Below are 56,926 nucleotides of genomic sequence, written 5' to 3'. Positions count from 1 at the left end.
GTTCTGACGAAATAAAGTTGTCCTTTCTCTTTTGCGCCAGCTTGTCGCAAAGGTTAAGGATACGCACTAAATCCTGGGACGGTTGAACATCGCCACCGGTACCTTCCACCTGCGGCAATCGGCTCAACGCCTGTTCAATATTGGTGCGTAACTCTCCGGCGTTAATGCCAGCCGAAGTTAATAAAGGACGTACCGATCCCCCTTCCTGATTCAGCAAGGCGCTCATTAGATGAAGAGGTTCGATGAATTGGTTGTCGTGCCCAAGCGCAAGAGACTGGGCATCGGCAAGAGCAAGCTGGAATTTATTGGTAAGACGATCCAGACGCATAACTCCTCCCATAACAGGTCAAATTTGCTACTGGAGATTAAATGAGGTCATCCCTCAATTATTCAAGGTTAAAGACCTGAACTATGCAAAAATAAGTTTGCCTTCTGGATCGTCTTAGCTCGGCAGGTTATATCAGCCAGATGAAACTTGCCATACGACCCGTCGTCTTGTCGCGACGATAAGAGAAAAAATCATCTTTTTCGCTGAGGGTGCAGCGGTCGCCGCCAAAAATCTGCTCAACGCCAACGCCCGTCAGACGCTGACGAGCAAGCTGATAGATATCAGCAAAATACTTCTCACCCGCAGGGCGAAATGCGCGCTCCGCTTGAGCATCTTTTGCCACAAAGGCTTCGCGCACTTCCGGGCCGACCTCAAACGCATCCGGCCCGATGGCGGGGCCAAGCCAGGCCATAATGTTTTCCGGGCTATCGGCAAAACAGGCAACGGTTTCTTCCAGCACGCCTTCGCAAAGACCTCGCCAGCCGGCATGAGCAGCCGCAACTTCCGTACCCGCGCGGTTACAAAAAAGCACCGGCAGGCAATCTGCGGTCATTACCGCGCATACCGTACCCGGCACATTGCAGTATGACGCATCCGCGCGCTTTGAAGCGTACGGCCCGCCGTCGAGTTTCAACACTGCCGTACCGTGAACCTGTTCCAGCCACACCGGGTATGACGGCAGACCGCCGGCGGCGAACATGCGCCGACGGTTCTCTTCTACGTGCTGCAGATTGTCTCCGCAATGAGCGCCGAGGTTAAGTGAATCGTATGGCGATAAACTCACCCCGCCAACGCGCGTGGAACTACAGGCAGCCACGCCTTCCGGCATCGGCCATTGCGGTACAATCACTTTAGTCATAACCAGTCGATATCGTCTTTATGAGTTTCAAAATCAGCGCGCATGGCATCGATCAAATCAACCATATCCTGCGGAATTGGCGCATGCCATTCCATCTCAATACCGCTGATCGGATGGTATAAGCGCAGCATCGTGGCGTGGAGAGCCTGGCGGTCGAACTTACGCAGAGCAGTGATGAACTCTTCCGACGCACCTTTAGGCGGACGCGGGCGTCCCCCATAAACCTGATCGCCCACCAGCGGATGGGTGATGTGCGCCATGTGCACGCGAATCTGGTGCGTACGACCGGTCTCGAGGCGCAAACGCAAACGAGTATGAATGCGAAAATGCTCCATGATCCGATAGTGCGTCACCGCCGGTTTCCCCATGGGATGTACCGCCATATGCGTACGCTTGGTCGGGTGACGGCTAATCGGTTCTTCAACCGTTCCGCCAGCCGTCATATGACCAATCGCCACCGCTTCATATTCACGGGTAATTTCACGCAGCTGCAGGGATTCCACCAGCCGGGTTTGCGCTGGGATAGTCTTTGCTACCACCATTAAACCGGTGGTGTCTTTATCAAGACGGTGCACGATCCCCGCCCGCGGCACGTCAGCAATGGCCGGATAGTAGTGCAACAGCGCATTCAGCACAGTACCGTCAGGGTTGCCCGCGCCGGGGTGCACAACTAAATCGCGCGGTTTATTAATTACGAGGATGTCATCATCTTCATAAACGATATTGAGCGGAATATCCTGCGGTTGGAAACGGACTTCTTCTTCGATTTCAACATCGATAGCAATCGTCTCTCCCCCCAGCACTTTCTCTTTCGGCTTGTCGCTGACGCAGCCGTTTACCAGCACTCTCTGGTCAAGGATCCATTCTTTTATGCGCGAACGCGAATAATCCGGGAACAATTCGGCCAAAGCCTGATCTAAGCGTTGTCCGAGTTGATTTTCGGACACCGTTGCGTTGAGTTGTACTCGTTGTGCCATATACAGCTTCTTCGTTTTAACGTTGGGTTTTACGGCTTTGCCGTTTAATATAGTGTGCTATTGTAGCTGGTCTTAATCGGGAGCAGGAACAGAGATTCTCCCGCATAAACATTTTGAGGAAGTCAAAACGTCATGACGCGCATGAAATACCTGGTGGCAGCAGCCACACTGAGCCTGGCTTTGGTGGGTTGCTCTGGCTCAAAGGAGGAGGTGCCCGATAATCCGCCGAATGAGATCTACGCGACCGCTCAGCAAAAGCTGCAGGACGGTAACTGGAAACAGGCAATAACGCAACTGGAAGCGTTGGATAACCGTTATCCCTTTGGACCTTATTCCCAACAGGTACAGTTGGACCTGATTTATGCGTACTACAAAAACGCCGATCTACCGCTGGCTCAGGCCGCTATCGATCGCTTTGTGCGCCTGAACCCGACCCATCCTAACATTGATTACGTTATTTATATGCGTGGTCTGACAAATATGGCGTTGGATGACAGTGCGCTGCAGGGCTTCTTCGGCGTCGACCGTTCTGACCGCGACCCGCAACACGCGCGCGATGCCTTTAACGACTTCTCCAAACTGGTTCGTGGCTATCCCAACAGCCAGTACTCTACTGACGCCTATAAACGTATGGTGTTCCTGAAGGATCGTCTGGCGAAGTACGAGCTGTCGGTAGTTGATTACTACACCGATCGTGGCGCATGGGTTGCGGTAGTTAACCGCGTAGACGGCATGCTGCGTAACTATCCGGATACGCAGGCCACCCGCGATGCGCTGCCGAAGATGGAAAACGCCTACCGTCAGATGCAGATGAACGCGCAGGCTGACAAGGTTGCGAAAATTATTGCGGCCAACAGCAAGAACACCTGATAGCCCTTAGATAAGCAAAACGGCAGCCAAATGGCTGCCGTTTTTTTATTCGTTAAATAGCTCAGCTGAAGCGGTTTAGCGCCGAGTTAACCCATCAAATATGGCTCTCTTTCTTCCTTTCCACAAGTAAAATCTCACCTGTTCCTGTCCTGTCTCACAAAACAGATTTGTTGACAAAAAGTGACAATAAAATGTGATTTAAATCACGCATTTTGACATTGGGCGAGGTATGCTGAGTTCACCAAGACGGGAAAGACAAGAGGTAAAATTTATGACAATGAACATTACCAGTAAACAAATGGAAATTACTCCGGCAATCCGCCAGCACGTCGCAGACCGTCTCGCCAAACTGGATAAATGGCAAACCCACTTAATTAACCCGCACATCATCCTCTCTAAGGAGCCGCAGGGTTTTGTCGCTGACGCCACCATCAATACGCCAAACGGGCATCTGGTTGCCAGCGCGCGGCACGAAGACATGTATGCCGCGATCAACGAATTGATCAACAAGCTGGAACGGCAGCTTAATAAAGTGCAGCACAAAGGGGAAGCCCGCCGCGCCGCCACATCGGTGAAAGAGGCTGGCTTTGTGGAAGAAGAAGAGTAATCCTTAACTTAAGCTTGTGTCATGCCACGCGCCTCCGGGCGCGTTTTTTATTGACAGAGTGAAAACAGTACAGGTACTGTAATCCCCACTAACTCAAGGAATTCATCATGCAACCGAACCTGTTCTTCTTCGCATTCTTTTTTACCTTCCCCTGAATGGGAGGCAATTCGTCGTGTGATAAAGAATGCGAAGACGAACAACAAGGCCTCCCAAACGGGAGGCCTTTTTTATTGATAATCAATAACAAGAAAGGCAACACATATGACCGAGGAAAACCCATTACTGGCGCTACGCGATAAGATCAGCGCTCTGGATGAGAAGCTGCTGGCGCTGCTGGCGGAACGCCGCGGCCTGGCCGTAGAGGTAGGAAAAGCCAAGCTGGCATCGCATCGCCCGGTGCGGGATATCGACCGCGAGCGGGACCTGCTGGAACGCCTGATGACGTTGGGAAAAAAACATCATCTCGATGCCCACTACATCACGCGCCTGTTCCAGCTGATCATTGAAGACTCGGTCCTTACCCAACAAACGCTACTGCAGCAGCACCTCAATAAAATCAATCCGCACTCCGCCCGCGTGGCGTTTCTCGGACCGAAAGGTTCATATTCACATCTTGCGGCCCGCCAGTATGCCGCCCGCCACTTTGAACAGTTTATCGAAAGCGGCTGTGCGAAATTCGCCGATATCTTTGAGCAAGTGGAGACGGGCCAGGCCGACTATGCCGTGGTCCCTATTGAAAATACCAGCTCCGGCGGCATCAATGATGTTTACGATCTTCTGCAGCACACTACTTTATCTATCGTCGGCGAGCTGACTCTGCCTATCGATCACTGCGTGCTGGTTTCAACATCCACCGACGCGCAACAGATTACGACGGTCTACAGCCATCCGCAGCCGTTCCAGCAGTGCAGCCAGTACCTCAGCCGCTATCCGCACTGGAATATTGAATATACCGATAGCACCTCCTCAGCGATGGAAAAAGTCGCTCAGGCTAAATCGCCGACCGTGGCCGCCCTGGGCAGCGAAGCAGGCGGAGCGCTGCACGGTTTGCAGGTACTGGAACATTGTCAGGCTAACCAAACGCAAAATATCACCCGCTTCCTGGTTCTGGCGCGTAAAGCGGTGGAAGTATCCGATCAGGTTCCCGCAAAAACCACGCTGTTGATGGCCACCGGCCAGCAAGCCGGGGCCCTGGTAGAAGCGCTGCTGGTGCTGCGAAACCATAACCTGATCATGACCAAGCTGGAGTCGCGTCCCATTCACGGTAATCCGTGGGAAGAGATGTTTTATCTGGATATCCAGGCCAACCTGGAATCACTGCCCATGCGTAAAGCCTTAAAAGAGCTGGCCGAGATAACCCGTTCCATGAAGGTGCTGGGCTGTTATGCCAGCGAAAACGTGGTACCGGTCGATCCGGTTTAACGCTCTATAAACGGCAATTTCTTCATCCCTGCCACGCTAACCGGCAGGGTGAAGATGGCCCCGGAAAGCGGATATTTCGCCACTTCCTCAGCATCCATATTCTCCCGCGTGGTGGTGATATAGAGCGTCTTCATATCCGTTCCGCCAAAACAGACCATCGTCGGGCAACGCACCGGTAAACGATGCTCCTCCAGCTGCTCGCCCGTCGGTGAAAAGCGGGCAATACGCCAACCGTCAAACATCGCGCTCCAGTAGCAACCTTCAGCATCGATGGCCGCGCCATCAGGAATTCCCTCACCCGGATGAAAACGGCGAAAGACCTCGCGTTTCCCCGCCTCGCCCCGCTTATCGAGAGGTGTTCGATAGATAACGGCATTCGGCGTATCCGAGGTATACATCCAACGCTTGTCTTCGCTAAACGCCAGACCGTTAGCGCCGTGAATATCGCACTGGATAACCTGCGGGGAGAGATCGCTATCGATGCGCATCAAGAGCGCGCCGTTAAAATCGCCCGGCCCCCAGAAAGTTCCGGCATAAAAACGGCCGTCGCGATCGGTTCCGCCATCATTAAAGCGTGCTAATTGCGGATTACTGGGGTTATCGCAGACTTTTCGCTGCAGCAGGCCATGCGCATCCGTGAGCCAGATACCGCTACGTAAAGCGACGATAAAACCGCCCTTCGCGCGCAGGGCAAAACAACCGGGCTCCTCGGGAAACTGTAATACCTGATGTTCACCCGTCCGCACGTCGTAACGATGAATCTCGCACTCCATAATATCGGCCCAGTACAAGGCCTGTTCGGCTTCGCTCCAGGTCGGACACTCCGGTAAATGCCCGGTATAATCAAACAGCGGTTGTGGTTCAGCCATCGTTTTCATCCCTATAAAAAAAGCCAGCGGGTCACCCCTCTGGCTTTATTGTATACGCGTTTTACGCCTTACTGCCGATTATCATTCGCCTGGCGCAGCAACGTCCGGCTTTCGCTCTGGAAGCGCTGGGCATAGTCCCCGAACCAGTGTTCAACCTTACGGAAGCTATCGATAAACGCCTGTTTATCCCCCTGCTCCAGCAGGCCGATAGCTTCACCGAAACGCTGGTAGTATCGCTTAATCAGCGCCAGGTTATTTTCCGAGGACATAATAATGTCAGCGTAGAGCTGCGGATCCTGGGCAAACAGTCGGCCAACCATCGCCAGCTCCAGACGATAAATTGGCGACGAGAGCGCTAAAAGTTGCTCAAGACGCACGTTCTCTTCGGCCAGATGCAGGCCATAAGCGAAGGTAGCAAAGTGGCGCAACGCCTGAATAAAGGCCATGTTCTGGTCGTGTTCGACGGCGCTGATACGATGCAACCGAGCGCCCCAGACCTGAATTTGCTCAAGAAACCACTGGTAGGCCTCAGGCTGGCGGCCATCGCAATACACCACTACCTGCTTCGCCAGGCTGCCGCTATCAGGACCAAACATAGGATGCAGACCCAATACCGGACCTTTATGCGCAGCCAGCATCGCCTGCAGCGGTTCCGCTTTCACCGAAGCCAAATCGACCAGGATGCAGTCCGCCGGCAGCGGAGGCAGCTGAGCAATCGTCGCCGCCGTGATATGAATCGGCACGCTGACGATAACCATACCGGCATCGGCGACAATCTCGTCCGCCCGCGACCAGTCGTCTTTCTCCAGGATACGAACCTGATATCCGGAAAGCGTCAGCATTTTCTCAAACAGACGCCCCATTTGCCCGCCGCCACCGACAATAACGACCGGACGCAGGTTCGGATAAAGCGTTTTAAAACCTTTATCGTTTTCGCTGGAATAAGACTCACGCATGACGCGACGCAGGACATCTTCGATAAGATCCGGCGGAACCCCAAGCGCAGCAGCCTCCTCACGGCGGGAGGCCAGCATCGCCGATTCACGCTCAGGGACGTAAATCGGCAGGCCATAATGGCTTTTAACCTCTCCGACTTGCGCTACCAGCTCCAGGCGCTTCGCCAGCAGCTCCAGCAGCGCTTTATCGACTTCATCAATTTGATCGCGTAACGCGGTCAGTTCAGCAACCATACAATCCTCTTACGCCAGACGAGTCGCCAGATGGCCTCGCAGATCCTTATCAAGTTCGCGGAGCAGCGCATCGGTGGTTTCCCAACTAATGCAGGCATCGGTCACCGAGACGCCGTATTTCATATCGCAACGCGGCTGCTCAGAGGACTGATTACCTTCGTGGATATTGCTCTCAATCATCAGACCAATAATGGAACGGTTACCATCTTTGATCTGCGCGACCACGGATTCCGCAACCGCGGGCTGACGGCGGTAGTCTTTATTCGAATTCCCATGGCTGCAATCTACCATCAGGGAAGGCTTCAGTCCCGCCTGAGTCATCTCTTTTTCGCACTTCGCGACGTCTTCCGGGCCATAGTTTGGCGCTTTCCCACCGCGCAAAATGACGTGACCGTTCGGGTTGCCCTGGGTTTGCAGCAGGCACACCTGTCCAGCCTGGTTGATGCCGACGAAACGGTGCGGCATTGCGGCAGCGCGCATCGCGTTAATGGCGGTGGCAAGGCTACCGTCGGTGCCGTTTTTAAACCCAACCGGCATCGACAGGCCTGAAGCCATTTCGCGGTGAGTCTGGGATTCCGTCGTACGCGCGCCGATAGCGGACCAGCTAAACAGATCGCCGAGGTACTGAGGACTATTTGGATCCAACGCTTCCGTCGCCAACGGTAGCCCCATATTGACCAGTTCAACCAGCAGATGACGCGCAATCTTCAGGCCGCCTTCCACATCAAAAGAACCATCCATATGCGGATCGTTAATCAGCCCTTTCCAGCCAACGGTGGTACGGGGTTTTTCAAAATAGACGCGCATGACCAGATAGAGGCTATCGCTGACCTCTGCGGCAAGAGCTTTAAAACGACGAGCGTACTCAATGGCGGTTTCAGGATCGTGAATTGAGCAAGGACCACACACCACCAGCAAGCGCGGATCGCGACCGGCGATGATGTCAGAGATGGTCTGCCGAGAGTGCGCGATCTGCGCTTCCTGCTCAACGCTCAAAGGGAATTCAGCTTTCAACTGATCCGGAGTGATCAAAACCTGTTCATCGGTAATATGTACGTTGTTCAGCGCGTCTTTTTGCATGATTGCGATCCTGTATAGCTCGTTTGCGATAGTTATTGCCTCAGCGAGGATGACGTAACGATACCACACAAAGTAAAGATTTCAATCCATATTCCGTAAATTTTACTTTACACATGGAAATTAAATCGCGCTAAACTCCCTTTATATTGTACATTATTATTTACACATAGCGATTTAACGCCCGTTACTCCCTTTTTAAAAGCGATTCTTTTACGAAAAATCCTGGTGAGAATTATCTTAAAGCGGCGAGGCTGGCTAATGACGCTTTTCATCAATAATGCTATTCTTCGCCCGGGTTTCAGCAATCTGCATCCCCCACGCAATGACAACCTGACGGAACCGTAATGACTGTTCTTCACCGTCTCTTTTTGACTTTAGTACTATCACTCGTGGGTATCTCTGCTGTTGCCTCCGGACCGTCTGAAAATGTTCGGACGATCGTTTCGGGGATCGTGACTTATACACGCTGGCCGCAATTATCAGGTCCTCCAAGGCTATGTATTTTTTCGACATCACGTTATATCCATAGCCTGGCCGAAGAAGCACCGGAAATATTGCCTTATAAACCCGTGATTGTTCGTAATACAGAAGAAGCCTTACAGACGACCTGCGATGGTTTTTATTTTGGCAGTGAATCACCGATCCAACAGTCTGAATTTACGGCCAAATATGGAAACCGGCCCCTATTACTTATTGCGGAACAAAACACCGATTGCTCTATTGGCAGCGCTTTTTGCCTGCTTATAAACAATGAGAGAGTCAGATTTTCCGTAAATCTGGATGTACTGACGCACAGCGGCGTTCGGGTTAATCCCGAGGTACTGATGCTTGCCCGGAAAACATCACATGAATAAGGATTTTTCTCAGGCCCCGCGCCCCACATTTAAAAGAGCGCTGCGCCGTATCAGCATGATAAGCGTGGTGATCTCTATGACACTGGTCTGGCTGTTACTCTGCGCCGCTTCCATATTCACACTTAAGCAATACGCACAAAAAAACCTGGAGCTTACCGCCGCTACCATGGGCCGCAGCCTGGAAGCCGCGCTCGTTTTTGGCGATAGCGCAGCGGCTGAAGATACGCTGGCCACGCTGGGAAGACAGGGGCAATTCTCCAAAGCCATTCTGGTCGATGGCCGACAAAAGCCCTTCGCCTCATGGCATAACGAGCGGCTGGTCAGGCAGGATAAAATCAGCGACGTTATCAGCAAATGGCTATTCCCTGACCCCACGGTACAGCCTATCTGGCACCAGGGGAAAATCATCGGTGAACTCCGTCTGACCGCGCTGGACCGGCTGATAAGCTATTTTCTTGGCATCTCAATTATTGTGCTCACCGGCAGCATTTTTCTTGCTTCCTGCATCGCCTTGCTCCTGACCCACTCGCTGCACCGCGGCATTGTGGCTGCGTTACAGAGCATTACCGAAGTGGTGCATGATATTCGCGAAAATCGCCATTTTTCTCGCCGGGTCCCCGAAGAGCGCATTGAAGAATTCCACCTGTTTGCCCAGGACTTTAATAGCCTATTGGGCGAAATGGAGGACTGGCAGCGGCAGCTTCAGGCTAAAAATGCCCAGCTCCTGCGCAGTTCATTGCACGATCCGTTAACCGGTCTGGCTAACAGAGCGGCTTTCCGTAATGTCATTAATGAGCTGATGAAAGACGAAACCGTCCACAGTAGTTCCGCGCTGTTATTTCTTGATGGCGATAACTTCAAGCTTATTAACGATAACTGGGGCCATGCAGCTGGCGATAAAGTGTTAATTGAAGTCGCGAGCCGCCTGATGGCCTTTGTCGGCAAACAGCATCAGGCGTGGCGTCTCGGCGGCGATGAATTTGCCATTCTGCTACGCGATGTGCATTCAGAGACCGAAGTTCAGGCCCTGTGCCGTGCGTTGTCCGAACAGTTTATCCAGCCATTTAATCTCCACAATGGCCACACCACCAGTCTGTCACTGAGTATTGGATACGCTTTAACCTGGGAACATGCCTCCGCGGAAAATCTGCAAGAGCTTGCCGATCAAAATATGTATCGGATGAAACACCAGCGCTTGCAGCAAACGCAAAAATAAAAGGAATCACCATGATTGGGAAATATTTTGCACCTGCTTTACTTGCCGCAATTTTTTTTAGCGGCTGCCAGGCTCCGCAAGGAAAATTCTCTGCAGAACAAATTGCAGCAATGAAGTCATACGGCTTTACTGAAACCAACGGCGACTGGTCATTAGGAATATCTGATACCATCTTATTTGATAAAAATGATTACCACCTGCGTGCCGATAGCAAGCAGCAAATCCGCACGATGGCTTCACGCCTGGCCACCACCGGTATTACCCACAGCCGCCTCGAAGGCCATACTGATAATTACGGCGAAGATGGCTACAACGAAATGTTATCGCTTAAGCGCGCCAACAGCGTTGCGGATGCATGGGCCGAAGGGGCGAATATTCCGCGCGCCAATTTGACCACTCGCGGACTCGGGAAAAAGTATCCGATAGCCAGTAACGATACCGCGAAAGGACGCGCTGAAAACCGCCGCGTCACGGTGGTTATCAGCACGCCTTAAACAACCTATTCGACTGATTTAGCCTCTAACATCGCCGTTGCTGCGCGCCAGCGCAGATAATCAACGGCGAGACATAGCGCGAGGCTGCCCCCCATTAGCGGCAGCGCTACCCCCAACAACACCGCAATAACGGCAGTCAGCAGACGAGCGGGCCATGCTAATCCAAACCACGCCTGTATCAACGTATTGGCCGGGTTAGCCGCCGCGCGCGCCGGGCGGCGGATCCACCACAAGCGGTATCCCACCACTATCATCACGCAGAGTGCGGTTCCGAACGCGATAAGCAATAGCTGATTAACAAGGCCGAACAAAATTCCCATATGGAAATCAACCCCCCAGCGGGTCAGCTTGGCCATGAGCGGAAAGTCGGAAAAATGCGTACGGTCCACGATCCGCATCGTTGACCCCTCGATCGCGACAGCATCAACCTGGGTTGGCCAGCTTCTGTCGATTTCATTTACCGTCCACGCGCGCCCGGGGCCCGACGGCGGTCGAATCTCCAGCTTGCCGGCATCCAACCCCGCAGCGCGTGCGGCCAGCAGAATCTTGTCAAACTCCTCTACGCGCAGCGGCGATGCCGCCTCGCCCATCATCTTGCTTCCCATATGATGTTCCGCATGCGAATCGTGAACTGCCGGAACGGCGCTTTCCAGCTGCGTATTCACCTGTGGCGTCAGCCAACCAAAGGCGGCGCGCATCTTATCGACGTTACCACCGGCCCATTGTGACCAGGTTAAACCGGTCGCAGAGAATATGAGCATACCGACCAGCAATGCCCATCCGAGAGAGACATGCAGGCGGCGGCTATTCTGCATCTTATTGTTAATGCGACGACGCGGGCGGGTCATCGACCACAGCGCGATCCCACCGAGAGCGGCAACCCACATCCAGGACGCAGCGAGCTCGCTGTACAGGCGGCCAACGCTCCCCAGGAGCAATGAGCGGTGGGCATAATCAATCCACTGACGCAGCGGCAAAATACCGCTGGTACCGTAAACCGGCAGATCTCCTTTCACGCTTAACGTCACCGGATCGACAAAAATTGCCCGCGTTTCCGACTCGCCAAGGTTCGGGTCAATAAACATCACTCGGGTAGTATCGCCAGCCAGTATCCCCGGGCGTACCGCATGCAGGCGCAGGTTTCCCTGTATAGCCTCTGTTGCTACGGTAATTTGCGCGCTGAGCGGCTGTTTTTCTCCACTGAGCGTACCGCGAAGCGCATTCTGATAGAGCCAGCTTTCCAGCTGTGGAGTGGCGACATATAGCGTACCGGTCAGAGCCGCCGCAAAAATAAACGGTCCGATAAACAGTCCGATATAGAAATGAAGACGCCGCAGCAGGTTCAGCCATGCCGCGCGCGAGGTGCAGGTAGTCATACTTTTCCTTTTTTAAAAGCAAAAGAGAACGTTGCGCAGTGCGCAGGTTATTTTTTATGTAAGGGGGAAAGCAGACGGACGCGGCGGCGCTCGGGTAAGAGGATAAAGCCAGGGAAAGTAATGCCAGTGTTTGTGTACTGGTCGGCTAACAGGGACCCGCTGGCGTCGAAGCACCATGACAAGCAGCAGCATCAGCGCGAAAATCAGGCCTGGCACGTGAGCTAACAGCACGCAGTAGCCACAGGCTTCAGCATGATCGAGCGGTACGCCGTGCGAGCGTTGCGGCGTCGAAGCGTCGGCGTGCATCATCGCCATCTGATGTAATGGCGCATCTTCCGCCATCGTCATCATTGCGTGGTGCATCCCGCTCATCGGATCTTTTTGCAAAGCGACTGAGATCAACGGCGCCACCACGATCAGCGCGATCGCAAACAGCGCCAGCCATGCGGCCCGCCGTTGAGATGCTGATTGATGAAGAATATCGCTGACCACCGCCCCTCCGAATAAGGGCCGTATTGTAAATGATTCACAATAAAATGGTTAAAATAAAGATAAAAAAAGGGCCAGCCCATCAGGCCAGCCCTCTCATTCAGGATGTCGCGAAAGCGAATCTTAGTTAAGACGCTCTTTGATACGAGCAGACTTACCGGTACGCTCACGCAGGTAGTACAGTTTAGCTTTACGTACAGCACCACGACGTTTGACAGAAATGCTGTCAACTACCGGAGAGTGAGTCTGGAAGACACGCTCAACGCCTTCGCCGTTGGAAATTTTACGAACAGTGAATGCAGAGTGCAGACCGCGGTTACGAATAGCGATAACCACGCCCTCGAATGCCTGCAGACGTTTTTTGGAACCTTCAACAACCCATACTTTCACTTCCACGGTATCACCCGGACGGAAGGAAGGTACGTCCTGCTTCATCTGTTCTTGTTCAAGTTGCTTAATAATGTTGCTCATAATTTAATCTCTTATCCTGGGTAAACTGATATTGGGGGCTTACGCCATCCCATCATGTTTATGCTGCTGTTGCGCGAGTTCCTTTTTGAACTCCGCCAGCAACCTTGCTTGCTCTTCAGTCAGAGCCAGGTTTTCCAAAAGTTCAGGTCTTCTAAGCCAGGTCCGGCCCAGCGACTGCTTCAGACGCCAGCGACGTATCTCAGCGTGGTTTCCCGACAGCAATACCGGCGGTACTTCCATACCTTCTAACACTTCAGGCCGCGTATAGTGCGGGCAATCCAGCAATCCTTCAGCAAAAGAGTCCTCGATTGCTGAAGCTTCATGACCCAGAACCCCCGGAATAAACCGGGAAACGGAGTCAATCAGCGTCATTGCCGGTAGCTCGCCACCGCTGAGAACGTAATCGCCGATTGACCATTCTTCATCAATCTCGGTCTGAATTACGCGCTCATCTACGCCTTCGTAGCGACCGCATACCAAAATCAGCTTCTGATTGGTTGCCAGTTCGCTGACGCCCGCTTGATCAAGCTTGCGTCCCTGAGGTGAAAGATAAATCACCTTTGCGCCTTCACCTGCCGCGGCTTTTGCTGCATGAATGGCATCCCGTAAAGGTTGCACCATCATTAACATCCCCGGTCCGCCGCCGTAAGGACGATCGTCCACGGTACGGTGTCGGTCATGAGCGAAATCACGAGGACTCCAGCTCTGGATGCTCAGCAGGCCATTTTTTACTGCCCGGCCAGTTACCCCGTAATCGGTAATTGCGCGGAACATTTCAGGAAACAGGCTAACGATACCTATAAACACAAGCCAATCCCCATAGCGCCGTTTTTTTACCGTTTATCCGGAGAATTTAAAAACCAGGATCCCAATCTACTTCGATAGTACGAGTAGCGAGATCGACTTTCTTGATAACCTGCCCATCGAGGAACGGAACCAGCCGCTCCTTGATACCAAATGCATCTTTCAGGTTTGCCTTGATGACGAGAACGTCATTAGATCCAGTTTCCATCATATCGATGACTTTACCGAGACCATAGCCTTCAGTGGTCACTACCTGGCAGCCCATCAGGTCTTTCCAGTAATAGTCACCCTCTTCAAGCGCAGGCAGCTGCGATGAATCCACGACAATTTCGCAATTAGTCAAAAGATTCGCTGCATCGCGATCGTCAATGCCTTTCAGCTTAATGACGATATCCTGATTGTGGTGGCGCCAGCTTTCCAGCTCAACAACCTGCCACTGACCCGCCTTCTGGATAAACCAGGGCTGATAGTCAAAAATGCTTTCGGCGTCTTCGGTGGAGGAAAACACTCTGAGCCAACCACGGATACCGTAGGAAGAACCCATCTTGCCTAATACAATCGGTTCAACAGGTGCTTGTGCGGTGTGTTGCTTGCTCATCATGACCACCGTGACAGATTAAGCTGCTTTGTTAGCGGCTTTGATCAGCGCAGCTACGCGATCGGAAACAGTAGCGCCCAGGCCAACCCAGTGAGCGATACGATCCAGATCCAGACGAGTTCCTTCTTCGGTCGCAGAAGCGATCGGGTTGAAGAAACCAACGCGCTCAATGAAGCGACCGTTGCGTGCATTACGGCTGTCGGTAACAACAACCTGGTAGAACGGACGCTTTTTCGCGCCGTGACGTGCTAAACGAATAGTAACCATAACATCCTCTTGTGTGAATAAAACACCGGGCCCCATCGAGGAACGGAGCCCGGTGTCATATTAAAAGCCCGAAAATTTTACTGATTTCTGGGGAAATTGCAATCAGCAGTTATAAACTCTGCCGTGGAAGGCCCCCTAAATGGGGTAACTGAGCCAGAGCGCGCCAACAATGGATAAAAAAAGAAGCGCGCCCCGACAGCAAAATAGCGACGATACTATCGCCCCCCGGGGAACCCAGGCGGCATCATACCTTTCATTCCGCGCATCATCTTCATCATGCCGCCTTTCGACTTCATCTTCTTCATCATGCGCTGCATATCGTCAAACTGTTTGAGCAGACGGTTAACATCCTGCACCTGCATTCCGCAGCCTGCGGCGATGCGGCGCTTGCGCGAACCTTTAATAATTTCCGGTTTCGCGCGCTCTTTTAGCGTCATCGAGTTGATGATGGCTTCCATACGCACCAGCACCTTATCGTCCATCTGCGATTTAACGTTGTCCGGTATCTGTCCCATGCCCGGCAGCTTGCCCATCAGGCTGGCCATACCGCCCATGTTTTTCATCTGCCGCAGCTGTTCAAGGAAATCGGTGAGATCAAAACCGTCGCCTTTTTTCAGTTTGGAAGCCAGCTTTTCAGCCTGCGCACGGTCAACCTTACTTTCGATATCTTCGATCAGCGACAGAACGTCGCCCATGCCGAGAATACGGGAAGCGATACGGTCCGGGTGGAACGGCTCCAGCGCTTCGGTTTTCTCGCCAACGCCAAGGAATTTAATCGGCTTGCCGGTGATATGACGAATCGACAGCGCCGCACCGCCGCGGGCGTCGCCGTCCACTTTGGTCAGCACGACCCCGGTCAACGGCAGGGCCTCGTTAAACGCTTTCGCCGTGTTCGCCGCATCCTGGCCGGTCATCGCATCGACAACAAACAGGGTTTCTACTGGATTGAGAGACGCATGAACCTGCTTAATCTCATCCATCATCGCTTCATCAACGTGCAGACGACCGGCGGTATCCACCAGCAGCACGTCGTAGAATTTGAGCTTCGCTTCCTTCAGCGCGGCATTAACGATATCAACCGGCTTCTGACCTACGTCAGACGGGAAGAAATCAACGCTAACCTGCTCGGCCAGCGTTTCCAGCTGCTTGATCGCCGCAGGGCGATAGACGTCAGCGGAAACCACCAGCACTTTCTTCTTGTGCTTTTCACGCAGGAACTTACCCAGCTTCGCGACGCTGGTGGTTTTACCCGCCCCCTGCAAACCGGCCATCAGCACCACGGCTGGCGGCTGCGCGGCTAAATCCAGCGCCTGGTTCTCTTCGCCCATCGCGGCAACCAGTTCGTTGCGCACGATTTTGACGAACTCCTGGCCCGGGGTCAGGCTTTTGTTGACTTCATGACCTACCGCGCTTTCTTTTACGCGGTTGATGAAGTCACGTACCACAGGCAGAGCAACGTCCGCCTCCAGCAGCGCCATACGCACTTCGCGCAGGGTATCTTTAATATTGTCTTCAGTAAGGCGTCCGCGGCCGCTAATGTTGCGCAGCGTACGCGACAAACGATCGGTTAAATTATCAAACATTGTCTCTCGCCTGAGGTGGAAACGGTCGGTCGCCGCAGCGACACAAAAACGGAATGGGCGCAGTATAACACGACATAAACGCGAATGTGCTGCAACGGTTGGAGCCAGAGTCGCGTGACGCTATACTGCTTCTCTTTACTATTTAGTCAACAGTCGACGCCCATATGCCTGTTTTTGCTCTACTCGCTCTTGTCGCCTACTCCATCAGCCTCGCGCTGATCGTCCCTGGCCTGCTGCAAAAAAACAGCAGCTGGCGGCGGATGGCGATTCTTTCCGCAACTATTGCGTTGATTTGTCACGCCTTCGCGCTAGAGTCACGCATTTTTCCCGGCGGCGAAAGCGGGCAGAACCTCAGTCTATTAAACGTGGGATCGCTGGTCAGCCTGATGATCTGTACGGTGATGACCATCGTCGCTTCGCGTAATCGCGGCTGGCTATTGCTGCCCATTGTTTACACCTTCGCCTTAATCAACCTCGCGTTCGCGACCTTTATGCCGAACGAGTACATCACGCATCTGGAAACCACGCCGGGGATGTTGGTCCATATCGGCCTGTCGCTCTTTTCTTATGCTACCCTGATTATCGCTGCGCTTTACGCGCTGCAGCTGGCGTGGATTGACTATCAGCTAAAGAATAAAAAGCTGACCTTCAGTAGCGAAATGCCGCCGCTGATGAGCATTGAACGTAAAATGTTCCACATCACCCAGATAGGCGTGGTGCTATTAACCCTGACGCTGTGCACCGGGTTGTTTTATATGCACAACCTGTTTAGCGCGGAAAACATTGATAAAGCAGTACTGTCTATTATTGCGTGGTTCGTTTATATCGTCCTGCTTTGGGGCCACTATCATGAAGGGTGGCGCGGACGCCGGGTCGTCTGGTTTAACGTGACTGGCGCAGGGCTGCTGACGCTGGCCTACTTTGGTAGCCGCGTATTGCAACAGTTCATGAGCTAAGTCTTTAAGGAAGCCCAAGTGGAACATATCTCCACCACCACGCTGATCGTAACGCTGATCGTCATGGTGGTTATCTCCGCCTATTTCTCCGGTTCAGAAACCGGCATGATGACGCTAAACCGCTATCGCCTGCGTCATATGGCCAAGCAGGGCAATCGTCAGGCAAAACGCGTCGAAAAGCTCCTGCGTAAGCCTGACCGTCTCATTAGCCTGGTTCTCATTGGCAATAACCTCGTCAACATTCTTGCCTCGGCGTTGGGCACCATTGTGGGCATGCGCCTGTACGGCGATGCCGGCGTCGCCATTGCCACCGGCGTCCTGACGTTTGTGGTGCTGGTGTTTGCCGAAGTGCTGCCAAAAACCATTGCGGCGCTCTATCCGGAAAAGGTCGCCTATCCCAGCAGCCTCCTGCTCGCGCCGCTGCAAATACTGATGATGCCGCTGGTGTGGTTGCTCAACACGATTACCCGCATTCTGATGCGCATGATGGGCATTAAAACCGACATTGTCATTAGCGGGGCATTAAGCAAAGATGAGCTGCGTACTATCGTTAATGAATCACGTTCGCAGATCTCCCGCCGCAATCAGGACATGCTGCTCTCCGTGCTGGACCTCGAGAAAGTCAGCGTTGACGACATCATGGTCCCGCGCAACGATATTGTCGGTATCAATATTAACGACGACTGGAAATCCATCGTCCGCCAGCTGACTCACTCTCCGCACGGGCGCATCGTGCTGTACCGCGACACGCTGGACGATGCCATCAGCATGCTGCGGGTACGCGAAGCTTATCGCCTGATGACCGAGAAAAAAGAGTTCACAAAAGAAGTCATGCTGCGCGCCGCCGATGAAATTTACTTCGTGCCGGAAGGAACGCCGCTCAGTACGCAGCTGGTGAAATTCCAGCGCAATAAAAAGAAAGTGGGTCTGGTCGTTGATGAATATGGCGACATTCAGGGACTGGTTACGGTTGAGGATATCCTCGAAGAGATCGTCGGCGATTTTACGACTTCAATGTCGCCTACGCTTGCTGAAGAGGTGACGCCGCTTAATGATGGCTCAGTGATTATCGATGGAACCGCCAACGTACGGGAAATCAACAAGGCATTTAACTGGCATCTCCCGGAAGATGAAGCGCGAACCATTAACGGTATCATCCTCGAAGCACTCGAAGAGATCCCCGCTCCGGGTACCCGCGTACGCATCGAACAGTATGATATCGATATTCTTGATGTTCAGGAGAATATGATTAAACGGGTGAAGGTGATGCCGGTTAAACCCATTCGCGAGAGCGTGGCTGAGTCATAGCCACCCTGCGGAACTGGCAGAAGGGAATAGAAAAACGGCCACCTCGCGGTAGCCGTTTCGCTTATTTACTTCGCTTTCGCGACGGTGACCATCGCCGCGCGAATAGTACGACCGTTCAGGGTATAACCCTTTTGCATAACGCCCAGCACGTTGCCTGGCGCGACGTCTTCGGACTCAACCATCGCAATGGCCTGATGGACGTTCGGATCCAGCGGCACGTTCGTATCGCCAATCACTTCCACGCCGAACTTACGTACCACGTCGAGCATGGACTTCAGCGTCAGTTCGATGCCTTCAACCATCGGCGCCATATCCGGGTTAGCTTTATCAGCGACTTCCAGCGCGCGATCCAGGCTGTCGATGACCGGCAGCAGCTCGTTGACGAATTTCTCCAGCGCAAACTTATGCGCTTTTTCGATATCCAGCTCGGTACGGCGGCGCAGGTTATCTTCATCGGCTTTCGCACGCAGCAATACTTCACGTTCGCGCTTCTGCGCTTCAGCAAGCTGAGCTTCCAGATTCGCAATTTTTTCATCGCGCGGATCCACCTGCTCAGCCGAAACCTCAGGCTCTACCGCCTCAACGTCGTCGTGCTGCTCCGTGATAATTTCTTCCGGGGCTTGCCCCTCAGGCGTTTTCTGTTCTTTACTACTCATGAATTTCTCCGCGTTTTTTTCGCATTCATCTCGCTAACTTCGCTTATTATGGGGATCAGTTTCCTGGTTTCAAGGGAACGCGGCCAGATTGTCACTATTCATTTAACGCAAGGACATCCAGATCATGAAGAACCACTTCAAGTGTATAGGCATTGTGGGACACCCTCGTCACCCAACCGCGCTGACCACACATGAAATGCTCTGGCGCTGGCTGTCCAGCAAAGGTTATGAAGTGCTGGTTGAGCAGCAAATCGCGCATGAACTGCAGCTCAGCAATGTGAAGACCGGGACGCTGGCCGAAATTGGCCAACAGGCAGACCTGGCCGTCGTGGTTGGCGGCGATGGCAATATGCTCGGCGCAGCGCGTACGCTGGCGCGCTACGACATTAACGTTATTGGGATTAACCGCGGCAACCTCGGTTTTCTGACCGATCTCGACCCGGATAACGCGCTACAGCAGCTCGCCGATGTGCTCGAAGGCCACTATATCGCCGAAAAACGCTTTCTGCTGGAAGCTCAGGTGTGTCAGCAGGATTGCCAGAAGCGCATCAGCACGGCAATTAATGAAGTTGTCCTGCACCCCGGCAAAGTGGCGCATATGATTGAGTTTGAAGTTTACATTGATGAGGTGTTTGCTTTCTCTCAGCGCTCCGATGGCCTGATTATCTCCACGCCCACCGGCTCCACGGCTTATTCACTCTCTGCCGGAGGGCCGATTCTCACGCCTTCACTGGATGCTATCACCCTGGTCCCCATGTTCCCGCATACGCTCTCGGCACGCCCGCTGGTGATCAACGGTGACAGCACCATTCGCCTGCGCTTTTCTCAACGCTGTAGCGACCTCGAAATTAGCTGCGATAGCCAGATAGCGCTTCCAATTCAGGATGGTGAAGATGTGCTGATCCGCCGCTGTGATTATCACCTTAATCTCATCCATCCAAAAGATTACAGCTATTTCAATACATTAAGCACCAAGCTTGGCTGGTCGAAAAAATTGTTCTGATTTTATAGCCAGCCCCTTTACTGGATAAAAAACCAGATTATACTGTACGAAAACACAGTAATGGTTTTTCATACAGGAAGGCAGCTATGTTGGCACAACTCACTATTAGTAATTTTGCTATTGTCCGTGAGCTTGAAATCGATTTTCACAGCGGTATGACCGCCATTACCGGCGAGACCGGCGCCGGTAAATCGATCGCTATCGACGCGCTGGGGCTGTGCCTCGGTGGTCGGGCGGAAGCCGATATGGTGCGCAGAGGCGCCAACCGGGCTGATCTATGCGCCCGCTTCTCCCTGAAAGACACACCTGCCGCTCAGCGCTGGCTGGAACAGAACCAGCTGGAAAACGGGCGTGAGTGTTTACTTCGCCGCGTCATCAGCGCAGACGGCCGCTCTCGCGGTTTTATTAACGGCACGGCTGTCCCTTTATCCCAGCTTCGCGATCTGGGTCAACTGCTTATCCAGATCCACGGCCAGCATGCCCACCAGCTGCTGACTAAACCCGAACACCAGAAGACGCTGCTTGATGGCTATACCGGTGAGTATGCGCTTACTCAGATAATGGCAGAGCGCTATCGTCAGTGGCATAAAAGCTGTCGCGATCTGGCGCAGCATCAGCAGCAAAGCCAGGAGCGCGCAGCCCGTGCGGACCTGCTGCAATATCAATTAAAAGAGCTAAACGAGTTCAACCCGCAGTCGGGTGAATTCGAACAAATTGACGAAGAGTACAAACGTCTGGCTAACAGCGGTCAGCTGCTGACGACCTGCCAGCATGCGCTGACGGTACTGGCGGACGGCGAAGAATCCAACCTGCAGAGTCAACTGTACGCCGCGAAGCAGCTGGTCAGCGAGCTGGCAGGTATGGACAGTAACCTCTCCGGGGTACTCGATATGCTTGAAGAGGCGTCTATCCAGCTTAGCGAAGCAACGGACGAACTGCGCCATTATCACGATCGCCTCGATCTCGATCCGAACCGCCTGTTTGAGCTGGAGCAGCGTATATCCCGACAGATCGCCCTGGCGCGGAAGCATCAAATCACGCCCGAAGAGCTTCCTGACCTTTACCAATCACTACTGGAAGAGCAGCGTATGCTGGATGATAGCGCCGGTTCTCTGGAATCTCTTAGCCAACTGGTCGTTGAGCATCATCAGCTGGCGCTGGATACGGCAAAGCAGCTGCATACCCTGCGCCAAAATAGCGCCGATGAATTGACTCGGCTAATTACGGAGAGTATGCACTCACTCTCGATGCCGCACGGTGTGTTCGCCATTGATGTCGCGTTTGATGAACGCCACCTTACGGCTGAAGGCGCGGACCATATCGAATTCCGCGTCACCACTAACCCGGGTCAGCCGCTGCAGCCGATTGCTAAAGTTGCCTCCGGAGGCGAGCTGTCACGTATTGCGCTGGCGATTCAGGTCATCACCGCGCGTAAGATGGAAACTCCGGCATTGATTTTCGATGAAGTGGATGTCGGCATCAGCGGCCCTACGGCGGCGGTCGTCGGTAAACTGCTGCGTCAATTAGGCGAATCAACCCAGGTGATGTGCGTCACCCACTTACCGCAGGTTGCCGGTTGTGGACATCACCATTTCTTCGTCTGCAAGGAAACGGACGGTGAAATGACCGAGACGCACATGCACCCTCTGGATAAACGCGCTCGTTTGCAGGAACTGGCCCGCCTGCTGGGCGGTAGTGAAGTCACTCGTAATACCCTGGCAAACGCGAAAGAGTTGCTTGCCGCCTAAACTTTTTGATTTTCACAGAGTCATAGTGAACAGCAAATTGCCGATAGACCTGCAGCCGAAGGTTCCCAACCGGGCAAAGGTCTATTATCATCGGCATATTACAGATGAGCCACGTACTGCTCGGGCCCAAAAAGGAATCAAATCACTATGCGCTGTAAAATGCTGACTGCTGCCGCAGCGGTTCTTCTTATGTTGACCGCAGGCTGTTCCACTCTGGAACGAGTGGTTTACCGTCCTGACATCAACCAGGGTAACTATCTGGCACCAACCGACGTAGCAAAAATTCGTGTCGGCATGACGCAACAACAGGTTGCCTATGCTCTTGGTACCCCGATGATGTCGGATCCGTTTGGCACCAATACCTGGTTCTACGTTTTCCGTCAGCAGCCTGGGCATGAAAAAGTTACCCAACAGACGCTTACCCTGACCTTCAACAGCAGCGGTGTGCTGACCAACATTGATAACAAACCTGCCCTGACGGCGGAGTAAGGCTATCAATATGCAAAAAGCGCTCAATGAGCGCTTTTTTTATCTCTGAGCTTTGCGCGAAACGGTTACTTTCCCGCGCTCTTCTCAGCCCGCTGGCGACGCAGCTCTTTCGGGTCTGCAATCAGCGGCCGATAGATCTCTACCCGATCGCCATCGTGGACCCGATCCTGAAGCTTCGCCGGGCGGCTAAAAATACCCACCTTGTTCTTCGCCAGATCGATATCATCACGCAGCGCCAGAAGACCGCTGGCCACGATCGCCTGCTCGACCGTCGCGCCCTCTTCCAGCTTAACGCTTTGCAGATACTGCTTTTCCGGCAACGCGTAGGCTACTTCAACGACGATGTTAGCCAGCACTGTAGACCTCTTTTGCCCGCGTCGTGAACGCCTGCACCATATTCATGGCCAGCTCTTTGAAAATGCGACCAAACGCCATTTCAATCAGCTTATTGGTGAATTCAAAATCGAGATGAAACTCAATTTTGCACGCTTCCGGGCTTAGGGGGATAAATTTCCAACCGCCAATCAGCTTCTTAAACGGACCATCGACCAGACTCATGAGAATACTTTGGTTACTGGTCAGCGTATTTCGCGTTGTGAAGGTCTTGCTGATACCCGCTTTGGATACGTCAACCGCCGCGGTCATCTGCGTCGGCCCGAGCTCCAAAACCCGGCTACCGGTACAGCCCGGCAGAAAATCAGGGTAGGACTTCACATCATTTACCAGTTGATACATCTGTTCCGCACTGAACGGCACCAGGGCGGTACGGCTAATCTGAGGCATAGCAGGTTCCACATATAAACACGGTGCAAATAATATCATTTATCTGCTGCTAAAAAAAACGCTGTACCGCAACTCGTGCTAAGATAGCCCATTACGCCTCGCGGGAAGATTGAGGTACGACTGTTTTAAGACGATGACTTCAGGATATTATGACTAAGAAAAAAGCCCACAAACCTGGATCAGCCACCATAGCGCTGAATAAACGCGCCCGTCATGAATACTTTATCGAAGATGAATACGAGGCTGGTCTTGCCCTGCAGGGATGGGAAGTAAAATCTCTCCGCGCAGGTAAAGCCAACATAGGTGATAGCTATGTCATTTTGAAAGATGGCGAAGCCTATCTGTTTGGCGCCAACTTTACGCCAATGGCCGTTGCTTCCACTCACTACGTCTGCGACCCGACGCGTACCCGCAAGCTCCTGCTCAACCAGCGTGAACTGGATACCCTGTACGGGCGTATCAACCGCGAAGGTTACACTGTGGTCGCTCTTTCGCTGTACTGGAAGAACGCCTGGTGCAAAGTCAAAATCGGCGTAGCGAAAGGTAAAAAGCAGCACGACAAGCGTACCGATATCAAAGACCGCGAGTGGGCGGTAGATAAAGCCCGAATTATGAAGCACGCGGGTCGTTAATTCCCCTTTCCATCAGGGTCAGTTTTGCTGACCCTGACGCTATATCATTGTTGATGCTGATTTTTCACCCAACCTGACGCCATAATCCTCGAAACGAGGGCTGGTAAGCGCATTCATAAATCTGTTATACTCAACATACACATTGGGGCTGATTCTGGATTCGACGGGATTTGCGAAACCCAAGGTGCATGCCGAGGGGCGGTTGGCCTCGTAAAAAGCCGCAAAAAAATAGTCGCAAACGACGAAAACTACGCTTTAGCAGCTTAATAACCTGCTCTGAGCCCTCTCTCCCTAGCTTCCGCTCTTAAGACGGGGATCAAAGAGAGGTCAAACCCAAAAGAGATCGCGTGGAGGCCCTGCCTGGGGTTGAAGCGTTAAAACTAATCAGGCTAGTCTGGTAGTGGCGTGTCTGTCCGCAGGTGCCAGGCGAATGTAAAGACTGACTAAGCATGTAGTACCGAGGATGTAGGAATTTCGGACGCGGGTTCAACTCCCGCCAGCTCCACCAAACATTCATTCATGATGCATCATGAACCTTAAAAAAGCCTGTAACTTCAACGAGTTGCAGGCTTTTTTGTTGCATGTGTGGTCATGATCTCTGTATGAATCTTGAGCATTATGTATCTTGTTTTGCACCGCGTTGCCAGAACGCTAAAAAAACAAGGTGCAAAAACATGCCTAAGGTATTGAAATCCCTAACCAATACCGAGATCGCTGCCGCCAAGCCGCAGAAGACCGAGTATATGCTGCGCGATGGCGACGGACTGGCGTTGTTGATTAAGCCATCCGGCAGAAAGATCTGGTACTTCGAATACACTCCCCCGGCGCTGAAAAAACGGACCAAAATCAGCATTGGCCCCTATCCGGTAGTCACCCTCGCCATGGCGCGAGATTTCAGGTTGCAATACCGGCGTTTACTCGTGCAGGGCATCGACCCGCAGGCCCATCTGGAGCAGGTTGCAGAGGAGCAACGACTCCAGAATGAATGCACGCTGGAAAAAGTTGCGGAACAATGGCTCAAAGAGAAGAAACGGACCAGCGATCTTAGCGAAGATCACGCCAAAGATGTCTGGCGTTCGCTGGAGATGCATGTCTTCCCTTCTCTGGGTAACACGCCCGTCATCGAGATCCGCCCGAAGATGCTCAAGGAACATCTCACCCCGCTGGAAGAACAGGGCATCCTCGAAACGCTGCGGCGGGTTATCTCACGGCTCAATGAAATATTCCGCTTCGCCATCTCCGAAGAGCTCATCGAGTTCAATCCGGCTGACAACCTGGTCGCCCGCTTCAAAAAACCGAAAAAGCAGAATATGCCCGCCCTTCACCCCAGTGAACTGGGCAGGCTAATGCTGGCGCTACAGAACGCATCTATCCGCAAGGAAACCCGCTGTCTGATCGAATGGGAGCTACTGACCTGGGTTCGCCCCGGCGAAGCCGTCAGCGCCCGCTGGTGCGACATTGATATGAAAAAAGCGGAATGGCGCATCCCCGATACTTTTATGAAGATGAACCGTTCGCACACGGTGCCGCTCAGCAAACAGGCGCTGCGCGTTCTTCAGGTTATGGAGCCCGTCAGTCGCCATCGCCCGTGGGTTTTCCCCAGTATCCGCAAACCACTGGAGCATATGCACCAGCAGACCGCGAACGCCGCGCTTATCCGCATGGGGTTTGGCGGCGAACTGGTCGCCCACGGCATGCGCAGCATCGCCAGAACGGCGGGCGCAGGTCATTTTCCCCGCGAAGTCCTGGAGTCTGCGCTGGCACACCAGAAAGAAGACGAGATCGAAGCGGCCTACAACCGCAGCGACTATCTGGAACAAAGGCGACCGCTGATGCAGTGGTGGGGAAACTACGTTGATGCCGCCAGACGGCAGGCATTGCTCGGTGAAGAAGAACCGCTGCGGATCGTGGAAGGAGAATAATGTGACCAGTCCCATTCGTCAGAATCTGTTTGAACGGGAATGCGATATGCCGCTGCTGGAAGCGCGGCATCTCGCCCTTCTGCTTCTCGGCCTTGATGCTTCCCAACCTGCAAACGCCCTGCCGGAAGAACATCAGGAAAATTACCGTATCCTGCACGACGCCATCAGCCGCACCATCAAAGCAACGGGCATGGTCAGCGCCCCGGCGAACAAACGCATGTTCTATGTCGATGAGATGTTCGCGCTGGCATGGCGGCTTATTGATGACGAACTGACGCCACCAGAAGTGAAAGACCGCAGCCTGAAGGCGGTGATGAAACTGTCGCGCAGCAGCCGTGGCCGCAAGTGGCTGAAGACGCTCGGTGACGACGCGCTGCCGGATCTCACTGCTTCCACACAACCTTCCCAGCGTGGGATACATAAACGCGATAAGGCTCGGGAGAATACTGCCAGGCTCTGCTGGTTGCTGGTTCAGCTTCTGGTTGAGGAGACTGACGGGCGTTATGGAACGTCAGATAAACCGGCTTCGGATCGGATACTTCGTAAGCTGAAGACGCTGGCGCAGGAGCGGGAAGTGCCGTCAGATGGGCTTGGGCGGGGGACATTTTATGAGGTGTTGAAGATGGGGCGGGAAACGTAAATGACAGAGCTCATTGTAGTGGGGTTTAACAAGACTCCTAGCTCTAAGTATTAAGTTCGTGTTATCGACTTTATACCCAAACCCCAACCGAATATTGAAATCCTAAAGATAATTTATCTTTTGTTCAATTGATTGATATACAAAGCGAATTTTTGTGTAGAACATGAACTATCAGCTCTTCTTTAGGGATCTTCTACGATAAAAAAATGTTTTCATATAGCCAGAACATTCAAAAAAATATTATTTATCAATTAGATAAATGAAAAAACTGAATTTACTGCATGATTTATTGTAAAAATGATCAATACAGGAGTTTAAAGAAAACAACATAAAGAATAAAAAACTACAAAAATATATTTTCTTGAACAAACAAACCAATAATTCAATAAAATTAGATTAAATGCAATTAATATTGGTAAATTGCGTTTTTTTTGACTTACTGGTTATTTATACATTGAAAAACGTAAAAGCAGACACATCTTATAGCTATCTTTCTTGGTGGAGCTGGCAATGTCTGATTTAAATGCTGTCAATGATCACGGCGTGCGAATACTGAGCCTGAATGGAGGTGGTGTCAGGGGGTTGTTTACAATCAGTGTACTTGCTGAAATCGAGAGGATACTTATCCTCAAAAACCCCAGCCAAGAAATCAGAATTGGTGAGTACTTTGATCTCATTACAGGGACATCAATAGGTGGAATATTGGCTCTCGGCCTCGCCTCTGGCAAGAGTGCTCGCGAATTGGAAAGTGTTTTTTTCAGAAAAGCAAAAGATATTTTTCCAAGCAGGTGGTCTCTGCTGAATTTGTTAAAATCTCTATGTGCTCCTATTTACAGCAGTTCTCCTCTACGTGAGACAGTTGAAACGATGATAGGTGCTGAAACCACGTTCAATGACTTGAGACGTCGGGTGATGATCCCGTCAGTAAATCTGTCTACGGGAAAGCCGCAATTTTTCAAAACACCGCATAATCCTGATTTCACGCGCGATGGGCCATTAAAACTGATTGACGCAGCACTCGCAACCTCCGCAGCCCCTACATACTTTGCTCCGCACTACTGTGAAGATCTCCATGCATACTTTGCTGATGGAGGCTTAGTGGCTAACAACCCCAGTTATATCGGACTTCTGGAAGTACTTAGGGATATGAATTCTGACTTTAATGTTAACCACCAAAATATACACATACTAAATGTCGGTACTGTCGGTGAAGAATACTCACTTAGCCCACGGTTACTTAGCAAAAAATGGTGGAATGGATATTGCCGCCTATGGGGAGTAGGTAAAAGACTGGTGCTCACAACAATGACGGCTAACCAGCATCTTCATAAAAATATGCTCCTACGTGAACTAACACTCCATGATGCATTAGAAAACTACATCTATCTGGATGAAGTAATTCCCAATGAAGCAGCTAGTGATATCACCTTGGATAATGCAAGTGAAAGTTCACTGCAAAATTTAAGCGCACGGGGAAAACAACTTGCGAATGTTCAGTTTGCCCAAAACCAGAAGTTAAAGAATTTATTCACTACACCTGCAAAACCCTTTGAGCGCACATTAGCGCAGGAGACAAACTGATGAGTTGGGACTTTAACAATTACTATAGCCACAATACAGATGGCTTAATAAGTAAGCTCAAACTGGCTAAGACTGAATCAGACAAACTAAAAGCGCTTCGTCAAAAAGTCCGAGAGAGAACGAGAGATGTTTTTAAGGAAGCTCGTGAAGTCGCGACTGATGTCAGAAAGCAAACGCTAACACTTGAGAGCGTTAGATTAAAACTGGAGCAAACGAACGTTCGCTATCTATCCCCTTCAGATCGTGCAGATCTAGCACGGCTTATTTTTGAAATGGAAGACGAAGCCCGCGACGACTTCATCAAATTTCAGCCACGTTTCTGGACTCAAGGTAGCTTCCAGTACGATACATTAAACAGGCCCTTTCATCCAGGACAAGAAATGGATATTGATGATGGCACCTATATGCCTATGACTGTATTTGAATCCGAGCCTAGCATCGGGCACACTCTGCTTCTTTTGCTAGTAGATACGTCACTGAAATCGTTGGAAGCTGAAAACGATGGTTGGAAATTTGAAGAAAAGAATACCTGCGGTCGCATCAAAATCCCTCGAGAAAAAACGCATATTGACGTGCCAATGTATGCAATCCCTAAAGAACTATTCCAGAAAAAACAAACAGCAGCGGATTCTGCACATCTAATAAAGGCTGATTCGATGTTTGAGTCTGTAGCTTTGAATCAGGATAGTCGCGAAGCATACATCGTTGAATCTGACAAAGTGAATTTAGCTCTACGCGAAGGGGCTAGAAGGTGGTCGATCAGCGATCCCAAAATTGTTGAAGACTGGTTTAACGACAGCTGCAAACGTATCGGAGGACACCTCCGCTCAATTTGCCGCTTTATGAAGGCTTGGCGAGATGCTCAATGGGAAGTTGGAGGTCCTTCATCTATCAGTCTAATGGCTGCAGTAGTCAACATTCTCGACAGAGAAGAGCATAATGGTTCTGACCTTGCCGGAACAATGAAACTGGTTGCCAGATTGCTGCCAGATGAGTTCTGTGACGGCCTAGAAAGCCCCGACGATACTGATGAAAAGCTGTTGTTTCCAGCGGAGTGCGATCATAACGTGCACCAGAGAACTATTGTTAAAACAATGAGAAACTTACATGGTATTCTACTTGATGCTGAGCTCTCCGTAAGCAGAGAAGACGCCTTACGTAAAATCAATGAAGCATTTGGGAAACGAGTGTCCAATGCCTCATTAATCACATCAATTGTTGCTGCTCCAGCATTTCACAATTCACCTAGCAAAGAGCAAGCCCCAACAAAAATTAATAAAACAATGGTAAGCGGCTGATGGAAGACGGACAACTCCATAAAGTGATGATTGGCTGCGGGTATCGCTACACGCGTGCCCGCAACCTTCCTGAGAAAGCTATTCTGCACAGCAAAGAGCGCCGTAAAGGCTATTACACGAAAGAATATCAAACTGAAGCCGGTAACTTTAATGTTGCATTGGTAATCCGCCCAGACCCTTTTATTGAACTACCAATAGCTTGTATATTTGAACTTCCTGAACAGTTCAGAGACCACCTTATACCCCATATAACTCAAGAAGGCTTCCTGTGCTATGTTGAGCAAATGGAAGCTGATTGGGATTCAAACGATCTTGAAGGGACCTACAGAGAAGTTGATGCGCAAATAAACAAAACTCTCATGAATTCTGTATCTGCTGCTTTAGAGGGACTGAATGACAAGAGAGAGTTAGAAGGTGAATTTTCTGCATACTGGCGGCCTAGCGAAAGTATCTTTATTCTGTCAAATATAAGTCGAGAGGCAAAACTAAAAACCTATTTTTCGAAATCATATGGATCTGATGGGACGGCCAGAATAGAGTATATAACAGTCGAAAAATCGTCACCGGAGGACTCGAAAAGCGTTATTGCAAAATGGCTTAAACAAAGATATTTACCACAAAATTCGTTAAAAGAATATCCCATCAGCACACATTACATTTCTGTAAACCCCAGTCGCCTTGCAGGGATGAAATGGCCACCGGCTTCATTCAGGGATTTATTGGATTGGCTTGAAAAAGCGGATCATAATGCCAGAAATAGAGTTATTGAACACATCAAAGCAGAATGTAAAAAGCGGTATATTTTCCTCTTTGATGTTTTCAATCAAGATATATTTGCTACATACGTTGAATTTAACACACAGTCTATTGATTTCGGTAGGCATAAAAAATCAGCTAAAAATTCGACAGTAAAACTAGCGTTAATGTTACGTGGCAAAAGCGTTTGCACCAGTTATCAGAGATTAGGGGTTGTTCGTGCAGATATTATGACACTCCTTAGTCGAAACACCCAACGCGAAGGTGCAGCAAATCTTTCAGAAAAAAAAATCGCACTGTTAGGTTGTGGAACAATAGGTGGGTATCTAGCAGAATTATTACTCCGAAATGGGGCTGGATGTAGTAAAGGATACGTACATCTTTATGATGATGATATATACAAGCCAAGTAATTTTGGTCGTCATACTTTATCGTCACATGATTTTGGATGGCCCAAATCCCATTCACTTGCCGCAAGACTTCAAGATTCCGTGTATTTACAAACAAATATTGTCGGATTTAACAAGCAATTTCCTATCAGCACAGATATAATACAAAAGTATGACATTATTATTGACGCAACTGGTCGTCCTCCTGTATCAAAACGCATAGCCGCAGTAGTCAGAGAGATCCCATCGGGGCAAAGGCCATTCATTATTCATGCATTTAATGATGGAAATGGACGAGTATCAAAAGTATTCATTGACAATGGTTCAAGTTGTTATGGGTGTATGATTTCTAACCCTCAAAAATACCGAAATGGGATAGATTCCCGTTTTTATAATGTCGATATGTCTAATGAAAAAAACAAAACCTGCGGTAGTACTTATACTCCCTATGATGCGGCAGTAAGTAACATAACGGCATCTTTGGCTCAAATGGCAGTCTTGAGTACACTAGAACCTGAATTAAAATGGACTTACAATGAACACGTTCTTGAGGGGGGGCGTTCGCTAAAGCCTCAAATGTTGCCATGCCAGCCTAACTGCCCTATTTGTTATGAACATTAATGAACTCGTTTTTATCGATGATTTAGACAATCATATTGTTATTATGAGTGATGTCGCACAAAAGCTCATTTCATATCGTCAAATACATTATGCCAGTACTGAGGCAGGAGGTGTTCTAATAGGAGAGCGCAGGGGACAACACATTGTTATAACTCATATTTCTGAGCCTGGTTATGGTGATATTAGATCACGTACTCGGGTAGAGAGAAAGGGAGTTCATCACCAGCAAAAAGTTGATGTTTTATTTCAACAGTCAGGCGGCTTTCTTATTTATTTGGGCGAATGGCATACGCATCCAGAAGATTTTCCTCAACCTTCATATATAGACATAAAATCGTGGTTAACTGGACTGAAAGCGACTGAACCAATGGTCATGCTCATTGTTGGTAGAAAAGGGTTATGGGTAGGAAAAAAAATTGGTAACAACATAAATATTTTAAAGGAGAAAATAGCGTTCAAGAGTAGTGATTTATAGCTGACCTTTGTTTATAAGTAATTAAACAATCCAGTCTGAATTAATAAACATTACAAATTAAATCCCTCTCAGAACAGCAGTAAAAGTATTATTCTGACCATTGAACTTCATTTCAAGCAGGTTTAGTCATGCTCAAAAGATAGCATCCGGTCGATGTTTAAGTCTTAATTTTGACCTTAAAAGTCTAAAAAAAAACAAAAACTAATAATATGATATATCAGCTTCAGTGTGTAACGATATTCTTTTAATTGATACCCTCCCTACAGACTTTCTGTCTGTATAATACCTTCCAGATAACTGCAGCGCAGAGCTATCTTCAATTACATCGAATATTGTCGAACCAATATATTCACTCCAAGCAGGGTTTTTGGGTGTTGATCTATACACGTAGTATAATTTATTAATGCCCAACTCTTTGATCGGAGTTGCTTCTAATGTAATTGACTTAACAGTCGGCCCATGCATTTCAATCGTAGTAACAAGAAGAGCCTGCTTTATTTTTGCGCGAACTTCAAACTCACCATTTTTTTCTGTAATGATATGACCAACCCATATACCATTTAAATCAGGATACATATCTTTCTTGAAAAACCTTAACGCTCGCCATATTTTTCTGGATATTGATGATGAGAGAAGGGTGAAATTTACAATAAAAGACGTTACAGATGAAATTGATAATAATTTTAACAAACTCAAATCAGAAGCAAGGAGTGCTTTAAAGAGCCCAAAGAAAAATATAGTAATAAGCAACGATGTTAATGATACAATTTTTAGAAGCCGATCGAACCTAATTATTCTAAACATATTTCACCATTACATATCGTTATAAATAGAAATCATATTTTTCCCATTACTTTTAGAATTTAAAAGTGCAATATATGCTTCTCTTAAATCTTTTCCTACTCCAGCCGAAAAAGTAACCCCATCAAAAGAGTGTGATTTTACCGTATTAAACACATCATTAAAATTAACTTCAACTGCTGTTTTTGCTGTAACACCATCAGCTGCCTGAAAAATTATTTCAAATCCATTAGCAGATAAAAAATCAGAAATCTTCTTTGTTGCATTATTTAATTTATTACTTATATATGCTAATTCTACTTCTGAATTAGATATATATGAGGCAGTTATTTTTCTTCCTACATCATCACCATCTATTGCTATATACACAACCCCTCCTAAATGATTTTAAACTTGATGTTAAAATATATATCCAACATTTCAACAACTACTAATACACTTAATTATATCAATTCCATATAGTTAAGTACAACGAAATTATCAACATTACTAAAAACCTTAGGAGGCTAAATAATTATATCTGCTATCGCTCACCTTGTGGGTAGTTCATGCTAATTTCCGGGGAATGCAAATTTTCACAAAAAAGCGTTCAATATCTAGGGTTACTGTCATTATTGAACTGCACTTATGGTTACAAATCTCCCTTCTAGGTATTAAAAATAGTTTCGGAATAAGTGATTTTATGGACGTTATAATTCAAAGAAGTAAAAATAAAAAAGCCGTGCAACTCTAACTTAGATCACATAATCCACAGAGAAGAAGAATGACCTATTGTTATTTGTTCATTGCCGTGCATTGCTATCCATCAACCTGAGCATATCTTATACCGACGAGTCACGGTTAGATAAGACCATTTATTTTCAATAAATTAATCTAACGCCATCGGTTTTGATGGCAAAGAAACTCTTTCCGGACTCATTACTTTCTATCCGGACTCTACTTTTTCACCCGGACCTATACCTCCCCTCCCCGTTCCGCGCTATAACCGCCTCGACACTCTGTTCCCGTGAGGTGCAATCATGAAAACCCGTGCTGACAGCAGCGATGCTTTTCCCGAAAGCGGCAACGTGCGTATGCGGCAGGTGGTCCAGTTTCTGGCGATGAGCGAATCCTCGGTTTACCGCCTGATTAAAAACACCGACTTTCCCCGCCCCGTCCACCTCTCTTCCCGACTGGTGGTCTTCGATGCTGCGGAAATCCGCCAGTGGCAACAGCGCCGCACCGCCATCCGTTAATCCACGCTCAGGGATGAGCCGACCGATACCCCATCATGAAACGCGCGCCCTTTCTCTGTAAGCAGTCTCCGGACCGCACGCTCGAAGTAGTGATCCTTGCCGGAAGCCTGGCATGGGAAACCTCACGCGTGTGGCGAAAAGATCCCGACCGGGAAGATGATGTTCCTCCGGTGGTACTCGGCCCGGATGAACTGGCCGATCTGGATAACCTGACCATAATCAGACCTGACGCGCTCTACGTCCGGGTACTTCGCACAGGCGATATCCGCGAGGAGGAGTTGCTGAAAATCGCCGTAAAACTGGCGCACACGAACGTACAGATGGCCCGGCTGATGAGCCCTGACGGTGAGTTGCTGGAGAACTGGACCGGGCAGCTTGAACGCCTGCGACAGGAAAGGCCCTCTGACATCCTGCCGGAGCACTTCCGCCTCGATGAAGAGGCACTGTGGTTTGACAAGCTCACCGAACGCCGGGACGGTGAAAGCGATGTCCAGCCCCAGCGCATCTGTTCCCCTCTGCGCGTCACCGCTATCACCTGCGACAGCCATGACGGCAGCTATGGCCGCCTGCTGGAATGGCACACGACCACCGGGCAGTTGCGGCGCTGGGCCATGCCGATGGCAATGCTCAGCGGAAACGGCGAGGAGCTGCGGCGCATCCTGCTGGAGAACGGCCTGACCTACATCTCCACCCGCCCCGCCCTGCGCAGCCTGCTGTGCGAATACATCTCACGGTCACTCCCCGGACGCCGGGTCACCTGCGTGGAGAAAACCGGCTGGCACAACGGCGTTTACGTACTGCCGGATGAGGTTATCGGTCCCGGTGGCGACAATGTCATCCTTCAGGGCAGCCACTACCTGACCGGCGGCTTTGCGCAGGCCGGTACGCTGGCAGAGTGGCAGGAGCAGGTCGCCGCACTCTGTGCAGGCAATTCACGGCTGGTCTTTGCCGTCTGCTGTGCGCTGGCCGCCCCGTTGCTGCGCCTGACCGGAACGGGCGGTGGCGGTTTTCACCTGCGCGGTGAGTCCACCGATGGCAAGACCACGGTGATGAAGGTGGCCGCCTCCGTCTGCGGTGGCACGGACTACTGGCACTCCTGGCGGGCCACCGGGAATGCGCTGGAGGGAATTGCCAGCCGCCACAACGATGCCCTGCTGCCGCTCGATGAACTACACGAAGTGGACCCGCGTGAAGCCGGGATGATTGCCTATATGCTGGCGAACGGCCAGGGCAAGGGGCGCGCCCGCACCGACGGCGAGGTACGTAATCGCAGGCACTGGACGCTGCTACTGTTCTCCACCGGGGAGCTGTCGCTGGCAGAACACACCGAACGCGCCGGGGAGCGCCTCTACGCCGGAATGGACGTGCGCATGGTACAAATCCCCAGCGACACCGGGCAGCATGGCGCGTTTGAGCAGCTACACGGCTTTGCCAGTGGCCAGCAGTTCGCCGATGCTCTCTGCGACCGGGTGGCCCGCTTCCACGGCACCGCCTTTCGTGCCTGGCTGGCCTTCCTCACCCACGACCTGGACGCCAGCACCACGCTGGCAAGAGAGTTACTTCGCCGCTACCAGACCGCCCTGATGCCGGACAACGCCGGAAACCAGGTGCAGCGCATCGTGGCCCGCTTTGCGCTGCTGGCGGTGGCCGGAGAGATAGCGACGCTGCAGGGCATCACGGGCTGGCAGGAAGGCACGGCGTATGAGGCGGTGCAGATCTGCCTGCACGCCTGGCTGAACGAACGCGGCCATATTGCTAACCAGGAGGATGAAGGTGTGCTGGCGCAGATCAAGCGGTTCATTACCGCGCACCAGTACAGCCGTTTTGCCTCGTGGGACGGCCCGGACCGCCCGCTGAATATGGTGGGTTTCGCCGGGTGGAAAAAGATCCGCTGACGGGTGAAGAGCACACACTGTTTCACATCCTGCCGGAGGGCTGGCGGGAAATGTGCCGGGGATTCAGTCCCGCCAGAGCGGCCAGATTATGCCAGGAAGCAGAGTGCCTGCTGCCCGGCAGTGACGGGAAATACCAGTCGCAGGTTCGCCTGCCGGAGATCGGCAAAGCCAGGGTCTACCGACTCACCTCCCGCATCCTCAGTGTCTGAGTACAGTCTCGCGTGCTTTAAAAAAAGGTGGTACAGGGTGGGACAAGTGGTACACGCAGAGCTGGCGCGGGTTACAGCGTCCCACTTTAGATAATCTAGTTTAAAAAAAGTGGTACAGGGTGGGACAGCCGGTGCTGATTCTGTCCCACTTTTCAGACTGGCATTTTTCAGGTGGTACAGCGCAAAGCCACGGCTGGCGCGGTTGTACCACTTGTCCCACCTGTACCACCTCAAAAACAGAAGAACTGAAAATGGCGAAAAGGGACTGAAACGGCAAAGGCTGAAAGGAAGGGAGAATAAGGGGAACGGGCCTGCCCTTAAAGGGCAAAAGCCATGAGAGATACAGACTGATAGTGATCGTTAGTTCTATTGCTCAGTATTATTGTCACCGTCAACATTATGGTCGATCTGACGCGCCACACTTGCCAGAACGCGTTTCAGTACCCGCCCTCGCTGTACAGGGGCCATGTATTTGAATAGGTTATTGAGTAGCTCAAGATCCTTTTCAATTTCTGACATCCCGTCCTTTGGACAGGCAAACTCTTCATCATCACCTAAAAACCATCCCGCTTTGATGCCCATACCAGCAGCTATCTTCCGAAGTTGCATGATTCCGGGAACGGATTCTCCCTTCAGATAGCTTCGAATGGTTGAATTGGGAATACCGGTTTTATCTACCAGAGAACTGACTGTGTCTTCAGATAACGACATCGCTTCGGCAAGGCGAGTGCCAAACTGAAAATTGTTATCTTGATCAAAAAATTGATTATCTTTTTTAGACATTAGACGCCACTAATCAGTAATCAATTGATTTTGTTGAATTCAATAAAAATAAATTCACAATATATTGTGAAAAACAGATCTTTAAATTCACAAAATCATGTGATAACTTATCTGTACAAATTGCAGACTATCACCCTCTGCAAACCCAACTGCTGAGCATCGCATACTCAGGGCTGAATTGCCACGCATCCGCTCGTCCTGAAAACCGCTCAGTTCACAAAAACACGCCACAAGCGGGGATAACAAAGAAAGCAGTATGAATCACAGCTGTTTATCGCCATTACCGGAGCCCCAGACGCTTACGCCTGTCATGTCTTAACTTCTGTCCGATAAGTCTGTGCGCTCCGGGCCTTTTACCCGGAGGACTCCTTATGTGGACAGTCAGCCTCGCTGAGGCGTTTATTCATGTATTCCAGACCGCAGGCAAAATCTTCCTCGACATGATGACCGGGCTTATCCCGATGCTTATCTGCCTACTGCTGGCCATCAACTTCCTGATGAAACTGGTCGGCACCGTCAGAATGGAGAAGGTCGCTGCCCTGCTTGGCCGCTCGCGTATCCTCACCTACGGCGTGCTGCCGGTGCTCGGCTGGTTCTTTATGAGCAGCCCGGGCGCGCTCACTTTAGGCAAGCTCCTGCCCGAAAAGAGCAAGCCTGGTTATGAAGATGCACTCGGCACCACTGCCCACCCCCTCACCAGCCTGTTTCCCCACGTGGTGCCGTCGGAGCTGTTCGTCTGGCTCGGCGTGGCAGCCGGGGTAAAGGCGCTCGGCCTGCCCGTCACCTCGCTGGCGCTGCGCTATATCGCTGCCGCCATGCTGATTGGTTTAATCCGCGGGATTATCACCGAGTACCTGTTCCTGCGGCTCAGCAGGCGGGGGAATACGCCATGATGATTTACTGCGCACGCATTACTGCCATCGGGCTGTTTGTCGCCGACGGCCTCACCGATAAAATGCTCATCACCTTCGACAGCAACGGGCCGAAGGACTGCCTCGATTACTCGCTGTCGCTGGAGCCATCGTTCCGGGAAGAGAGCCTGATGATACTCCCCGGCGACCGCCTGATGCTGGCAGGGCACGATTATCTGATTACTGCCGTCGGCAAGGGGGCACAGCAGGCTCTGTTTGAACTCCGCCACCTGACGCTGGTGTTCAACGGCGACCTGAATCCCTGCCACGTCGGTGCGGTCCATCTCTCCGGCCCGGTGCCGAAACTCCATGACCTGCACGGTAACCTGGTGATTGAGGAGGGACGGCCATGAACACGGTGCTTATTCCGCCCGGCCCCGGCGGCTACGGTAAAGGGCTGTGGCTGCCCGTTGGCAGCGGCAAAAAGGTGCTGTCGCTGACCGGGCGCGAAATCCATCCGGTGGCGATAGAAATCGGCGCGCTCACCGAATCGGAAATCGTTAACGGCTTCTCTGACATTCCGCCGGATAACGACATCCTGTGCGTGGTGATTAACTGCGCCGGGTCGCTGAGATGCGGCCTGTATCCGCAGAAGGGCATTCCGACCATCAACGTGCTCCCCACCTGGCGCGCCGGGCCGCTGGCGCACTTTATTACCGAGGATAACTACGTCTCCGGCGTCACCATGGAGCAGCTGGTTCTGGTGGATAGCGCTGAAGCGCCGGACTGCGGGCCTGAGCCACTTCCTGCTCCGGAACCAGTCATTACCACCACACCGCCACCTCCGCGTGGCGCGGAGAAACTGGTACGCATGGTCGAGCAGACCGGCACCGCCGTCGGCCACATTATCGCCCTGCTGTTCGCCGCCAGCCGCGAGGCGGTGGACGTGTCGCTGCGCAACGTTATCCCGTTTATGGCTTTTGTCTCGCTGCTGATAGCCCTGGTGCAGGAAACCGCGCTCGGCAGCCTGATTGCCCACGCCCTGACGCCGCTGGCGAACTCGCTGTGGGGACTGGTGCTGCTGTCGCTCATCTGTGGCATTCCGTTCCTCTCCCCGGTGCTCGGGCCGGGCGCGGCCATCTCGCAGGTGATTGGCGTGATGATAGGCACACAGATTGGCGCAGGGGCGATATCTCCGGCCTTCGCCCTGCCCGCCCTGTTTGCCATCAACGTGCAGGTCGGCTGCGACTTTGTGCCGGTAGGCCTTTCCATGCAGGAGGCAAAACCGGAGACCATCGCGAAGGGCGTCCCTGCCTTTCTGCTGTCGAGACAACTGACCGGACCGCTGGCGGTCATCATCGGCTGGCTGTTTTCCCTGGGTTTATTCTGAGGACATAACGATGAACAAAATCAGAGCCGCCGTGGTCGGCGCGGGCATCTACGGCAAACACCATATGAATGCGTACCGCCATAACCCGGACACCGTGCTGGTCGCCATCTGCGACACCGACACAGAGCGCTGTGACGACCTTGCCATGGCCTGTGGCGTGATGGGCTATACCCGGCTGGATGTCCTGCTGCAGGAGGAAGCCATCGACGTGGTTTCGGTGGCGACACCTGACCCGTACCACACCGAATCCATCCTCACCGCCCTGCGCCACGGCAAACATGTGCTGGCGGAAAAACCGCTCGCCACCTCGGTACGCGAATGTGAGCTTATCGTGGAGATGGCGCAGCAGCGGGGCCTGCTGGTCGGCGTCGATTTCCACAAGCGCTGGGACCCGGCGGTGATGCGCATCAAAGCTGAACTGGAGAAGCCGGAAGCCGGGCGCATCCTGCGCGGCCATATCAGCATGGATGACGTTATCAGCGTGCCGACGGAGTGGCTGGACTGGGCGGGCGCAAGCTCCCCGGTGTGGTTTCTCGGCTCACACTGCTTTGACCTGGTGCGGCACCTTTCCGGACAGGAGGTGGTGTCGGTGTATGCCGTCGGGCAGAAACGGCTGATGACCGAATGCGGCCTCGATACTTTTGACAGCGTGCAGAGCCTGCTGACGATGGCCGACGGCAGTTCGTGGATGGTGGAAAACTCGTGGGTGCTGCCGGAAGGCTTTCCGAAGGACAACGACGGGCGTATCGATATTCTCTGCGAGGCAACGTATATCCGCAGCACTTCACAGCATCGCGGGCTGGAAATCACCACGCCGGCCATGACGCTCACGCCCAACAGCTATTTCATCAACTACCGCAACGGCGTTGCCAGCGGTTTCGGTATCGACCCGATCAATGATTTTGTACGCACGGTCAGGAACCGTTCGTCGTACCCAGTGACGGCAGAGGACGGGCTGGCGGTGAGCCGGATTTGTGAGGCGGTACATCGCAGCTTGGTGAGTGGGAAGCCTGAACGCACGATAATGCCATAACTTCAAGGGCTGTACCTGTCTACTACGTCAGATTGGTAAAGCCCTTACTCCAGCAAGCTAGTCAAAGCACAGGAATAATTAGAAAGCATGGTCAGCTTTGAGCGAGGAGCAGACATTGGCCCCACAGAGGATAACTAAACCTTTTTTTTGGATATTCTCTAAAAGCGAATGGTCCGGTTTACCGGGATGCTTACATCCGCAGATCACTCATGCAATGGATAAGGCTCAGGACAACATTTCCAGCGGCGACACTATTAGGATTGCGTTCGGTGTGGCCACAGTTGCAATTGCCAGCCTGGTCTCAGGTTCGCAAATACCAGAAGGGAATCGCGTAATGCTTCTTGGCCTTTACATTAAGGCCAGGCAGTACCTGTTGACGGCTGCAGCCGTCATCATGGTGCTTGCTGGCGCCTACTATCTCGGTGGCCAGGCTGCTCGCCGGTCAATGGAAATCAAAGCAGAGCGTGAAGACAGAAAGCGCCTGCGGCACACATTGGATGTGAAAAATGACGTTATCAATGCAGTCCGAAGCTCGGATGATACTACCGTTGACGCTCAGCTTGCCGCTGATTGGCGGCTCATGGGGTGTTGTTTTGCGATGCTGCAAACCCGATTTATGTTAGCCATAGCGATCAGCTAAAGCAGGAAACGAAACGTGAGATCCTTTCTCACAACGTTCAAGGTGCTACGTTGTGCCATTGGTCAAATCATCGCAACAAGTGATGATTTTGGATGTCTAATTAGCTTCAAAAAAGCAATGACAACCCAGCAAACCCCCTTTGTTTGCTGGGTAACTGACAACCAGCGGCTTGATCATTTTTGAGTAATGACGTAGATTTAGTCAACTACTGACGAATGCGTCAGTAGTTAATGTAGACCTACGCATACTCGTAGCCTTTTCTCCCTTGATGGAGAACGCCGGAGAGGCCAATGTGGCCCACGGCTTAGTTGACCGCATAAGCAATGCTTTCGCGGTTTTCGCTGGAGAGGCCAATGCGGCCCACAGCTAAGGTGGACACATGCACGACGTAATGAACGAAAAACGTTCTATTCAGACAATTCGTGATCATACCAGCATCATTGCCACGCACACTTTTAAGCAGCATATGCTTCAGGTGCGCACACTTGACAATGAAGGGATGACTGCGCCTGAAGATTTTCACTTCATTGTCACCTTCAAAGATGACGTGGACAATGCTGATGCTACGGTTAAGCCGTTGGCAGAAGCAGTTCTGCTTGGTGATCGCGTTCGTTTCATTGTTAAACCTGCGAAACAGTACCCTGAGATGGCTCGATCAATGGCCGATCTCGTTGAGGTTATTGAACATTCTATTCGTCGTTTCTTTGATACTAATGGTAGAATCATGAGCAATATTAAAGCTAATGGTTCTGCTGAGAAATGGCTCCTACACTAATAGAATCCTACAGAAAAGATCTGAGCGAGTGGCCTCACACAGGGGACACTCGTTCTGTTCGTTTCGGCTTCCTCCTTGCCTCCAGGTCACTTTTCAAAATCTCAGAACACGAAATCATCGAACCAGAGGATGATGTCGTTCGCTACGTTCTCATTGAGCGTGTAGGCGCGAACATCCCCGATGTTGAACTGAGCAACATGATTTTAGACTACGAAGATGACGGGCTAAACGAGCAGGACATTATTCAGGAACTTCTCCGATCTGGCGTCGTTGATGAGGCTAATAACGTCACCGCTGGACGGGTTGGGCTTCGTAACTATAGCTTCGTTGAAGATGGCCAGGACATAGATTGTTTCCAGGTCGCTGGAGCTTATATCCAGCCTACGAGCCATCGTAAAGGCATCATGAGCAGGACATATGTTTTCATGCTGAACTGGTATGAGCATTTAGTTTGTGATGATATGCAGACGATACCTGGTGCGCGCATTTGGGCTGGCCCGATGATTCGTGCTGGTGAAGTGCGAATCTATAATGAGAATGGCGGTTCATTCGAAGATGTGCTTGGCGAGAAAGGTATTGGTAGGCATAACGGCTTCCTGCCCTGGAACCGAGGTCGCTTATTTGACACCTCCCAATGGGACCCTAATCAGCTCCAAACTACAGTTCAAAAATTTATCGTGCTGATTATATCCCGAGGAACCTGCCTCAGAATTGGCTTTATCCCCTGAGCCATGAGCATCTACTAACCCGCTGCTGCGGGTTTTTTATTCCTCAAAATTCATATCACCGCCTACAATCTGGCCTTTACACCGTGGCCGACCCGCATTAGGCTAATAGGCACATAAGAAAACAACTTGTTTTCACGTAATTATTATTTCGCATAGTTACAATATCTGCAATGTCGTTACAGTATTCATTCACTTCATCTAAAAAAATCCAGAAAAAAGTTCGCCTGCCGAAATATTAGCTACTCCTTTATAGAAGTATGTTCCGTTAAGCTCTTCTACCGTGTCCATCATCTTCATCCTACTGAAGTTTTCTTTGGACAAAAAGCATGGTCGAAAATTTAACAAATTTCCATCAGAGGCTTCCTGGCCTGCCCACACAGATTAGTACATTCCTGTGTTAGCAATGTCCGCTCCAGGCACTCAGCAGACATTTGAACTCATCCCGGACATCTGGACCTGGGCATTAGTATGGATTGCAGAAACTAAATTGAGATGCCCATCTTGAGATTTGGATAATGGCAGTATCTCTCATGATACTTTTTACTCCGGCCTGTAAGCAACCGTCTCTCAGGCATGTCCCTAGTAAAAGCATGCAGCAGATGACCCAGGGTCCGCCAAGCACCCTACGCTGCGCTATGATTTCGTCATAGAAGATAGGGTCTACGACAATTATAAAATTCAGATCGGAGTATTTATCAAATCCACCATGAATAATCGAGCCACCAGCGAAAAGAGAGTGAATCCGCGAATCAAACTGAAGGCATAATCTTATGATTATTCCGACATCTGGCACACAGCCGCGCCAGATGCCGCCCTTTTCGGCTAATCTCAGTGATGCTGCAATAACACCTGCGAAATCTTCCTCGCTTCATCTGCCGGATCCGCCGAATGCGTGATCGCCGCCCCCACAATCACCACATCCGGGCCTAACAGCGCATAGTCCTTCACCGTCTGGCTGCTGATGCCGCCTGCCACGGCAATCCGTGCTTTCCGGCGCGCCTTCAGCATCATTATCAAATTATCAATCGGCTTGCGCCCTGCCGCCTGCTGATCGGTGCCAGTGTGAACCGCCAGCATATCCGCGCCCGCCTCCTCCAGCAGTTGGACCCGCGCGGGGAGATCGTCGACGCAGATCATATCCACCACTACCTGCTTTCCGACCTCTTTTGCCGCGCGGATGCAGGACTGGATCGTCAGCACGTCGGTCACACCTAACACCGTGACATAGTCTGCTCCGGCGTCGTAAAGCAGCTGCGACTCAAAATGGCCGCCATCCATAATTTTCGCATCCGCCAGCACTTCCTTATGCGGATATTTTTCTTTAATGGCTTTAATCGCGTTCACGCCTTCCCGAATAAGAAAGGGGGTACCCACTTCAATAATATCAATGTCGTCAACCACCTTATCAATAAATACCAGCGCTTCAGGCAGGGTTAACTCGTCCAGGGCAAGCTGTAATTTCATGTTGGTTTCCTTGTATCGAATGACTATTCGAGGTTGGCGTGTAGCGCAAAACCTTTGGTTAAGCGATATCCCGTCGACTGGGCCAGATTCACAATCATGGCGTCGCCCAGCACCATGACCGCCTCTTCAAACAGGCTGCCGCCGGGCAGAATACCTTTCACATTCTCAGGTCCATCCGGCAGTTTGTCGGTATAGGCCGGGATCCTGATCACCACCTCCGCCAGTTTCCCCAGCGTGGACTCGGGGAAAATGGTCAGCAAAGCCAAAGTGCCACCCAGTTGCTTCGCTTTCGTTGCCACATTCACCAGCGAAGCCGTTTCACCCGATGCACTCGCCAGTAACAGCAGGTCGCCTTTTTGCAGCGCAGGCGTGGCCACATCGCCGACAACATGCACCTTCAGGCCGATATGCATCAGGCGCATCGCCAGAGCTTTCAGCATTAACAGCGAACGCCCTGCGCCAAAAACAAATATCGCGTTCGCTTCAGCGATGGCCTGCTCCAGACGTGCCAGCGCAGCGCCATCAATCCGCGACATCGCCTGATTCAGGTCGCTACAAGCAACGCCTGCAACAGATTGCGTTTCCATCATTCGTCCTCCTGGCAGAACGGGAATAAATCATCCTCATACTGGAGCATCCCCATGATTTCCCGGACATAGTTATCGACATGCCCCAGAAAATGAAAACGTTCCGGTGCGGCGCAGTAGCGCTGGTAAAGCGGCGTATCGAAGGTGATGCCAAGATGCGGGTTCTCTTTGACGGTGGCGAATTTGATGCGCGGAATACGCGGGTAGTAGTGATTCTTGCGCACGCAGAGCTGCCCGTTCTCTTCCACGATGTAGCAGGCCATACCGTGGTAAAACTGCACCGTGTCGTAGTGAACCGCGCAGGGTTTATAGGCCAGGTTGCTGAATACCAGCGGCCCGTCGCCGATATTGATGGAGCAGTGGCCGTAATTCGGCGGCACGATAATGCTCTGCCCCTCCTTCACCACCGCCACGATAAGATCGTCCACCAGCAGATCTTTTGGTTCAACGGCAAAATCCGGCGACTTTTGCAGGATATACGCCGCCGTGCCCTTAATCACTTCATACACTTCCGGATGGGTGTTGCGCCGCGTGTCGTTATAACCGTGATAATGGCCGCTGGTTTTCTTGCGCTCATGGCCAATCGTCCCTGGCATAATGATGGTGATGTCGTACTGATACTGGTCAGCGGCAAGCCGTTCCTGATCCTCCGGAAAACTCAGCCCGCGATAAACATCGTAAGCCGGTTCATCACGCTGCGCTTCGGTGAATTCCGGTAAAACCACCGCCATCTGCCCGGCGCTTTTGCGACCAAAACCGAGATAGTTCAGCGGCGGTTTCAGCGCCATTACGCCGTCGTCATCGAGATACAGCGGCAGGCCGCTGTGGTGTAGCTGTTTCATTTTGCCTCCTGTGTATACGCGTTAGCTGCGCGGATCGCCTCTTTCAGCCGATCGGACTTCATGCCAAATACGCTCTGGATGTTGTTCCCGACCTCGACGACGCCCGCCGCGCCAAGCTGTTTCAGCAGCGCTTTGTCCACCAGCGTCTTATCCGTTACGTCAATGCGCAGACGTGACATGCAGGCCTCGATGCTGGTCATATTTCCCGGCCCGCCATAGGCCAGAATGATGCCGCTCACCAGGTCATTCTGTTCGTTTTCCTGCGCCACAGTGCTTTCTTCGACTTCACGCCCCGGCGTCAGCAAATTCCAGCGGCGAATGGCAAAGGTAAACAGGACGTAGTACAGCGCTCCCATCACCAGCCCGACCGGGAACACCATGTACCAGTGAGGCGCGCGCGGCAGAACGCCAAAGAAGAGATAGTCGATAAGCCCGCCGGAGAAAGAGAGCCCGATGTGTACGCTGAACCACTCCATCAGCAGGAACACCCCCCCCGCCAGGACGGCGTGAATGCCATACAGCACGGGCGCAACAAACAGGAAGGAGAACTCAATCGGCTCGGTGATACCACAGACAATGGAGGTGATCGCGCCAGAGAGCATAATGCCCTTCACCCGCGCTCTGTTTTCCGGGCTGGCGCAGCGGTAGATCGCCAGCGCAATCGCCGGAATGCAGAACATCTTGATGGGCGTCAGCCCGGCCATAAAGGTTCCGGCGGTGATCGGCACCTGATCTTTCAACTGGGCAAAGAAGATAAGCTGGTCGCCATGCACCACCTGCCCGGCCTTGTTCACGTACTCGCCAAACTGCAGCCAGAACGTCGGCCACCAGACATGGTTAAGACCAAACGGGATCAGCAGCCGCTCGATAAAGCCGAACAGGAAGGCGGCCACGCCCGGCCCCTGCACCGTCATGGTATTCGACAGGCCATTAATCAGATGCTGAACCGGCGGCCAGACCACCGCCATCACCAGCCCGACAAACAGCGCGGCGAAGGAGGTCACTATCGGCACGAAGCGCTTGCCGGAAAAAAACTCCAGCCAGGACGGAAGCTGGATGCGGTAATACCGTTTATACAACCAGGCGGCGATAATCCCGATAATGATGCCGCCAAACACGCCGGTCTGGAGCGAAGGGATGCCCAGCACCATCGTGTAGTCACGCACCTGCGTCACCGATTCGGGCGTGATCCCAAGAAACTGGCCGATGGTGACGTTCATAATCAGAAAACCGGCGATCGCCGACAACCCGGCAATCCCCTGATCGTCACTAAGCCCTACCGCCACGCCGACCGCAAACAGCAGCGGCAGGTTAGCGAAAATCGCACTGCCCGCTTCCGCCATCAGCTTCAGCACGTGAACCAGCCAGTCAGCGCCGAGAAACGGCAGGCTGGCGACAATATTGGGATCCTGAAAGCTGACGCCGAAGGCCAGCAAAATACCGGCGGCAGGCAGCATGGCAATGGGGATCATTAACGATCGCCCGATGCTTTGTAACATTTGCAGAAGGTTGAATCTTTTCATCTCGATCTCCTGAGCGCGTCTTTATGACAGGGATTCGCACAACAGCAGGTTCTGCTCCGAACACTTTCAGTATCCGAACCCAAAATGATTAAAAAAACAGCAACCGAAGACGAAAGTTATTTCCGGTTTTCGCTTAAAACCGGAAAATTTATGAGGACAATCACGCCAGAAGCCATCAGAAAGGGATAAAAGAGGAAATCGCGTTCGGTGGGAGGCCATCACATGAGTATCTTCGAGGCGCATTTTCGCAGACTACACGCCCGCTACGGCGCAGGTCAGACGCACGAATTACAGATGCACGAGATCGCCGCCATCTTCGGCTGTTCGGTGCGTAACTGCCGAATTGCGCTGAAAAAGATGCATCAGGAAAAATGGCTCGACTGGCAGCCCCAGCGCGGGCGCGGCAAGCGCTCACGGCTCCATCTGTTAACCTCGCCGGAAAAGCTGTTCAGCCAGAACGTCAATAAGCTGCTGGAGAAGCAGGATTACGGCAATGTGCTGCGCTTTATCGGTAACGACAAGTATCTGCTGGATCGCCTGAGCCTGTGGCGCTTTGGGGTACAGGATAAAAGCAGCGAAACGCGGGTGCGCATCCCCTACTACCGCAATCTGGATCCGCTTAACCCGCTCGTTCCCCTGCGGCGAACCGAATGCCACCTCCTGCGCCAGTGCCTGAGCGGGCTGACGCGCTATGACGCCGTTCAGGGCAAGATCGTCCCCGATATTGCCCACTACTTGACCCACAACGAGGACTTTACCCGCTGGGAGTTCTGGCTGAAATCCACCGCCCGCTTTGCCGATGGCGGCGAGCTGGATGCCAGCGCTGTTGAGCGCTGCCTGCTCGCCGCCAGCCAGAGCCCGCAGTTCGCGCCGCTTTTCAGCCCAATCAAAACCATCACCGCTGACGCCCCCTGGCATCTGGTGATTGAAACGCATCATCCGGTCAGGCGTCTCGACTGCCTGCTCGCCACTCAGCCGACGATGCTGTTCGATTACCAGCACGGACACATCCGCTGTACCGGCGCTTTCCACCTGCAGGAGCACAGCGACAACTTTATGGTTTTGCGGCGCAATCAACACTGGCACCAGGCGCGACCCGGACTGGATGAGATCACTATTTTCACCTGGGCTCCGGAACATATCAGCATGAGCTTTATTCCCCTGCTGCGGGGCGAAGAGGCGCAGGATGACCGCCCGCTCAACGAGCGCAGTCTGGAGCAGGGGTGCTGTTTTGTGCTGCTCGACGGGGACGGGGCCTTTGCAGATGAAGCCGGAAGGCGGTTTATCAATTACCTGCTGCAACCTGTCGAACTCCTCAGCCAGACGCAGCTTCCCGACGAATATGCGCGCATCCTCTCCGTTGCTCAGGGCATGCTGCCGCAGTGGAACCACCGCCCGGTAGATTTTGGCGGGATCACCGCGCCGTTTAACCTGCGTCAGCCGGTTATTATCAGCACCTTTCAGCAACCGGAACTGGTGGAGCTTGCCGGAGCAATTCGCCGCCTGCTTGAACGCTGGCATATTCGCGCCGAAATACGGATCGACGCATTTGACCACTTTAACAACCAGACGCGCCCTCCCGCAGATATCTGGCTCAGCAACTTTATGCTCGATACCCTTTCGGTTCCGGCGTTTCTGGAATGGCTGGCGTCCAACACGCTGTTTACGCGACTGCCTGAAGCCCAGCGACAAAATCTGAACGCCCTGCTACCGACCATTCTGAACAGCGACGATGAACAGGCATTCGCCACCATTGCCGCCTTTTTCCATGAGATTACCCATCAGCGATATGTCATTCCTTTACTGCATCACTGGATGGAATTTGCGACCGAGAAGTCATTTACCTGGCGGGATTTAAATACGCTGGGATGGCCGGATTTCAGTCAACTTTGGCTCGAATAATGCTACGCCCGCAAAAGCTCGCTAAAGGGCCTTTAAAGGCCTTTAAGGGTAAGGGAGGGAAGTGTGACATTTGGGGTGGGGAACGTTTGTCATCTGCATTGGCAACGTCCTTACGACGGAGCCTATTCAAAGACCGCTGTACTGACGCCCCAAGATGACTTTACCGCCGGCTCCGATTGCTGAACAGGTCTATGTCATCGAAGATATCGGCACGAGCCAGATCACGGGTTTTGTAGACCCGCTTTCTGATGCAATGCTTTTTCAGCGAACTGAAGCAAGGTCGTATAAGTAAAACAGTACCGCTGGCAGCAGGGCCATTTTCTCGCTTTAGCGGAGGGCAATAGTATGCTTAGATTCAGCTTATGCCGTCAGCCGATAGTGCGACTGCACCAGACCCGAAGGGAAGCTGCGGGTGGATAATAGCGTCAAATCGATATCATGGGGTAATACTTCGAATAGCGGTTTTCCCGAACCAAGCAGGACAGGAACGGTAGTGATAACGATATCGGCGATCAGACCTTCGCGCAGGAACGACTGTATTAACTGCCCACCATCGATATAGACCCGGTGCACGTTCTTCTCCATCAGGTCAGCAAGAGCCTCCCTTGGCGTGCTGCCTGAAAACTGCACTTTACCCTTCAGAGCCTCGGGCACGGGGGTATCGGTTAGCTGCCGGGAAAGCACCAGCACGGGTCGATCATAAGGCCATTCGTCAAAAGTCAGCACCTTCTCATAGCTGCCTCGCCCCATAATGATCCAATCTTTGTCCGCGATGAATGCGGCATAGCCATGATCTTCTGTCGGGTCATCGCGCTTCAACAGCCAGTCGATATCGCCATCCTGTCGAGCGATATAACCATCAAGACTGACCGCGATGAAAACATGTGTGGTAATCATCAAGTGCTCCGTATTCAGGTTGCATATATCTCGTTGAGTTTAGTAATGTCCGCTCCAGGCACGAAGCGAGCAAGTTACCTAAGCTGAAGGTCCGCAGGGAGCAAGAAGCGGACCTTCACAAGTTGTTAAAGAGAACCCTCGGACAGGTTAACGAGTAGCACAACTATGAATGTAGTAGGTTTTAATGCTGATGTGATCGAGACCACGTAAGCAAATAACATAATAAAGAGGTTCGTACAGCATATACTCGCGATAAGTACCTGGAGCAACGCATAGGTTTAATGGAATGGTAGGGGGAATATCAGTAGTGCTGATTGATAAACATGCGCATAACAACATTAGCAAAATTTTGACAGTTATATCAAATGAGTGTATATATACCTCTGCATTAGCGAACCGCTTTTTTGCAACAATCGGCTGAGATTATTTGTCTTTAATTGACTAATGCCGCAAGGCGCTTAGTTTGACTAAGCTATTCGGGAGAGGGCCCCACGCACGCCTCTCTCTCGGCTACGCAGAGTAGAGTTGGACGGTAAGCTCGATCATGGGGATTATGGCAGTTGTCAGTTATAGCCGATAAAAGCAACATAACCCCCAGTCCTCTTTATTCGAGGTGGTCGAGCTTATATTGTATAAAGGATTATTATGTCTTTCCCTATACGCCATACTAAAAAGAAAACTGTCTCCGCAATAAACTCAATTAGTTCATTATGTTCTACTCTTAGTATAACTAGAGCCGAACTTGAAACAGCATTATCAACTCCTGATAAAGAAAGATATACTCCTTCTGAAGTTGAAAAAAGTGATGGTACCACAAGGAATGTTTATAATCCAAAATCATTGATTAGAAAAATTCAACGTCGCATTAACAGGAGAATATTTAATATATACACTCCAAAAGGACGAGAAAAGAAAAACCCTCCTATTATTTGGGCGTCGTATCTATTTGGTTCAATACCAAATCAATTTTTGGATGAAGATATTGAACAAAAAGATTACATTGCATGTGCGCGAGTTCATTGCCAATCGAAAAGCCTTTTAAAAGTAGATATTAAAAATTTTTTCGATAATGTTCAAGCAATACATGTTGAGAATATCTTTTCTAAATTTTTCTTTTTTAGCGATGATGTATCACAGGCTTTGACAAATATCTGCTGTTATGAGGGACATTTAGTACAAGGAGCGTTAACGTCAAGCTATTTATCCTGCTTATGTCTACATGATGTCGAATGGAAGATTGTTGATAGGTTATCTCGAAAGAATTTAAGGTATACTCGCTTAGTTGACGATATAACAGTATCATCAACAGTGTCTAATTATGACTTTTCATATGCAAAAGATATAATTATTAATATGTTACATGAGAAAGATTTACCTGTTAATTTAAAAAAAACTCAACAGTATTATACATCGACTACTCCATTAACAGTTCATGGGTTGCGTGTTTCATTTTCCGAGCCTCGTCTCCCTTCAGACGAGGCAAAACGAATTAGAGCATCCGTACGCAATATTGAAAGCTTAGCCGCTGAAAGAAATTACCGTACAACTCATGCTTATAGAAAGGATTTCAACAGATGCATGGGCCGAGTCAATAAACTTAAGCGGGTAAATCACTCTCAATATGAAAGCTTAGTAAATCGACTTTTTAAACTTTTCCCTTTACCATCAAAAAAAGATCTTGATAGGGTGTCTATTTCCTTAGCCAACCTTGAAGATGATTTTCATAAAGGTAAGCATGATACTTATTGGTATTGGAAAAGATATCATAGAGTGCATGAGCGTATAAATATTTTACAACGAACCTTTGTCCGTGAAGCGATTATATTTCGCAACAAAACAAAAGCTATAAAACCGAGCTACATACAATAATCTTCAGGTTAAAGTAATGAAAAATTTTTTCAAAAATTATATCCTTCTAGAAAAAATTGATTCACACTCTCTTAGAATCTTGCTTCTATGTTTGATTACTATTGTTACTCTAGGCATTATACTTTTTGTAACTTCATTTATTTTAACTGGAGTGCAAGAAGGTTTTTTTAGTCGGACTTTTTGTTTCAATAATACCTGTATTTCAAATTTCACTAACGGTTACTCACAATCAATATTAATATTGCAAGCAACTTTTATATTATTGGGGTTAGTAGCTAGCATAGGTGGAATAATTGTTGCATTGCTTGGGTATACTAATAGTGTCAGCGTGTCAGCTCTTGGCAACCATATATCACACTTTAAGATATTTCAAGAGTACTTATCATACGAAATAAATAAAAGAGATCGTCTATCCGCATCTTCATTTGATATATTCAAATGGTATAACATCATTTTTAATAAATCTCGTTCTGGCTCTACATCCATATCTCAAGACTACTGCAATCTGATTGTAAAATTAAACAGTGCTATAAGTGACTCAAATACTGCATGTTCACTAGCCAAATCAGGTTCTTTCTCTTACGTAAGGCATCAAAATAATATCACGAATTTGCTTCGAGATTTTGGAATAATCCATCCTCGATTACCTAGAAATGATTATTATGAGGTTGAAGATCAAGTTTTTGAATTGATAGACAATATGAATAGAGAGTTTTGCTATTCATCATCCATAGAACCACTAGCAAAAAGACTGTATAGATAGTGACTGAGGGTTATTCAATAAGATTGTGATTGATAGCGAAATAGATGAGAATTGGGTTAGTAGTATTTAGGAGAAGGCATCAAAATATGAAAAGCGTCATAATATGTAGTTGACAAATTCATCTAAAATGAAGATGTCAGCTTTTGGCACTTAGCTGCTATTCAATTTGTAACTTTACTAACCCCCTTAGTCTCGCCGATATCTCGGGTCGTCAGCCCACATACGCTAACCGGCAAAGCCGGAAAGCTTAGTCGAACCGCGAAGGGACGCGTTTCGGTCCTGTCGGCTAGGGTCTACTGGCTGACTGCGTGCAACTAAATTGCGAACTTATGCCTCCTGCGTTGAATCTGGCATTCCTGAACGGTCAGCAGGATCCACCCGTGGCGGCCGGCAGAATGCCAAAACACACCAGCAACGCGCTAAAGTTGCGATCAATGCAGTGACGGATCGTCATCTTACCTCGCAAGAGCGTCGTACTTCGGGTGACGCGTTTATTTCTGCTATGCTGCAGCCTATGCCTTCACATTTGCAGCGCTGCACTCGGCGCTTTCGCTATGGAGTGTAAGTTTCGCATTTAGTATCGGTCATTACGATCGCTATAAGATGCCCATGTTTTGATGCTTTTGTCGATTTCATCCATGTGATCGCCGGTCGCGCCTACGTCTGCAAGGAGGGCTACGCTAACGAATCCCGGCTCACCCGCAACGGGTGGAAGCCGCCACGCTTCGTATCGCGTGACACCTGACTTTGTTCCTGGCGGTGGCATGGGATTCGGCCCCCAAGATTTTGCAATCTCGGGATTGGTTCTCTGCAATTCGTTGAAGTCAATTGTCCAGCGATGATCTGATACCGTGCCGAATTTAGGAACGATGCTAGGAAGCAGATAGTCCCGGACAATATTGTCCAAATCATGAAGTACGGCCGGCGGTGTCGCCGGGTTTGGTCGGATAATGACTTCAAGAGCTACCGAAACGACAAGAGGATTGATAAGCCAATCCCAGCGATTCTTGAAGGCGGTGATTTCTTTCGAGACGTTCTGCTTAAATTCGTCCGAACTGCCTTTAGTAATCGGTAGTTCACCAACCTGCAGGCGGATCTTGGATGCGCTTATGAGGCTCGCCCACATTTCTTGCCCAAAACCCGTAGGAATGTCTTTCGGACCACCGTACATCCAGTTTAAAACGGGAATGGTGACGCCGCTGCTCTTGAGCAAGGCCCGCTGCGCGTACCATCGTACCATCTTCCTGTAAGCATCGTATCCATCGTCACCGAGACTTCGACGGTAATTTGTCTCGTTGTCTATGAGGTCACGGAATGTCTTTATCCAGTCGGCCTCACAATCTTGCTCATAAAAATAGTCGCTGCTCATCTCGATGGAGCGCCTTGCTTCAGTCGCAAGTTCAAGATCATCGAGCATAGACCCGAATGGCTGCGCTCCGATGCTGATAGCAGGAGAGATTTCTCCGTGGCGACAGGAAACGGAGAGCGCCTGAATTTGCCGGTCATCTTTATACAAGAGGTGTCGGCGTGGCCATTTCACATTCGAGCGGCGTACGCCGAGAAGATCCAACAAGTTCTTAGCGATGGTGTGTGCTTGCGGCGCGTTCTTACTTGTTGTCGCAAGATCAATTTTCAGTGCAACGTCGCCTGTGAATGTAGCTCGTTTCAAAGTGGTTAGCTGTTCGGCTACCGCTTCTTGGAATTTATCCCGTTCGGCTTCGGGCATTTTCTTTGATTGCGGCTCAATATTATCAATGTAGATATACACGCGCCGCTGTTTACGTTTCTCATAGCGAGCGCGAGCATCACTATTCATAAAATCCTTGAACCTGCTCATGGCACCCCGAGTCACATATCTAATAGCCATTCTCAAACACCAGTGTTGATGTTTTCAATGGCCTGAAACGGTCAGTTTATCATAATGAAGCTTAAGCAAGTTGGCGTCTCAATTTCGCGGATTGCGCTACTCTAGGTTCGCTAACCCCAAAAGTATTTACCGGATCATGCAGGCGAATAACCTGTTGCTGGCAAAATCTGGCCATAAAAAGCCAGCGCACCGTCATACCGGCAACGTCGTGACACTTAAGCCGGATACCGGTATCGCCTTCGGTTGTTAGTGTGTATTAGATAAGCATGATTTTCCGCCCGGAAAATTCAAGATAGTGAATTATCCGACAGAAATGCTCACTTCCGGAAACGAACGACAAGCCTATAGCGTCCACCAGAGCCTAAACTAGCACGGAAAATCCGCCTCCAACAATCAACTTAAAAATCAAGCAGATAAAAAACCCCTTCCATATCAACATCATCACCACTCTTTTTGCGCCTTCCCCTTCGCGCAAAAAATCAAAATCCCCAACAAACTCAACCACCTCCCCCATCAATTACAAGGACGCCAGCCCAAAATTCTCCATCGGTGATTACCAGAGTCATCCGATGAAGTCCTGAAAGCCCGCACGGCGCAAGCCCTGCGGGCTTTTTTGTGCCCTCAATTTGTCCCGCAAAATCTCAAGCAAACTAATTTAATCTGAACCTTTTAGGCCCATTGATAGGCCCAACGCAAAGCTCTATTGTTTTCGTTGGGCCTAAACGCATGGAGACTCCCCATGGCAAGAAAACCAAGCCGTTAACTGATACGGAAACCAAAGCCGCCAAACCTAAATATGATGATTAGCAGCAGTATGATGGTGACGGAATTACCCTATTAATCAAGTCCAGCGGTAGTAAGCTCTGGCAGTTCCGCTACTACCGACTTCTGACCAAACAACAAATCAAACAGAGCTTCGGTGACTACCCTAACGCCTTTGACTCAAACCTCATATATCTGATGGATTTACTGCAGTTGGAAGCGACCGGTTAAATGCGCGCTGGGTAATAATCTGCCCGCCAGGCGATTGTTACAGAAGCAATATCCGTCCCAGGCGCGTGACTGCAAACATTTCGTATACGGGCAATGACTTTGCGGATGCGTAAATCCGGCCGGAACTCGCTATTTATCGTTTAGGGCATTAACTCGAAGGTGATGGAGATTAAAGTATCAGGATTCACGTCAGCCGGCGTGGTGCTATATAATGAGCCGGCCTGACCATACAGCGTTACCGTTCCGCCTTTAAAACCGGATGATAATACCTTAGCCAGCAGCGGATCGGTTTGTTTATCGTACACCATCGTTGAATTCATCGTATTAAGTATCGGCGTACCATCCATCTTTTTCTCCAGAATATTCAAGGATAAAGTCTCATTCTGCTTGTACGGAGCTTTCCCCTTTTTATCAATCACAAAATAGACGCCATTAGGCAAAACCTCATATTTTTTGTTTTTGATTTTAGCCATGATTCTTTTTTCAATATCAATGTACTTAGACGATAGTTTTTCGTTAAGCATGTTGACGATGCTTTCAATTTCGTTTTCCTGCATTCTAAGTTTTTTATTATAGGCATCATTAAACCCGGAAACCAACGCTGAAGGCGCTAGCTTGACATTATTGTCGGCCATTTTATTCACATCGGATAGCGCCTGAGTCAGGTAGAAAACACCCAGCGCATAGGCATTTTTGTTGCTTTTATCCGCCAGGTTTACATCGCTTTGCTTGATGGCCAGGCTATCGAGCGTTGACTGTAATTCTTTATTTTTATCATTCAACGCAGCGACTGAAGCATCATATTTTTTCTGCGCCGTTTCAGCCGCCGCGATGAGCTCAGCGTTCTTTTTCGACAGCGCGTCAAGAGCGGTTTTTTGCTGGCTTTCGCCCTGCGTGTTCTCAGTTTTCAGCGCGGCAATCTGCGCCGATAGCGTGCGGGTGGTCTCATCCAGCTTTTTCTGCGCCGCTGTTGCTGCTGCGCGAAGTTCCAGATTCTTTCCCATCAGCGTATCGATGGTGGTTTTTTGCAGGCTCTCCCCCTGCTCCTTCTGGGTTTGCAGCGCGGCGATTTGCACCGACATCGTGCGGGTCGTGTCATCGAGCTTTTTCTGCGCGGCAGCAGCAGCGGCGGCCAGCTCGGCGTTCTTTTTCGTTAGCGCATCAAGCGCGGTTTTCTGCCCGCTTTCGCGCTGCGCATACTGAGCCTTCAATGCGCTAATTTGCGCCGACAGGTCGCGGGTCGTGTCATCCAGCTTTTTTTGCGCCGCGTCGGCGGCGGCGGTCAGCTCGGCGTTTTTCTTCATCAGCGCGCTAGCGGCGGCAGGATCGCCGCTCTCTTGCTGCCCACGCTGCGCTTTCAGCGCGGCAATCTGCGCCGACAGCTGGCGCGTCGTTTCATCGAGCTTTTTCTCCGCCGCTTTGGCCGCAGCGCTCAGCTCCGCATTTTGTTTGCGCAAAGCGCTAAGCGTACTTTCAGTTTTCGTCTGATTCACTTTCTTTCTGACGACGTCCTGCTTTTGCGGTGCTTTTTTATCACGGCTATCGTTATGTTGTTTAGCCGACGCCGAATCCCCGCTGGCGGCGTCTGAGGCCGGCGGATTGTTGATTTCGAGTTTCGATATATTATCAAGGAAATCTCCTCTCTCAGCACGAGCGGGAAAAATCACAATAAGGGTAAAGAGAGACAATAAAATCGCAAGACCGCGAAGATTATATATATTCAATTCCCCCTTATGGTACATCATCTGGCCAGCCCATTCTTAAGTTCGGCTTTTCTTGCCCGGATTTCGAACTCTTTAATTAATTTCTGCGAAATACTATTACACTTATCATTTATCTTGTATTCAAAAAGTGGAGTAATCGTTGACTTTACGCTGGCCGACGTTTGGCTTGAAACAGAAGCATAAAACTTAGCGTCGTTGATTAAACCATACAGCTCGTTTGAATCCTGCTGAAACTTTTTATCGAGCTTAACTAAAGCATCAACATCCTGGATACACTGCTGTAAGGCAGGAATCTGAGCCGGCTGTTCATTTTGCATCACATCTTTTTTTATTAGCGCGCTCTGTGGTTTTTTAACATTAGCGCACCCCTGTAATAAACCGACAGAAATGCACACCAATGCTAATAATCTATTTCTTATCATTTTCCCATCCATTAGAAAAAAATTTCAAAAAATATATTTGTCGATTCCAGCAGAAAAAATTTTAACAAACAACGCCAGGCGTTAGATTTGCCATTAATTCAGAAAAAACACACAAAAAGGCT

Annotated in this window: 56 protein-coding genes, 1 other RNA gene, 5 pseudogenes and 1 other annotated feature (1 of these 63 cut by a window edge); of the genes and pseudogenes, 32 read left to right on the top strand and 30 right to left on the bottom strand. The window is 50.7% G+C overall.

Translation table 11 applies throughout. From position 1 onward, the window contains the following. From clpB to rluD, 3 genes are all read right to left on the bottom strand, one after another. On the bottom strand, positions 1-328 hold the 5' end (the start) of the coding sequence (gene clpB, locus CMQ96_RS14630) for an ATP-dependent chaperone ClpB (protein WP_024358389.1). It extends 2,246 nt beyond the left edge of the window; the window shows 328 of its 2,574 coding nt (coding positions 1-328); it begins with the start codon at positions 326-328; its stop codon lies beyond the left edge, outside the window. 127 nt (positions 329-455) lie between these two features. Further along, on the bottom strand, positions 456-1,187 hold the full coding sequence (gene yfiH / locus CMQ96_RS14625) for a purine nucleoside phosphorylase YfiH (RefSeq protein WP_024358390.1): 732 nt from the start codon (positions 1,185-1,187) through the stop codon (positions 456-458). Next, positions 1,184-2,164: a 23S rRNA pseudouridine(1911/1915/1917) synthase RluD gene (rluD, locus tag CMQ96_RS14620; RefSeq protein ID WP_004123738.1), complete on the bottom strand. Its 981-nt coding sequence runs from the start codon at positions 2,162-2,164 to the stop codon at positions 1,184-1,186. Before rluD ends, yfiH begins: the two co-directional genes overlap by 4 nt. 132 nt (positions 2,165-2,296) lie before the next feature. Here rluD and bamD point away from each other — a divergent pair, with 132 nt between their 5' ends. The 3 genes from bamD to pheA all read left to right on the top strand — a co-directional run bounded on the left by bamD (position 2,297) and on the right by pheA (position 5,063). Beyond that, complete coding sequence (gene bamD / locus CMQ96_RS14615) at positions 2,297-3,034, top strand: outer membrane protein assembly factor BamD (RefSeq protein ID WP_004123741.1); 738 nt, start codon at positions 2,297-2,299, stop codon at positions 3,032-3,034. Between the two features lie 271 nt (positions 3,035-3,305). After that, complete coding sequence (gene raiA / locus CMQ96_RS14610) at positions 3,306-3,641, top strand: ribosome-associated translation inhibitor RaiA (protein ID WP_004104616.1); 336 nt, start codon at positions 3,306-3,308, stop codon at positions 3,639-3,641. A gap of 106 nt (positions 3,642-3,747) precedes the next feature. Continuing rightward, positions 3,748-3,872, top strand: a sequence feature (Phe leader region). A 30-nt stretch (positions 3,873-3,902) separates the two neighbouring features. Beyond that, positions 3,903-5,063, top strand: a complete 1,161-nt coding sequence (pheA, locus tag CMQ96_RS14605) for a bifunctional chorismate mutase/prephenate dehydratase (protein WP_024358391.1) — start codon at positions 3,903-3,905, stop codon at positions 5,061-5,063. On the opposite strand, the gene CMQ96_RS14600 is transcribed toward pheA, so the two are convergent. The 3 genes from CMQ96_RS14600 to aroF form a co-directional block, all read right to left on the bottom strand. Further along, the gene (locus tag CMQ96_RS14600) at positions 5,060-5,932 is read right to left on the bottom strand and encodes an SMP-30/gluconolactonase/LRE family protein (RefSeq protein ID WP_004136936.1); all 873 of its coding nucleotides are present in this window, start codon (positions 5,930-5,932) and stop codon (positions 5,060-5,062) included. The two genes, pheA and CMQ96_RS14600, sit on opposite strands and share 4 nt — an antisense overlap. Before the next feature lie 68 nt (positions 5,933-6,000). Further along, positions 6,001-7,122 (bottom strand): bifunctional chorismate mutase/prephenate dehydrogenase, encoded by a 1,122-nt coding sequence (gene tyrA / locus CMQ96_RS14595; protein ID WP_004136934.1) that lies wholly within the window; start codon positions 7,120-7,122, stop codon positions 6,001-6,003. 9 nt (positions 7,123-7,131) lie between these two features. Continuing rightward, on the bottom strand, positions 7,132-8,202 hold the full coding sequence (gene aroF / locus CMQ96_RS14590) for a 3-deoxy-7-phosphoheptulonate synthase AroF (protein ID WP_098066970.1): 1,071 nt from the start codon (positions 8,200-8,202) through the stop codon (positions 7,132-7,134). 344 nt (positions 8,203-8,546) lie between these two features. Here aroF and CMQ96_RS14585 point away from each other — a divergent pair, with 344 nt between their 5' ends. From CMQ96_RS14585 to CMQ96_RS14575, 3 genes are read left to right on the top strand one after another with little or no spacing between them, the layout of a single operon-like run. Further along, a complete protein-coding gene (locus tag CMQ96_RS14585; RefSeq protein ID WP_049250678.1) occupies positions 8,547-9,056 on the top strand; it encodes a YfiR family protein in 510 nt (169 codons plus the stop codon). Next, positions 9,049-10,272 carry a diguanylate cyclase DgcN gene (gene dgcN, locus CMQ96_RS14580; RefSeq protein WP_004136930.1) on the top strand — a complete coding sequence of 408 codons (1,224 nt, stop codon included), beginning with the start codon at positions 9,049-9,051 and terminating at the stop codon, positions 10,270-10,272. The genes CMQ96_RS14585 and dgcN overlap by 8 nt, the downstream gene beginning before the upstream one ends. Before the next feature lie 11 nt (positions 10,273-10,283). Continuing rightward, a complete protein-coding gene (locus tag CMQ96_RS14575) occupies positions 10,284-10,766 on the top strand; it encodes an OmpA family protein (protein WP_098066969.1) in 483 nt (160 codons plus the stop codon). Between the two features lie 5 nt (positions 10,767-10,771). Here the strand turns inward: CMQ96_RS14575 and CMQ96_RS14570 are convergent, their stop codons facing one another. From CMQ96_RS14570 to ffh, 7 genes are all read right to left on the bottom strand, one after another. Further along, entirely contained in the window at positions 10,772-12,142 is a 1,371-nt protein-coding gene (locus CMQ96_RS14570; RefSeq protein WP_049086776.1) for a PepSY domain-containing protein, read from the bottom strand. A 54-nt stretch (positions 12,143-12,196) separates the two neighbouring features. Further along, on the bottom strand, positions 12,197-12,634 hold the full coding sequence (locus tag CMQ96_RS14565; protein WP_049086775.1) for a DUF2946 domain-containing protein: 438 nt from the start codon (positions 12,632-12,634) through the stop codon (positions 12,197-12,199). 120 nt (positions 12,635-12,754) lie between these two features. Beyond that, positions 12,755-13,102, bottom strand: a complete 348-nt coding sequence (rplS, locus tag CMQ96_RS14560; RefSeq protein WP_004104634.1) for a 50S ribosomal protein L19 — start codon at positions 13,100-13,102, stop codon at positions 12,755-12,757. A gap of 39 nt (positions 13,103-13,141) precedes the next feature. Continuing rightward, on the bottom strand, positions 13,142-13,909 hold the full coding sequence (gene trmD, locus CMQ96_RS14555) for a tRNA (guanosine(37)-N1)-methyltransferase TrmD (protein ID WP_004104636.1): 768 nt from the start codon (positions 13,907-13,909) through the stop codon (positions 13,142-13,144). Between the two features lie 46 nt (positions 13,910-13,955). Continuing rightward, on the bottom strand, positions 13,956-14,504 hold the full coding sequence (rimM, locus tag CMQ96_RS14550; RefSeq protein ID WP_004123774.1) for a ribosome maturation factor RimM: 549 nt from the start codon (positions 14,502-14,504) through the stop codon (positions 13,956-13,958). Positions 14,505-14,522: 18 nt separating this feature from the next. Beyond that, positions 14,523-14,771: a 30S ribosomal protein S16 gene (rpsP, locus tag CMQ96_RS14545; RefSeq protein ID WP_004123777.1), complete on the bottom strand. Its 249-nt coding sequence runs from the start codon at positions 14,769-14,771 to the stop codon at positions 14,523-14,525. Between the two features lie 215 nt (positions 14,772-14,986). Next, a complete protein-coding gene (ffh, locus tag CMQ96_RS14540; RefSeq protein WP_004123779.1) occupies positions 14,987-16,354 on the bottom strand; it encodes a signal recognition particle protein in 1,368 nt (455 codons plus the stop codon). A 164-nt stretch (positions 16,355-16,518) separates the two neighbouring features. Here ffh and CMQ96_RS14535 point away from each other — a divergent pair, with 164 nt between their 5' ends. Together CMQ96_RS14535 and CMQ96_RS14530 are read left to right on the top strand one after the other, a co-directional pair. Further along, entirely contained in the window at positions 16,519-17,310 is a 792-nt protein-coding gene (locus tag CMQ96_RS14535) for an inner membrane protein YpjD (protein WP_004123787.1), read from the top strand. An 18-nt stretch (positions 17,311-17,328) separates the two neighbouring features. Beyond that, entirely contained in the window at positions 17,329-18,618 is a 1,290-nt protein-coding gene (locus tag CMQ96_RS14530; RefSeq protein ID WP_004853327.1) for an HlyC/CorC family transporter, read from the top strand. Between the two features lie 65 nt (positions 18,619-18,683). Here CMQ96_RS14530 and grpE read toward each other — a convergent pair whose 3' ends face one another. Next, positions 18,684-19,274, bottom strand: coding sequence for a nucleotide exchange factor GrpE (gene grpE / locus CMQ96_RS14525; protein ID WP_004123793.1), 591 nt, complete (start codon positions 19,272-19,274; stop codon positions 18,684-18,686). A 124-nt stretch (positions 19,275-19,398) separates the two neighbouring features. On the opposite strand from grpE, the gene nadK reads away from it, so the two are divergent. The 3 genes from nadK to bamE all read left to right on the top strand — a co-directional run bounded on the left by nadK (position 19,399) and on the right by bamE (position 22,514). Then, positions 19,399-20,277 carry an NAD(+) kinase gene (gene nadK, locus CMQ96_RS14515; RefSeq protein ID WP_004104646.1) on the top strand — a complete coding sequence of 293 codons (879 nt, stop codon included), beginning with the start codon at positions 19,399-19,401 and terminating at the stop codon, positions 20,275-20,277. 86 nt (positions 20,278-20,363) lie between these two features. Further along, positions 20,364-22,025, top strand: coding sequence for a DNA repair protein RecN (gene recN / locus CMQ96_RS14510; protein WP_024358397.1), 1,662 nt, complete (start codon positions 20,364-20,366; stop codon positions 22,023-22,025). A gap of 147 nt (positions 22,026-22,172) precedes the next feature. Beyond that, positions 22,173-22,514: an outer membrane protein assembly factor BamE gene (gene bamE, locus CMQ96_RS14505; protein ID WP_004123807.1), complete on the top strand. Its 342-nt coding sequence runs from the start codon at positions 22,173-22,175 to the stop codon at positions 22,512-22,514. A 65-nt stretch (positions 22,515-22,579) separates the two neighbouring features. Here bamE and CMQ96_RS14500 read toward each other — a convergent pair whose 3' ends face one another. Then, entirely contained in the window at positions 22,580-22,870 is a 291-nt protein-coding gene (locus CMQ96_RS14500; RefSeq protein WP_098066968.1) for an RnfH family protein, read from the bottom strand. Further along, positions 22,860-23,297: a type II toxin-antitoxin system RatA family toxin gene (locus CMQ96_RS14495; RefSeq protein ID WP_004104653.1), complete on the bottom strand. Its 438-nt coding sequence runs from the start codon at positions 23,295-23,297 to the stop codon at positions 22,860-22,862. The genes CMQ96_RS14500 and CMQ96_RS14495 overlap by 11 nt, the downstream gene beginning before the upstream one ends. Before the next feature lie 149 nt (positions 23,298-23,446). Between CMQ96_RS14495 and smpB the strand changes: the two genes are divergently transcribed. The 8 genes from smpB to CMQ96_RS14455 all read left to right on the top strand — a co-directional run bounded on the left by smpB (position 23,447) and on the right by CMQ96_RS14455 (position 31,611). After that, positions 23,447-23,929 carry an SsrA-binding protein SmpB gene (smpB, locus tag CMQ96_RS14490; RefSeq protein WP_004104655.1) on the top strand — a complete coding sequence of 161 codons (483 nt, stop codon included), beginning with the start codon at positions 23,447-23,449 and terminating at the stop codon, positions 23,927-23,929. A gap of 144 nt (positions 23,930-24,073) precedes the next feature. Continuing rightward, positions 24,074-24,437, top strand: a transfer-messenger RNA (tmRNA) gene (ssrA, locus tag CMQ96_RS14485). Positions 24,438-24,603: 166 nt separating this feature from the next. Beyond that, a complete protein-coding gene (locus CMQ96_RS14480; protein ID WP_098066967.1) occupies positions 24,604-25,851 on the top strand; it encodes an integrase domain-containing protein in 1,248 nt (415 codons plus the stop codon). A 1-nt stretch (position 25,852) separates the two neighbouring features. Further along, on the top strand, positions 25,853-26,491 hold the full coding sequence (locus CMQ96_RS14475) for a hypothetical protein (protein WP_098066966.1): 639 nt from the start codon (positions 25,853-25,855) through the stop codon (positions 26,489-26,491). 510 nt (positions 26,492-27,001) lie between these two features. Next, positions 27,002-28,072, top strand: a complete 1,071-nt coding sequence (locus CMQ96_RS14470) for a CBASS cGAMP-activated phospholipase (RefSeq protein WP_098066965.1) — start codon at positions 27,002-27,004, stop codon at positions 28,070-28,072. Beyond that, complete coding sequence (locus tag CMQ96_RS14465; protein ID WP_098066964.1) at positions 28,072-29,370, top strand: cyclic GMP-AMP synthase DncV-like nucleotidyltransferase; 1,299 nt, start codon at positions 28,072-28,074, stop codon at positions 29,368-29,370. Before CMQ96_RS14470 ends, CMQ96_RS14465 begins: the two co-directional genes overlap by 1 nt. Beyond that, positions 29,370-31,136, top strand: a complete 1,767-nt coding sequence (locus CMQ96_RS14460) for an E2/UBC family protein (protein WP_098066963.1) — start codon at positions 29,370-29,372, stop codon at positions 31,134-31,136. The genes CMQ96_RS14465 and CMQ96_RS14460 overlap by 1 nt, the downstream gene beginning before the upstream one ends. Then, a complete protein-coding gene (locus tag CMQ96_RS14455) occupies positions 31,126-31,611 on the top strand; it encodes a Mov34/MPN/PAD-1 family protein (RefSeq protein ID WP_098066962.1) in 486 nt (161 codons plus the stop codon). The genes CMQ96_RS14460 and CMQ96_RS14455 overlap by 11 nt, the downstream gene beginning before the upstream one ends. Before the next feature lie 201 nt (positions 31,612-31,812). Here the strand turns inward: CMQ96_RS14455 and CMQ96_RS14450 are convergent, their stop codons facing one another. Beyond that, complete coding sequence (locus CMQ96_RS14450; RefSeq protein WP_098066961.1) at positions 31,813-32,415, bottom strand: hypothetical protein; 603 nt, start codon at positions 32,413-32,415, stop codon at positions 31,813-31,815. A gap of 9 nt (positions 32,416-32,424) precedes the next feature. Then, a complete protein-coding gene (locus CMQ96_RS14445) occupies positions 32,425-32,781 on the bottom strand; it encodes a mCpol domain-containing protein (RefSeq protein ID WP_098066960.1) in 357 nt (118 codons plus the stop codon). Positions 32,782-33,431: 650 nt separating this feature from the next. Between CMQ96_RS14445 and CMQ96_RS14440 the strand changes: the two genes are divergently transcribed. Then, complete coding sequence (locus CMQ96_RS14440) at positions 33,432-33,647, top strand: AlpA family transcriptional regulator (protein WP_032723754.1); 216 nt, start codon at positions 33,432-33,434, stop codon at positions 33,645-33,647. A 35-nt stretch (positions 33,648-33,682) separates the two neighbouring features. Beyond that, positions 33,683-35,751, top strand: a pseudogene (locus CMQ96_RS14435) (DUF927 domain-containing protein). A 366-nt stretch (positions 35,752-36,117) separates the two neighbouring features. On the opposite strand, the gene CMQ96_RS14430 reads toward CMQ96_RS14435, so the two are convergent. Then, entirely contained in the window at positions 36,118-36,534 is a 417-nt protein-coding gene (locus tag CMQ96_RS14430; RefSeq protein WP_045354519.1) for a helix-turn-helix domain-containing protein, read from the bottom strand. A 371-nt stretch (positions 36,535-36,905) separates the two neighbouring features. Here CMQ96_RS14430 and CMQ96_RS14420 point away from each other — a divergent pair, with 371 nt between their 5' ends. The 7 genes from CMQ96_RS14420 to CMQ96_RS14390 all read left to right on the top strand — a co-directional run bounded on the left by CMQ96_RS14420 (position 36,906) and on the right by CMQ96_RS14390 (position 41,951). After that, positions 36,906-37,427, top strand: coding sequence for a PTS glucitol/sorbitol transporter subunit IIC (locus tag CMQ96_RS14420; protein WP_058656528.1), 522 nt, complete (start codon positions 36,906-36,908; stop codon positions 37,425-37,427). Further along, positions 37,424-37,798 carry a PTS glucitol/sorbitol transporter subunit IIA gene (locus CMQ96_RS14415; protein ID WP_098066959.1) on the top strand — a complete coding sequence of 125 codons (375 nt, stop codon included), beginning with the start codon at positions 37,424-37,426 and terminating at the stop codon, positions 37,796-37,798. Before CMQ96_RS14420 ends, CMQ96_RS14415 begins: the two co-directional genes overlap by 4 nt. Then, entirely contained in the window at positions 37,795-38,775 is a 981-nt protein-coding gene (locus CMQ96_RS14410; protein ID WP_098066958.1) for a PTS glucitol/sorbitol transporter subunit IIB, read from the top strand. Before CMQ96_RS14415 ends, CMQ96_RS14410 begins: the two co-directional genes overlap by 4 nt. 10 nt (positions 38,776-38,785) lie before the next feature. Beyond that, the gene (locus CMQ96_RS14405) at positions 38,786-39,808 is read left to right on the top strand and encodes a Gfo/Idh/MocA family protein (RefSeq protein WP_098066957.1); all 1,023 of its coding nucleotides are present in this window, start codon (positions 38,786-38,788) and stop codon (positions 39,806-39,808) included. 214 nt (positions 39,809-40,022) lie between these two features. Then, entirely contained in the window at positions 40,023-40,448 is a 426-nt protein-coding gene (locus CMQ96_RS28895) for a hypothetical protein (RefSeq protein ID WP_316497570.1), read from the top strand. Between the two features lie 379 nt (positions 40,449-40,827). Then, a complete protein-coding gene (locus CMQ96_RS14395) occupies positions 40,828-41,223 on the top strand; it encodes a hypothetical protein (protein WP_098066956.1) in 396 nt (131 codons plus the stop codon). Then, positions 41,208-41,951: a hypothetical protein gene (locus CMQ96_RS14390; protein WP_098066955.1), complete on the top strand. Its 744-nt coding sequence runs from the start codon at positions 41,208-41,210 to the stop codon at positions 41,949-41,951. The genes CMQ96_RS14395 and CMQ96_RS14390 overlap by 16 nt, the downstream gene beginning before the upstream one ends. Before the next feature lie 184 nt (positions 41,952-42,135). On the opposite strand, the pseudogene CMQ96_RS29035 reads toward CMQ96_RS14390, so the two are convergent. From CMQ96_RS29035 to ptsG, 6 genes and pseudogenes are all read right to left on the bottom strand, one after another. Then, positions 42,136-42,239, bottom strand: a pseudogene (locus CMQ96_RS29035) (STM2901 family protein); the annotation flags it as partial. A gap of 266 nt (positions 42,240-42,505) precedes the next feature. Then, positions 42,506-42,759, bottom strand: a pseudogene (locus CMQ96_RS28890) (hypothetical protein); the annotation flags it as partial. 20 nt (positions 42,760-42,779) lie between these two features. After that, positions 42,780-43,415: a 3-hexulose-6-phosphate synthase gene (hxlA, locus tag CMQ96_RS14380; protein ID WP_098066954.1), complete on the bottom strand. Its 636-nt coding sequence runs from the start codon at positions 43,413-43,415 to the stop codon at positions 42,780-42,782. Between the two features lie 23 nt (positions 43,416-43,438). Continuing rightward, positions 43,439-44,002 (bottom strand): 6-phospho-3-hexuloisomerase, encoded by a 564-nt coding sequence (gene hxlB / locus CMQ96_RS14375; protein ID WP_141522389.1) that lies wholly within the window; start codon positions 44,000-44,002, stop codon positions 43,439-43,441. Further along, entirely contained in the window at positions 44,002-44,844 is an 843-nt protein-coding gene (locus tag CMQ96_RS14370) for a glucose-6-phosphate isomerase family protein (protein ID WP_009654290.1), read from the bottom strand. Before CMQ96_RS14370 ends, hxlB begins: the two co-directional genes overlap by 1 nt. Then, a complete protein-coding gene (gene ptsG / locus CMQ96_RS14365; protein WP_098066952.1) occupies positions 44,841-46,367 on the bottom strand; it encodes a glucose-specific PTS transporter subunit IIBC in 1,527 nt (508 codons plus the stop codon). Before ptsG ends, CMQ96_RS14370 begins: the two co-directional genes overlap by 4 nt. 222 nt (positions 46,368-46,589) lie before the next feature. Here ptsG and CMQ96_RS14360 point away from each other — a divergent pair, with 222 nt between their 5' ends. After that, positions 46,590-48,269, top strand: coding sequence for an SgrR family transcriptional regulator (locus tag CMQ96_RS14360; RefSeq protein WP_098066951.1), 1,680 nt, complete (start codon positions 46,590-46,592; stop codon positions 48,267-48,269). 160 nt (positions 48,270-48,429) lie between these two features. Here the strand turns inward: CMQ96_RS14360 and CMQ96_RS28365 are convergent. Beyond that, positions 48,430-48,543, bottom strand: a pseudogene (locus CMQ96_RS28365) (IS3 family transposase); the annotation flags it as partial. 86 nt (positions 48,544-48,629) lie between these two features. Continuing rightward, on the bottom strand, positions 48,630-49,166 hold the full coding sequence (locus tag CMQ96_RS14355) for a dihydrofolate reductase family protein (protein WP_098066950.1): 537 nt from the start codon (positions 49,164-49,166) through the stop codon (positions 48,630-48,632). Between the two features lie 645 nt (positions 49,167-49,811). Here CMQ96_RS14355 and CMQ96_RS14350 point away from each other — a divergent pair. Both CMQ96_RS14350 and CMQ96_RS28360 read left to right on the top strand, forming a co-directional pair. Further along, positions 49,812-51,035, top strand: a complete 1,224-nt coding sequence (locus CMQ96_RS14350) for a reverse transcriptase family protein (protein WP_098066949.1) — start codon at positions 49,812-49,814, stop codon at positions 51,033-51,035. 16 nt (positions 51,036-51,051) lie between these two features. Next, the gene (locus CMQ96_RS28360) at positions 51,052-51,798 is read left to right on the top strand and encodes a retron Ec48 family effector membrane protein (RefSeq protein WP_141522387.1); all 747 of its coding nucleotides are present in this window, start codon (positions 51,052-51,054) and stop codon (positions 51,796-51,798) included. Between the two features lie 574 nt (positions 51,799-52,372). On the opposite strand, the gene CMQ96_RS14345 is transcribed toward CMQ96_RS28360, so the two are convergent. Further along, positions 52,373-53,614 (bottom strand): hypothetical protein, encoded by a 1,242-nt coding sequence (locus tag CMQ96_RS14345; RefSeq protein WP_217993229.1) that lies wholly within the window; start codon positions 53,612-53,614, stop codon positions 52,373-52,375. A 777-nt stretch (positions 53,615-54,391) separates the two neighbouring features. Between CMQ96_RS14345 and CMQ96_RS14340 the strand changes: the two are divergent. After that, a pseudogene (locus tag CMQ96_RS14340) lies at positions 54,392-54,595 on the top strand (integrase arm-type DNA-binding domain-containing protein); the annotation flags it as partial. Positions 54,596-54,798: 203 nt separating this feature from the next. Here CMQ96_RS14340 and CMQ96_RS14335 read toward each other — a convergent pair. Beyond that, on the bottom strand, positions 54,799-56,151 hold the full coding sequence (locus CMQ96_RS14335; RefSeq protein WP_224256369.1) for an FKBP-type peptidyl-prolyl cis-trans isomerase N-terminal domain-containing protein: 1,353 nt from the start codon (positions 56,149-56,151) through the stop codon (positions 54,799-54,801). A 248-nt stretch (positions 56,152-56,399) separates the two neighbouring features. Then, positions 56,400-56,804 carry a hypothetical protein gene (locus CMQ96_RS14330; protein WP_049085044.1) on the bottom strand — a complete coding sequence of 135 codons (405 nt, stop codon included), beginning with the start codon at positions 56,802-56,804 and terminating at the stop codon, positions 56,400-56,402. Positions 56,805-56,926: the final 122 nt, after the last annotated feature.

The sequence above is a fragment of the Klebsiella sp. MBT K-1 genome (assembly GCF_002556465.1).
In the GTDB taxonomy this organism is placed as follows: Bacteria; Pseudomonadota; Gammaproteobacteria; order Enterobacterales; family Enterobacteriaceae; genus Klebsiella; species Klebsiella grimontii.
Note: the sequence above shows the minus strand (reverse complement) of the source record. Positions and strands in the feature narration are given on the sequence as shown.

What these genes read in the sequence shown, in the direction of transcription:
- yfiH (WP_024358390.1), bottom strand. Translation starts at nt 1,187, where the DNA reads ATGACTAAAGTGATTGTACCGCAATGGCCGATGCCGGAAGGCGTGGCT.
- rluD (WP_004123738.1), bottom strand. Translation starts at nt 2,164, where the DNA reads ATGGCACAACGAGTACAACTCAACGCAACGGTGTCCGAAAATCAACTC.
- bamD (WP_004123741.1), top strand. Translation starts at nt 2,297, where the DNA reads ATGACGCGCATGAAATACCTGGTGGCAGCAGCCACACTGAGCCTGGCT.
- raiA (WP_004104616.1), top strand. Translation starts at nt 3,306, where the DNA reads ATGACAATGAACATTACCAGTAAACAAATGGAAATTACTCCGGCAATC.
- pheA (WP_024358391.1), top strand. Translation starts at nt 3,903, where the DNA reads ATGACCGAGGAAAACCCATTACTGGCGCTACGCGATAAGATCAGCGCT.
- CMQ96_RS14600 (WP_004136936.1), bottom strand. Translation starts at nt 5,932, where the DNA reads ATGGCTGAACCACAACCGCTGTTTGATTATACCGGGCATTTACCGGAG.
- tyrA (WP_004136934.1), bottom strand. Translation starts at nt 7,122, where the DNA reads ATGGTTGCTGAACTGACCGCGTTACGCGATCAAATTGATGAAGTCGAT.
- aroF (WP_098066970.1), bottom strand. Translation starts at nt 8,202, where the DNA reads ATGCAAAAAGACGCGCTGAACAACGTACATATTACCGATGAACAGGTT.
- CMQ96_RS14585 (WP_049250678.1), top strand. Translation starts at nt 8,547, where the DNA reads ATGACTGTTCTTCACCGTCTCTTTTTGACTTTAGTACTATCACTCGTG.
- dgcN (WP_004136930.1), top strand. Translation starts at nt 9,049, where the DNA reads ATGAATAAGGATTTTTCTCAGGCCCCGCGCCCCACATTTAAAAGAGCG.
- CMQ96_RS14575 (WP_098066969.1), top strand. Translation starts at nt 10,284, where the DNA reads ATGATTGGGAAATATTTTGCACCTGCTTTACTTGCCGCAATTTTTTTT.
- CMQ96_RS14570 (WP_049086776.1), bottom strand. Translation starts at nt 12,142, where the DNA reads ATGACTACCTGCACCTCGCGCGCGGCATGGCTGAACCTGCTGCGGCGT.
- rplS (WP_004104634.1), bottom strand. Translation starts at nt 13,102, where the DNA reads ATGAGCAACATTATTAAGCAACTTGAACAAGAACAGATGAAGCAGGAC.
- rimM (WP_004123774.1), bottom strand. Translation starts at nt 14,504, where the DNA reads ATGAGCAAGCAACACACCGCACAAGCACCTGTTGAACCGATTGTATTA.
- rpsP (WP_004123777.1), bottom strand. Translation starts at nt 14,771, where the DNA reads ATGGTTACTATTCGTTTAGCACGTCACGGCGCGAAAAAGCGTCCGTTC.
- ffh (WP_004123779.1), bottom strand. Translation starts at nt 16,354, where the DNA reads ATGTTTGATAATTTAACCGATCGTTTGTCGCGTACGCTGCGCAACATT.
- CMQ96_RS14535 (WP_004123787.1), top strand. Translation starts at nt 16,519, where the DNA reads ATGCCTGTTTTTGCTCTACTCGCTCTTGTCGCCTACTCCATCAGCCTC.
- grpE (WP_004123793.1), bottom strand. Translation starts at nt 19,274, where the DNA reads ATGAGTAGTAAAGAACAGAAAACGCCTGAGGGGCAAGCCCCGGAAGAA.
- nadK (WP_004104646.1), top strand. Translation starts at nt 19,399, where the DNA reads ATGAAGAACCACTTCAAGTGTATAGGCATTGTGGGACACCCTCGTCAC.
- recN (WP_024358397.1), top strand. Translation starts at nt 20,364, where the DNA reads ATGTTGGCACAACTCACTATTAGTAATTTTGCTATTGTCCGTGAGCTT.
- bamE (WP_004123807.1), top strand. Translation starts at nt 22,173, where the DNA reads ATGCGCTGTAAAATGCTGACTGCTGCCGCAGCGGTTCTTCTTATGTTG.
- CMQ96_RS14495 (WP_004104653.1), bottom strand. Translation starts at nt 23,297, where the DNA reads ATGCCTCAGATTAGCCGTACCGCCCTGGTGCCGTTCAGTGCGGAACAG.
- smpB (WP_004104655.1), top strand. Translation starts at nt 23,447, where the DNA reads ATGACTAAGAAAAAAGCCCACAAACCTGGATCAGCCACCATAGCGCTG.
- CMQ96_RS14480 (WP_098066967.1), top strand. Translation starts at nt 24,604, where the DNA reads ATGCCTAAGGTATTGAAATCCCTAACCAATACCGAGATCGCTGCCGCC.
- CMQ96_RS14470 (WP_098066965.1), top strand. Translation starts at nt 27,002, where the DNA reads ATGTCTGATTTAAATGCTGTCAATGATCACGGCGTGCGAATACTGAGC.
- CMQ96_RS14465 (WP_098066964.1), top strand. Translation starts at nt 28,072, where the DNA reads ATGAGTTGGGACTTTAACAATTACTATAGCCACAATACAGATGGCTTA.
- CMQ96_RS14460 (WP_098066963.1), top strand. Translation starts at nt 29,370, where the DNA reads ATGGAAGACGGACAACTCCATAAAGTGATGATTGGCTGCGGGTATCGC.
- CMQ96_RS14455 (WP_098066962.1), top strand. Translation starts at nt 31,126, where the DNA reads ATGAACATTAATGAACTCGTTTTTATCGATGATTTAGACAATCATATT.
- CMQ96_RS14450 (WP_098066961.1), bottom strand. Translation starts at nt 32,415, where the DNA reads ATGTTTAGAATAATTAGGTTCGATCGGCTTCTAAAAATTGTATCATTA.
- CMQ96_RS14440 (WP_032723754.1), top strand. Translation starts at nt 33,432, where the DNA reads ATGAAAACCCGTGCTGACAGCAGCGATGCTTTTCCCGAAAGCGGCAAC.
- CMQ96_RS14430 (WP_045354519.1), bottom strand. Translation starts at nt 36,534, where the DNA reads ATGTCTAAAAAAGATAATCAATTTTTTGATCAAGATAACAATTTTCAG.
- CMQ96_RS14420 (WP_058656528.1), top strand. Translation starts at nt 36,906, where the DNA reads ATGTGGACAGTCAGCCTCGCTGAGGCGTTTATTCATGTATTCCAGACC.
- CMQ96_RS14415 (WP_098066959.1), top strand. Translation starts at nt 37,424, where the DNA reads ATGATGATTTACTGCGCACGCATTACTGCCATCGGGCTGTTTGTCGCC.
- CMQ96_RS14410 (WP_098066958.1), top strand. Translation starts at nt 37,795, where the DNA reads ATGAACACGGTGCTTATTCCGCCCGGCCCCGGCGGCTACGGTAAAGGG.
- CMQ96_RS14405 (WP_098066957.1), top strand. Translation starts at nt 38,786, where the DNA reads ATGAACAAAATCAGAGCCGCCGTGGTCGGCGCGGGCATCTACGGCAAA.
- CMQ96_RS28895 (WP_316497570.1), top strand. Translation starts at nt 40,023, where the DNA reads ATGGATAAGGCTCAGGACAACATTTCCAGCGGCGACACTATTAGGATT.
- CMQ96_RS14395 (WP_098066956.1), top strand. Translation starts at nt 40,828, where the DNA reads ATGCACGACGTAATGAACGAAAAACGTTCTATTCAGACAATTCGTGAT.
- CMQ96_RS14390 (WP_098066955.1), top strand. Translation starts at nt 41,208, where the DNA reads ATGGCTCCTACACTAATAGAATCCTACAGAAAAGATCTGAGCGAGTGG.
- hxlA (WP_098066954.1), bottom strand. Translation starts at nt 43,415, where the DNA reads ATGAAATTACAGCTTGCCCTGGACGAGTTAACCCTGCCTGAAGCGCTG.
- hxlB (WP_141522389.1), bottom strand. Translation starts at nt 44,002, where the DNA reads ATGGAAACGCAATCTGTTGCAGGCGTTGCTTGTAGCGACCTGAATCAG.
- CMQ96_RS14370 (WP_009654290.1), bottom strand. Translation starts at nt 44,844, where the DNA reads ATGAAACAGCTACACCACAGCGGCCTGCCGCTGTATCTCGATGACGAC.
- ptsG (WP_098066952.1), bottom strand. Translation starts at nt 46,367, where the DNA reads ATGAAAAGATTCAACCTTCTGCAAATGTTACAAAGCATCGGGCGATCG.
- CMQ96_RS14360 (WP_098066951.1), top strand. Translation starts at nt 46,590, where the DNA reads ATGAGTATCTTCGAGGCGCATTTTCGCAGACTACACGCCCGCTACGGC.
- CMQ96_RS14355 (WP_098066950.1), bottom strand. Translation starts at nt 49,166, where the DNA reads ATGATTACCACACATGTTTTCATCGCGGTCAGTCTTGATGGTTATATC.
- CMQ96_RS14350 (WP_098066949.1), top strand. Translation starts at nt 49,812, where the DNA reads ATGTCTTTCCCTATACGCCATACTAAAAAGAAAACTGTCTCCGCAATA.
- CMQ96_RS28360 (WP_141522387.1), top strand. Translation starts at nt 51,052, where the DNA reads ATGAAAAATTTTTTCAAAAATTATATCCTTCTAGAAAAAATTGATTCA.
- CMQ96_RS14345 (WP_217993229.1), bottom strand. Translation starts at nt 53,614, where the DNA reads ATGAATAGTGATGCTCGCGCTCGCTATGAGAAACGTAAACAGCGGCGC.
- CMQ96_RS14330 (WP_049085044.1), bottom strand. Translation starts at nt 56,804, where the DNA reads ATGATAAGAAATAGATTATTAGCATTGGTGTGCATTTCTGTCGGTTTA.